A 54,376-nucleotide genomic window follows, 5' to 3' on the forward strand; every position below is an offset into this window, starting at 1 on the left:
TGGAGACGGGGTATCAACATATCTGGCGTTGACTTTTGGCACGCTGTTGAGTTCTCAAGGAACGGACGCTTCCTTTGTGCCTGTTTCACCAGGCTCTCCGGGCGCTTCCCTTCGGTCTTGCGTCTCCGACTCTATCAGATCCTTTCGGCCCTGATTTTCGCCGGTGCGATCCGGCCTTTCGGCTTTCTCGCGGTTCCAACCTTACCAGATCCGTTTCCGTCTCTGGCCCCCTGCTGGAGCGGGGTCCGGCCGATTCACTTTCGCTTCTCGACCTTTCCGACTTTATCAGATCCTTTTTCGTGTCCGGCCTGCTCCTCGATGAGGCGCAACCGTCTCGAATTCGGCTCCGAATTCTTGTCGGAATGATTTGCCTTTCGGCGTGTCCACTACTTTAGCGGCTTTTCCTGACGGCTCATAATCGGGCCGCTCGGGACTCATTTCCGGCAACGCCGAAGAAGGCCCGTCAGGGAGTCGATCGAAGTAGTTGGGTTTCCGCCGCTTCCGAGTCACGCAGATAGCGCTGCCCGTGTCCAACGGCTCGGGCTACGTTAGGCGCTTGGCAGGACAGAGTCAAGTAGCCGTGGTGGTGCGCCGCCTGGGGGTGTGGCGACGGTAGGGGCTCACGGTGGGGTCACCGTCGATCCAGTAGCGCCAGGGGTGGTCGGCGCCGTCGCCGCCGACGCCGGTGCGCGGGCCGTTGCGCACCCGGGCGGGCGGGGCCGGGGTGCCGTGCAGGATCGTGATCGGGGTGTCGGCGGGGGCGCAGACGTCGATGCCGTCCAGAGAGCGGTCGATGTCGAGGGCGGTGGCCAGACGGGCCGGGCCCTTGGCGAGCTCGTGGGTGTTGCGGGCCTTGGGGCGGCGGCCGGCGGCCAGCTGCGTGCCGGTGAGCACCTCGCCGGCACGGAGCAGGACCGCTCCCGCCTTGCCCTCCGGGCCGCAGACCAGGTTGATGCTGAACCACATGCCGTAGATGAAGTAGACGTAGGCGTGGCCGGGCGGGCCGTACATCGTGGCGTTGCGGGCGGTGCGGCCCCGGTAGGCGTGCGAGCCCGGGTCGCGCTCGCCGTCGTACGCCTCCACCTCGGTGAGGCGGAGTTCGATCGGGCCGTCGGGGCCGTGGCGTACCAGGGTGCGGCCCAGCAGGTCCGGGGCGACGTCCAGGACGGGGCGGTCGAAGAAGTCGCGTGGGAGCGGGGTGCGGTCCGGTACGTCGGTCATGGCTTCCGAGCGTAGTGGAGCGGAGCGGGTGGCTGCCGGGGCGGTTTGGGCGGGTGTGGAAACGGAATTGGGCCGATCGCTCCGTGGTGCGCAAGGATCGGGCCACGATCGACCGGCTGGGCGGAACGGCGCGTTGCGTCAGGGGAGGACGGGCATGGGGTTCAGGAAGCTGCTGGCGAGTCTCGGGGCCGGGGGCGCGTCCGTGGAGACGGTGCTCTTCGAGGAGAACGTGGTGCCCGGCGGGGTGGTGCAGGGCGAGGTGCGGATCCAGGGCGGGTCGGTGCCGCAGGCCGTCCAGGGGCTGTCGGTCGGACTACAGGCGCGGGCCGAGGTCGAGCACGGGGACGAGGAAGTGCGGCGGGACGTCGCGTTCCACCGGACACAGCTCGGCGGGGCCTTCGAAGTCCAGGCCGGGGCGGTGCACACGGTGCCGTTCGGGCTGGTGGTCCCCTGGGAGACGCCGGTCACCGCGTTCCTGGGGCATCCGCTGCCGGGGATGAGCGTCGGGGTGACGACGGAGTTGGCGATCGCGCGGGCGGTGGACTCCAGTGACCTCGATCCGGTGCAGGTGCATCCGCTGCCGGCGCAGCAGGCGATCCTGTCGGCCTTCGAGCGGCTCGGGTTCCGCTTCAAGTCCGCCGACCTGGAGCAGGGGCAGATCCACGGGACGCGGCAGCAGCTGCCCTTCTACCAGGAGATCGAGTTCTCGGCGCCGTCCCAGTACCGCGGGCTGAGTGAGGTCGAGCTGTCCTTCGTGGCGGACGACCAGGAGATGGACGTGGTGCTGGAGATGGACAAGAAGCCGGGCCTGTTCAGCGAGGGGTCGGACACCTACCGGTCGTTCACGGTGGGGCTGGAGGACTTCGAGGCGACCGACTGGGCGGGTTATCTGAACCACTGGCTGGCCGAGGTCGGCGGGCGGCGCAACTGGCTCTAACCTGGCCGGACAGAGTGTCAGCAAGCGACCAGGAGGTCCGAGGTGTCCGAGCTGAAGCGGCGGCCGCTCCCGCACGATTTCCACCCGCCGGTGGCGGAGTTCACCGTGGTGAGCGAGGAGGTGGAGCCGGGCGGAACGCTCCGGCCGGAGCAGGTGTTCGCCGAGGGGAACCGCTCGCCGCAGCTGCGGTGGGAGGGGGCGCCCTCGGGGACCAGGAGCTACGCCGTCACCTGCTACGACCCGGACGCGCCGACCGGCAGCGGGTTCTGGCACTGGGTGCTGTTCGACGTCCCGGCGTCGGTGACGGAGCTGCCGGCTGGGGCGGGCAGCGGTGAGATGAAGGGCCTCCCCGAGGGGGCCGTGCACGTCCGCAACGACTACGGGACGCGGGACTTCGGGGGCGCCGCGCCGCCGCCCGGCGACGGGCCGCACCGCTACGTGTTCACCGTCTACGCGGTGGACCAGGAGAAGCTGGGTCCCGACGCGGACGCCTCGCCCGCCGTGATCGGCTTCAACCTGCGGTTCCACACGCTCGGGCGGGCCCAGCTGATCGGCGAGTACGAGGTGCCCGCCGCCGGCTAGCGCCGACACCGGTCGGGTCGTCGGGCCCGGGAAATGCGTTGCGCCCCGGTGCTCCCCGCACGCACAGTGGTACCCGTACCGCCGCCTCCACGAGGCGGCGGGCAGCCGGTACCGCAGTGGCGGGAGCACCGGGGCGCCGGTGTGTGCGCCCCCGTTCGCCGGAGCCCCACGCACGGGGCGTCCGCGCCGGCTGCCGTTCGCTCCGGGTTCCGGGTGTCACGGGGGCCGGGACCCGGAGCGCACTCCCTTTCGCGCGCGTCGCACGGCGCTGCCGCCGCTCCGGCGCACCTCTTCTTCACGCTGCGCTCACCTGCCATTTCCCTTGTGGCACACGGAAATTGCGTTGTCCGGGAAATACCTGCCCCTGCACAGTGGAGCCACTTCGCCACGGCGGCGATCGGGGTCCGGGAGGTGGACGGGATGCGCGAGACGCTGGTGCTGAATGCGAGCTTCGAGCCGCTGGCTACGGTGTCGCTGCGGCGTGCGGTGGTGCTGGTGATGCAGGACAAGGCGGTCGTCGAGCACGCCCACCCGGGGCTGCGGATCCGAGCGGCGTCGATGGACGTGCCGGTGCCGAGGGTGATCAGGCTCAGCAGGTACGTCCGGGTGCCGTTTCGAAGACGGGCGCCGTGGTCGCGGCGCGGGGTGCTCGCCCGTGACCAGCACCGGTGCGCGTACTGCGGGAAGCGGGCGACGACCGTGGACCACGTCGTGCCGCGGTCGCACGGCGGTGGGGACACCTGGCTGAATACCGTCGCCTCGTGCGCGGAGGACAACCACCGCAAGGCGGACCGGACGCCGGAGCAGGCGGGGATGCGGCTGCTCCGGCGGCCCTTCGAACCGACCCCGGCGGATGCGCTGGTGTCGGCTCTGGGGATCTCCGTCCGGGACGAGCTGCCCGAGTGGCTGCGGGCGCTCCCGGCGTAACGCCGCGGGCGGCTGGTGGCGTCGTCCGACTCCCGTTATTTCAGGAGGAGTTGGACGATGGCCACCAGCCCGACCACGACGATCACGCCGCGTAGGGCGGCCGGTGGCAGCCGACGGCCGAGCTTCGCCCCGATCTGACCGCCGAGCGCGGAACCGACCGCGATCAGGATGACCGCGGTCCAGTCGAAGCGGGCGACGAAGAGGAAGAAGAGCGCCGCCACGCCGTTGACCAGGGCCGCGAGGACGTTCTTGAGGGCGTTCAGGCGCTGGATGTCGTCGCTGAGCAGGACGCCCATCAGGGAGAGGTAGATGATGCCCTGGGCGGCGCCGAAGTAGCCGCCGTAGACGCTGGCGAGCAGGAGGCCGGTGAACAGGGCGATGCCGCCGTCGCGATGGGCGGTGGTGCCGTTGCGGGCGCGCCGCGCGCGGACCGCGGCGGCCAGCCGGGGCTGCGCGAGGACGAGCACCAGGGCGACGGCGATCAGGCCGGGGACCACCGCGTCGAAGGCGCTGGAGGGCAGGGCCAGCAGGAGGAACGCGCCCAGCAGTCCGCCGGTGAGTGCGGCGACCGAGAAGCGCAGCACGCGGCGCCGCTGGCCGCGCAATTCGCTGCGGTACCCTATCGCGCCGCTGATCGAACCAGGCACCAGGCCGAGGGAGTTGGAGACGTTCGCGGTCACCGGCGGGAGGCCGAAGGCCAGCAGGACCGGGAAGGTGATCAGGGTTCCGGAACCGACGATGGTGTTGATGGTGCCGGCGCCCAGGCCGGCGGCGAAGACTGCGACTGCTTCCCAGAGGGACAAGCCGTTCTCCTTACAGAATCAGGGTTGCCTCCCCGCCACGGAGGTCGAGGGGCAACCCTGATCATGCACGAGTGCTGGCGCGTCGTCAGTCGATGGGCGGGGCCTGGCGCTCGGGGCCGCCGGGCTTGGGGATGTTGGCGCCGCCCGCGGGGTTGAAGTTGCCGAGGGCGCCGCCGAGGCCCTTGAGCGCGTCGCCGATCTCGCTGGGGACGATCCAGAGCTTGTTGGCGTCGCCCTCGGCGATCTTCGGGAGCATCTGGAGGTACTGGTACGACAGCAGCTTCTGGTCCGGGTCACCGGCGTGGATGGACTCGAAGACCACCCGGATCGCCTGGGCCTCGCCCTCGGCACGCAGGGCCGCGGCCTTGGCCTCGCCTTCGGCGCGCAGGATCGCGGACTGCTTCTGGCCCTCGGCGGTGAGGATCTCGGACTGCCGGACGCCCTCGGCCTGGAGGATGGCCGCGCGCTTGTCCCGGTCGGCGCGCATCTGCTTCTCCATCGAGTCCTGGATGGAGGTCGGCGGCTCGATCGCCTTGAGCTCGACGCGGTTGACGCGGATGCCCCACTTGCCGGTGGCCTCGTCGAGGACACCGCGCAGCGCCGCGTTGATCTCCTCGCGGGAGGTCAGGGTGCGCTCGAGGTCCATGCCGCCGATGATGTTGCGCAGTGTCGTGACGGTGAGCTGCTCGATCGCCTGGATGTAGCTGGCGACTTCGTAGGTGGCGGCCCGGGCGTCGGTGACCTGGTAGTAGATGACCGTGTCGATGTTGACGACGAGGTTGTCCTGCGTGATCACCGGCTGCGGCGGGAACGGCACGACCTGTTCGCGGAGGTCGATGCGGTTGCGGATGGTGTCGATGAACGGGACGACGATGTTCAGGCCGGCGTTGAGCGTGCGGGTGTAGCGGCCGAAGCGCTCGACGATGGCCGCGCTGGCCTGGGGGATGACCTGGATCGTTTTGATGAGTGCGATGAACACGAGCACCACCAGGATGATCAGGACGATGATGATCGGTTCCACAGCGGCTCCCGTGCCCTTCGTTGCTGGTCCGTCCGGCCGTGGCCGGCTTGTTGTTGATCAGTCTTTCAGAGGTGCGGGGCGTCGCGCATCGGGTTCGGTCAGATGACCAGGGCGGTGGCGCCTTCGATTTCCACCACGTCGACCTGTTGGCCCGGTTCGTAGACCCGGTCGCCGTCGAGGGCGCGGGCGGACCAGATCTCGCCGGCGAGTTTGATGCGGCCGCCGTTCCCGGCGTCGACCCGCTCCAGGACGGTGGCGGACCTGCCCTTGAGGGCGTCGATGCCGGAGGCGAGCCGCGGTCCCTGGCCGCGGTGGCGGTTGGCGATCGGTCGGACGACGGCGACCAGCGCGATCGACACCACGACGAACACCAGGAACTGCGCAACGGTGCCGCCACCGAGCGCTGCGGTGACGGCACCGGCGACGGCACCGACCGCGAACATCCCGAACTCGGGCATCGCGGTCACGACGAGCGGAATGCCCAGCCCCACGGCGGCGATGAGCCACCACACCCAAGGATCCACGGGCTCATGGTAGATCGGCCGGGCGGCCCGGGGACAGGGCGCGATCGGTCAGCCGTCGTCCGCCGCCGCGCGGTGGGAGCCCCTTGGCCCGGACGAATCCGGGCGGAGCGCGCATCGGGGGCGATGACGGGCGACCGGCGGCCTTACTTGAGGGGCAGGCCCTGCGCGGTCCAGCGGTCGTTGCCGTTGTGCTCGACGACGAGCGGGAGGCCGAAGCAGTGCGAGAGGTTGCTGGAGGTGAGTTCCAGGTCGAGCGGGCCGGCGGTGAGCACCTTGCCCTGACGGATCATCAGGACATGGGTGAAGCCCGGCGGGATCTCCTCGACATGGTGGGTGACCATGATCATCGAGGGGGCGAAGGGGTCGCGGGCGAGCCGGCCGAGGCGCCGGACCAGGTCCTCGCGGCCGCCGAGGTCGAGACCGGCGGCGGGCTCGTCGAGGAGGAGCAGCTCGGGGTCGGTCATCATGGCGCGGGCGATCAGGGTGCGCTTGCGCTCGCCCTCGGAGAGGGTGCCGAACTTCCGGTCCAGGTAGGCGTTCATGCCGAGGCGGTCGAGGAAGGCCCGGGCGCGCTGCTCGTCGATGTCGTCGTAGTCCTCGCGCCAGCTCGCGGTCATGCCGTAGGCGGCGGTGAGGACGGTCTGCAGCACCGTCTGGCTGCGCGGCAGCTTGTCGGCGAGCGCGATGCCGGCGATGCCGATGCGCGGGCGCAGGTCGAAGACGTCGACGCGGCCCAGCTGCTCGCCGAGGACCCGGGCGGAGCCGGCGCTCGGGAAGAGGTAGCTGGAGGCGACGTTCAGCAGCGTGGTCTTGCCGGCGCCGTTGGGGCCGAGGATCACCCAGCGCTCCCCCTCCTTCACCGACCACGAGACCTGGTCCACCAGAGCCCGTCCTTCGCGGACCACGGATACGTCCACCAGCTCCAGCACATCGCTCATGAGCGCACTGTCTCCCATTGCTTCTCGGTCGTCGTGTGCGCCTGTAGGCGCAGCCCCCCTGCAAACCTACGCCACTCGTTGTCAGTGCCGTTCCCTAGGCTGGGGACCATGCTCGACGAACCTCGTTCAGGACGGCTGACGGCATGGGGAAATGCCCTTCTGGCCGGATTTGTCTCACCTGATGATGCCGCACACCACATCGCGGACGACGACGCGGTGCACCGCGTCGAGGGCCTGCCCGGCGAGGGCGCCCCGGTCGGTCTGACGCTCGCCCTGGGGCGGCTGCGGGCGCTCGGCGCGACCGGCCTGCGGGTGGCGCTGCCGGTGCCGGGGCATCCGCTGGGGCTGAGCGGCCCGCCGGAGTTCAACGCGCGGGCGCTGGAGGCCGGTGAGGCGGTGCTCGCCCAGGGCGTCGGGCTCGGGCTGGTGCCGGAGGTGTTCGAGGCAGGGCCCGAGGGCGCCGCCGGCCCCGACGTCCACGTCGAGGTGGTCTGGCACTGCCTGCCGACCCGGGAGGCTCCGCCGGCCGACGTCCCGTCGCTGGGCGAGGCCGAGCGGGAGCTGGCCGAGGCACTGCGGGAGGCGACGGAGCTGCTCTCCCGGCTGGACGTGGCCGGATCCGGCCCGGTGGCCGACGCGGCGCTGGCGGCGTACCGGGCGCGGGCGGAGGCCGGCCGGCAGGTGCTGGCGCCGGGCTATCCGCCGCGCGCCGTGCGGGTGCTGGAGCTGGCCCAGCGGGTCGGCGCGCTGATCGACATCGCCGGGGCCGCGGGCGGGGACGGTCGGGAGCACGGCGCGGCCGTCAGCTCCTCGGAGATCGCGGCCCGCGCGGAGGCGCTGCGGCCGGTGGAGCGGACCGCCCGCCGGGCGCAGGTGGCGGCGTACAACTCCGCGGTGGAGGAACAGGAGCGGCGCCGGGGGTGAACGGGAGCAGGTCCCGCCGGCCATGGAGCGGCCGACGGGACCTGGGAGGACCGGGCTGAACTGCCCCGGGCGGCCCGGGAGTTGTCCCGGGCCGGCGGCGTCAGTCGTTGACGGCCGGGTTGCCGAAGGCGGAGTTGAGCACGCCGACGACGTTGACGCTGTTGCCGGTGACGTTCGCGGGGATGTGCACCGGGGCCTGGACGAGGTTGCCGGAACCGACGCCCGGGGAGTTCAGGGCCTTGCCGTCGGCGTGCGCACCGTCGTGGGCGAACGCCGAACCGGCGGCGGCACCGACGGCGAGACCGGTGGTGGCAAGGACAAGGGCGGCCTTTTTGACGCTGTTCATGGTGGCGTGTTCCTCACGTGCTGGCACAGGGCCGAAATGACGGTGTATGTGGAGGGCGGACCAGCCGCACGGCCAGGGCTGGGCGGGGCCGGTCCGGAGTGACCCGCGCGGGCCGGTGAGAGCCCGGCGCAGGGGTCAGCTGGTCGGAGCGGACGCTCCGGGCCTCACTTGTTGAGGCAGGTGTTGCCGAAGACCGGGTTGAGCAGGCCGATCACGGAGACGGTGTTGCCGCAGACGTTCACGGGGACGTGCACGGGCACCTGGGCGACGTTGCCCGAGATGACGCCCGGCGACTGCACCGCGGCACCCTGGGCCTGCGGGCCGTCGTGCGCGGAGGCGACGCCGGCGCCCGCCAGGGCGAGACCGGCGCCCGCCATCGTGATGGCCGCAACCCGCTTGATGTTCTTCACTTAGCTTGCTCCTCGTTGCCGATGCCGTGGCCAGCCGCCACGACTGCACTGGGAAACGGCCCGGCACGGAGCTGGGATACGCCAAATGGGCTACGTATACACGACAGTATGAATCTCGGATGCGCGAGGCGACGTTCGGTTCATCGTTTTGACGGTCCGTCACGATGTCGGTTCGCCCCGGGATTCAGGCCCCGATGCCGTGCCGGACGGCCCACAGCGCGGCCTGGGTGCGGTCGGCGAGGTCGAGCTTCATCAGGATGTTGGAGACGTGGGTCTTGACAGTCTTCTCCGACAGCACCAGTGCACGGGCGATCTCGCGGTTGGACCGGCCGTCCGCGATCAGCCCCAGCACCTCGCGCTCGCGGTCCGTGAGCGAACTCCCCCGGCCCTGGCCGCCGTTCCCCTCCTCCTGGGAGAGCAGGGCGCCGGCCACCTCGGGCTGGAGCAGGACGTGCCCGGCGTGCACCGAGCGGATGGCGCCGGCCAGGGCGTCCGGGTCGATGTCCTTGTAGACGTAGCCGGCGGCGCCGGCGCGCAACGCCGGGACGACGGTGCGCTGTTCGGTGAAGCTGGTGACGACCAGCACCTTGGCCGGGTTGTCGAGGGTGCGGAGCTGGCGCAGGGCCTCGATGCCGTCCATGCCGGGCATCTTGATGTCCATGAGGACGACGTCCGGGCGCAGTTGCTCGGTGGCGGCGATGCCCTCGGCGCCGTCGGACGCCTCCCCCACCACCTCGATGTCGTCCTGGACCTCCAGGAAGGTCCGCAGGCCGCGGCGCACCACCTGGTGGTCGTCGACGAGCAGCACGCGGATCGCGCGCCCCTCGCCCGTGGCCCGTTCCGTACCGCCCCGCGTGCTGTCAGCCACCGGGCACCTCCATCTCGACAGTGGTGCCCGTGCCGGGCTCCGATTCCACGGTGAGCGTGCCACCGACGCCGCCGGCGCGGTCGCGCATCGACACCAGGCCCAGGTGCCGGCCGGCCCGGCGGACCACGCGGGTGTCGAAGCCGCACCCGTCGTCGGCGATCCGCAGCAGGGCGCCCTGGCCGAACCGGGTGAGGCTGACGTCAACGCGCCCGGCGCCCGAGTGCCGCAGCGCGTTGTGCAGCGCCTCCTGGGCGACCCGGAGCATCGCCTCCTCCTGGGCGTTCGGCAGGGCCCGGATGCCTTGGGCGGCGAAGGTGACGCGGGCGGAGTGGGCCCGGTCGAGGACCTGGACCTGGGAGCGCAGGGTGGCCACCAGGCCGTCCTCGTCGAGGGCCGCGGGGCGGAGCTCCACGACGGCGGCCCGGAGCTCGTCGGCGGCCTCCGCGGCCAGCGCGGCGACCTGGTGCAGCTCGTCCTTGGCGCGGGCCGGGTCGCGGTCGACCAGGGCCGTCGCGGCCTGGGCGGTGAGCCGGAGCGAGAAGAGCTTCTGGGAGACCGCGTCGTGCAGCTCGTGGGCGAGCCGGGCGCGCTCGCCGGCGATGGTCAGCTCGCGGCTGCGCTCGTAGAGGCGGGCGTTGGTGAGGGCGATGGCGGCGTGCTGGGCGAGTATGCCCAGGAGCCGTTCGTCCTCTTCCGTGAAGAGGCAGCCGTCCTTGCGGGAAGGAGGGGTCTTGGGGCAGCGCTTGTTGGCCAGGAAGAGGGCGCCGAGGATCTCGTCGCCGTCGGCGACCGGCAGGCCCAGGAAGTCGGACATGTCCGGGTGGGCGGCGGGCCAGCCGCCGAAGCGGGGGTCCTCGCGGACGTCGGCGAGCCGCTCGGGGGTGGCGTTGTGCAGCATCGCGGCGAGGATGCCGTGCTGGCGGGGCAGCGGGCCGATGGCCTTCCACTGCTCGGCGCTGACGCCGTCCACGACGAACTGGGCGAAGCCCCCGTGGTCGTCCGGCACGCCGAGCGCGGCGTACTCGGCGTCCAGCAGCTCACGGGCCGAGGCGACGATCGTCTTGAGGACGTCGCGCACCTCCAGATGCCTGCTCATGGCCAGGATCGCGGTGCTCACCGCGGGGATTCCGGCCCCCGGTCCGTTGCTCATGTGCTCACCGTACCGGCGCGGCGAGCGGCCCGTATCGGTCCGCCGACGCCCTGTGCCTACGCCGGCGGGCCTAGGCCGAACGCCCCGCTCCGGCTCCACGCAACCCTGCTTCCTCACCCCCTTTCCATCGCGTTTATTCCGTTATGCCCCTATTCGTGTCCCCTATATAGGGGCGCACCTTATGCGGGGAGAGATTCCCCTTAGGGAGATATGTCGTACGAAGAGGGTTAGTGGGGCGGTCGCGCGAGTCAGGTCGTCATGCGGAGATGAAATCGGCACCTTTCCTCTTATATAGGGACAAGTCGGGCGAGGTCGGTAGGCGGCTTCGCGTCGATCCCGCCGGGGAGGCGGGCGGTATCGGGCACGCCTGCAAGGATCCGTGTCCCCCACCGCCACGGCGGCCCAGACTCTGGGCATGTCCTCTTCCTCTCAGGCGCACCCCGCGCCCACCCCCACGGCGAAGCACTGGACGCCCACCCACGGAGAGCCCTACCGGTCGGTGCCGTACCGGCCCGAGCGGATGCCGGCGGCCGAGTCGCTGGCCCGCGCCGCCGAGCTGCGGGAGCGGATGGACCGGCGGCGGACCGTCCGGCAGTTCTCCACCGACCCGGTGCCCGAACAGGTGGTCCGGGACGCCCTCGCCTGCGCGGCCACCGCGCCGTCCGGCGCGCACCAGCAGCCGTGGACGTTCGTCCTGGTCAAGGACCCCGAGGTGCGCCGCAGGATCAGGGCGGCCGCGGAGGCCGAGGAGCAGCGCTCCTACGAGGGGCGGCTGGGCGAGGAGTGGCTGGCGGCGCTGCGGCCGCTGGGCACGGACGAGGTCAAGCCGCACCTGACCGACGCGCCGCACCTGATCGTGGTCTTCCAGCAGCGGCACTGGCTGGGGCCGGACGGCACCAAGCGCAAGCACTACTACGTGGACGAGTCGGTGGGCATCGCGGTCGGCATGCTGCTGTCCGCGCTGCACCTGTCGGGCCTGGCGGCGCTGGTGCACACGCCCAGCCCGATGCGGTTCCTCCAGGAGGCGCTGGGGCGGCCGGCCAACGAGAAGGCGTTCGCGGTGATCCCGGTCGGGTACCCCGCGGCGGACTGTCGGGTGCCCGATCTCGTACGAAAGACCCTTGACCAAGTACTGGTAGAGGTTTGACGGCGCACAGCCCTTCCATAGGCCGCACACAGCCTGTGCGATTGCAATTACTACCGGCGAGATAAACCCCGGCCCGGTGTGACCCCGCGCATAGGGCGCAGGTCACTTACGACCCCGGTTAGTGGACATAAGGATCGTGTGTGAACTGGGAATATTCCCGTCCGGACGCATTCCGGGCCGGCCCGGTTCCACTAACCGGGGTCGTACGTCACATCATTGCTCGGCGAATTTTCGGCCGCTAAGAATGGCACCCGTCGCTCGGCGCCGTGATGAGAACTCGGCGTTATGCCGCCGCTCATGGCCCGTGCGACGCCCCCCATTGGAAGAGGTCGAGCCGCCATGTCCAAGTACGCCGTCTCCGGTCTGAAACTGACCCGTGTCCACAAGCTCACCGCCGCCGGCGTGGCCGCCGCGGGTGCCGCCGCACTGGTCTTCACCGCCGTCCCGGGTGCCGACGCCAGCCAGGGCAAGGCCGAGGCCGCCTCCGCAAGCCTGAACGTCAAGCCGGTGGCCTTCAGCGCCGTCGACACCGCCGCCCGCGCCCAGCAGGCCACCATCGCCCAGCAGGCCGACGCCTCCGCCGCCCAGGGCAAGGCCGAGGCCGCGGCCGCCAAGCAGCGGGCCGAGGCCGCCGCCAAGGCGAAGGTCGAGAAGGAGCGCCAGGTCAAGGAGGCCGCGAGCCGCGCCGCCGTCCGCCAGGCCATCCCCGCCGCCGTCCAGAAGCCGGCGAAGGTCTACCCGAACAACCTGGACGGCTGGATCCGCGAGTCGCTGGACATCATGGCCAAGAACAACATCCCGGGCAGCTACAACGGCATCTACCGCAACCTGATGCGCGAGTCGTCCGGCAACCCCAACGCGATCAACCTCTGGGACTCCAACGCCCAGGCCGGCATACCGTCCAAGGGCCTGCTCCAGGTGATCGACCCGACGTTCCGCCAGTACCACGTCGCCGGTACCTCCTGGAACATCTACGACCCGGTCGCCAACATCACCGCCGCCTGCAAGTACGCGGCCGACCGCTACGGCTCGATGGACAACGTCAACTCGGCCTACTGAGCCGGACGTCCGCCACGGACCGCGGCACCGCAGCACCGCCGAGGGGCGGCACCCGGAATCGGGTGCCGCCCCTCGGGCGTGCGTGGCGGTGACCGCGGGCGCTACTTGCGCATGACCTCCGGCTCGTGGCGGCGCAGCAGCCGCGCGACGACGAAGGCGAGCGCCACGCCCAGGGTGACCAGGATGACCACGTCCATGACGTAGACGCCGGTCTGGTGCTTCCACAGCGGGTCCGGGTTGCCGGGCTCCCACGGCAGCAGGGTGTTCATGTCCGCGGTGGCGCCGAGTGCGGCGACCGCCCAACGGGACGGCATCAGCCAGGAGAACTGGGAGACGCCGACGGTGTCGAAGAGCTGGAAGAGGACACCGGTGAAGACGACCTGGACGATGGCGAACATGACCAGCAGCGGCATGGTCTTCTCGGCGGTCTTGACCAGCGACGAGATGATCAGGCCGACCATCATCGAGGTGAAGCCGAGGGCGATGATCGCGATGGTCATCTCGACGGCCGGGGCCTTGGCGACGATCAGGCCCTGGGACGGCATCTGGCGGGTGGAGAAGCCGATCGCCGCGATGATCACGCCCTGGAGGGCGGTGGCCACACCCAACACGATGATCTTGGACATCAGGTACGCCGACCGCGAGAGGCCGGTGGCCCGTTCGCGCTCGTAGATGACCCGCTCCTTGATCAGCTCACGGACCGAGTTGGCGGCGCCGGAGAAGCACATGCCGACCGCGAGGATCAGCGAGATGGTGCTCGCGTCGCGGTTGGTCTGGTGCCTGGCGACCGGGCCGTACCCGAGGCCGTAGTCGCTGGGGATCAGCAGGGAGACCACGCCGAGGACGGCCGGCAGGATCACCATCAGGGCGAGGAAGCCGCGGTCGGAGGCGAGCACCGAGACGTAGCGGCGCATCAGGGTCCAGAGTTGGGAGCCCCAGCTCTGCGACTTCTGTATGCGGGCCGGCGGGGCCTGGACGTTGACCGACTGCGGCGGGGCGGCGTCGAGGTCGGCGGCGTACATCTGGTAGTGCGGGGAGCCGCGCCAGCGGCCCGCCCAGTCGTAGTCCCGGTAGTTCTCGAACGCCGAGAAGACATCGGCCCAGGTCTCGTACTGGAAGAAGTTCAGCGCCTCCTCGGGCGGCCCGAAGTAGGCCACCGAGCCGCCCGGGGCCATCACCAACAGGCGGTCGCACAGGGCGAGTTCGGCCACCGAGTGGGTGACCACCAGCACCGTGCGGCCGTCGTCGGCGAGGCCGCGCAGCAGCTGCATGACATCGCGGTCCATGCCCGGGTCGAGGCCCGAGGTCGGCTCGTCCAGGAAGATCAGCGACGGCTTGGTCAGCAACTCCAGGGCGACCGAGACGCGCTTGCGCTGGCCTCCGGAGAGCGAGGTGATCTTCTTGTCCTTGTGGATGTCGAGCTTGAGCTCGCGCAGCACCTCGTTGATCCGGGCCTCGCGCTCGGACTCCGCGGTGTCGCCGGGGAAGCGGAGCTTCGCGGCGTAGCGGAGCGCCTTTTGGACGGTCAGCTCCTTGTGGAGGATGTCGTCCTGCGGGACCAGGCCGACGCGCTGGCGCAGTTCGGCGAAGTGCTTGTAGAGGTTCCGGTTGTCGTAGAGGACGTCGCCCTGGTTGGCGGGGCGGTATCCGGTCAGCGCCTTGAGCAGCGTCGACTTGCCGGAGCCGGAGGGGCCGATGACGGCGACCAGCGACTTCTCGGGGACGCCGAACGAGACGTCCTTGAGGATCTGCTTGCCGCCGTCGACGGTGACGGTGAGATGGCGGGCCGAGAAGGAGACCTCGCCGGTGTCGACGAACTCCTCCAGGCGGTCGCCGACCAGCCGGAAGGTGGAGTGGCCGACGCCGACGGTGTCGTTCGGGCCGACCGGGGCGCTGCCGGACTTGGGGACCGGCTGGCCGTTGACGTAGGTGCCGTTGTGGCTGCCCAGGTCGCGGATCTCGAACCGACCGTCGGGGGTGGCCCGGAACTCCGCGTGGTGGCGGGAGACCTGGAGGTCGGAGACGACCAGCTCGTTGTCGAGGGCACGGCCGATGCGCATCACCCGGCCGGTGTCCAGGCGGTGGAAGGTGGTCGGGCTGCGGTCGCCGCCCTGGGCCGGCTCGGCCGCGCGCTGCTGCTGGGGCTGCGCGGGCTGCCGCGCCGGGACGGCCTGCTGCGGCGCGGCCTGTTGCGGCGGGACGTACGGCTGCTGGCCCTGCGGCGGGGCCTGCCAGCCCTGCTGGGCCGGCGGCTGCTGCTGCGCGGGCGGAGCCTGCCAACCCTGGTGCGGCGCGGCCGCTGCGGGCTGCGCGCTGAAGGCGTCGGCGGGCGCCGCGGCGGCGGACAGGCTCAGCCGGGGGCCGTCGGTGGCGTTGCCCAGGTGGACGGCGGCGCCGGGGCCGATCTCCAACTGCTGGACGCGCTGGCCCTGCACGTAGGTGCCGTTGGTGCTGCCGTGGTCTTCGATGAGCCAGCTGCGGCCGGACCACCGGAGGGTGGCGTGTCGCCAGGAGACCCTGGCGTCGTCGAGCACCATGTCACCCTGCGGATCACGGCCCACGCTGTAGGACCGGGACGGATCGAGGGTCCAGGTCCTTCCGTTCAGTTCCAGTACGAGTTCAGGCACTCCATGCCCCATTACATAGTCCCCCGAGTGACGCCCTGTATGGGAAGTCTAGGGATGGCGAACATCGTGCAGAACTATTTCAGGCTCGGCCCGCCGACCGGAAACCGGGACGGGAGCGGGGAACGGGGCGCTCCCGCCACATCCGGCGAACCCTCCCGGAGAGCCGGAAGGGCCCGCTCTGCCTGAAATGCCAGGAATTCAGGCCATTCGGCGCACCGGGGGCGCTCCCCACTTCCGCCGCGGACCGGAAAACGCCATACCAAAAGGGGAGTTGGAGCGCCAGCCGGGTCCCCCGGGCCGGTGCAACCCGACGACCCCGGACACGAGTCCATAACGATCACGCGCACCCGGTGGAGCGCCGGTGACGGACCGGCCCGGTGGCGGTCGCCCATGTCAGGGCGGCGGGTCCGATCCCCGGACACGCGTACGGCCGCGGTCGCCCGCCGGTTACCGTAAAGGCACCATGAGCGCATCGCAGATCCCGCCTGCCGCCGCCGCACCAGGCGAAGACGAACCGACACTCCTCGTCAAGATCTTCGGGAAGGACCGGCCCGGCATCACCGCGGGCCTGTTCGACACCCTCGCCGCCTACGCCGTCGATGTCGTGGACATCGAGCAGGTGGTGACCCGGGGCCGCATCACCCTGTGCGTGCTGGTCACCACCCCGTTCCCCGACCAGGGCACCACCGGGTCCTCCGAGGGCGACCTTCGGGCCACCGTGCACAGCTGGGCCGAGTCGCTGAACCTCCAGGCCGAGATCATCTCCGGCCGCGGCGACAACCGTCCCCGCGGTGTCGGCCGCTCCCACGTCACCGTGCTGGGACACCCGCTCACCGCGGAGTCGACGGCCGCCATCGCCGCGGCCATAACGGCCACGGGGGGCAATATCGACCGTATTTTCCGGCTCGCCAAGTATCCGGTGACGGCCGTGGAGTTCGCCGTCTCCGGGGCCGAGACCGAGGCGCTGCGCACCGTGCTGGCCCCGGAGGCCGCGAAGCTCGGGGTGGACGTCGCGGTGGTCGCCGCCGGGCTGCAGCGCCGGGCGCAGCGGCTGGTGGTGATGGACGTCGACTCCACCCTCATCCAGGACGAGGTCATCGAGCTGTTCGCGGCGCACGCCGGCTGCGAGGCCGAGGTCGCCGAGGTGACGGCCGCCGCGATGCGCGGCGAGCTGGACTTCGAGCAGTCGCTGCACGCCCGCGTCGAGCTGCTCCGCGGCCTGGACGCGTCCGTGGTGGACCTGGTCCGCAAGGAGGTGCGGCTCACGCCGGGAGCGCGCACCCTGGTCCGCACCCTCAAGCGGCTCGGCTACCAAGTCGGCGTGGTGTCGGGCGGTTTCACCCAGGTCACCGACGCCCTCCAGGAGGAGCTGGGGCTGGACTTCGCCTCCGCCAACACCCTGGAGATCGTCGACGGCAAGCTCACCGGGCGGGTCACCGGCGCCATCGTGGACCGGGCCGGCAAGGCCCGGCTGCTGCGGCAGTTCGCGCACGAGGCCGGGGTGCCACTGGTGCAGACCGTCGCGATCGGCGACGGCGCCAATGACCTGGACATGCTCAACACCGCCGGGCTGGGGGTCGCCTTCAACGCCAAGCCGGTGGTCCGCGAGGCCGCGCACACCGCCGTCAACGTGCCGTTCCTGGACACCGTGCTCTATCTGCTGGGAATCACCCGCGAAGAGGTCGAGGCGGCGGACACCCACGTGGAGTGAGCCGCGGGGCCCTGGGCCCGGTGCTCGCGTTTCCCCGGGGAACGCCCGCCCGGGCCCCGCTCCGCTCGCCGTCTCCGGCCCCGGACAGCCGGAAGGCCCCGGTGCGCACCTCGCGCACCGGGGCCTCGTCGTCGGTCACCCGCCGCCGCGGGCCGCTCACCGCCCGGGGCGGGCACCCCGGTGACCGGTGCGCGGCCGGGCCGGGCGCACGCTGGGGCCGGGCGTCGCCACGCGCCTAGGCGTGCGGCGACCAGAACGCGACGAGCCGGCCGACGCCGTGCTCGACCGACTTCCAGGAGCCGGTGAACGTCAGCACCGCCACGGCCGACGTGGGGAATCCGCTGCGGTTCATCCGCGCCAGCAGATCCCCGTCGGCCTCCCCCGCCAAGGCGTCGGCGAGGGCGTGCACGCCGGGATTGTGCCCGACGACCAGCAGGTCGCTCACTTCGTCGGAGGTCTCGTTCAAGATCGCGATGAGCTCGCCGAGGGAGGCTTCGTAGAGCCGCTCGTCGTAGACGGTCTTCGGCCGCTGCGGAAGCTCGGAGACGACCAGCTTCCAGGTCTCGCGGGTGCGCGTGGCCGTCGAGCAGAGGGTCACTTCGGGGGTGACACCGGCACCGGCCAGCCAGCGGCCGGCGACCGGGGCATCCTTGCGGCCGCGATCGGCGAGCGGACGCTCATGGTCGCTCTCGTCCGACCATTCGGCCTTTGCGTGTCGGAGCAGGACAATCCGGCGGGGTGTATCGACGCTCATGCGTCCCAGCTTCGCACGAAACCCGCCGCCCGGCGCGGGGTGTTGAGGCGCTCCGTCCTGCCGGGTGACCCCGTCGGGAGGCCCCGGCGCGCGGGCCGCGCTCACCCTCCGAGCCGGAGCACCCGGGCGAGGAACTCCAGCAGCGGCGCCAGGCTCTCCGGCGCGCGCGGCGCACCGGCGGCACTCGCCGTACCCGGGCTCGCCACCAGCACCAACAGGACGACGAACGAGACGGTCGGCAGCGCCAACCCCCACCACGGCAGGGCCTTCCGCAGACGCGGTGCCCGGGCTGCGGACGGGCGGCTGAACGCGGCGGACATGACGGGCTCCCAAGGGGTCGCGGGACCGGCGCGGCCGTGAACGGCGGCGCGCCCACCGCGGTTCCGCGGTGTGACGACGACGCTACGCAGTCGCGACGGCCCTTCCCATCCGGGAAACCACCCATTGATCCCTGACGCCCGCCCCCTAGGGGATCGGGGGACAACCCCACCCCGGGGCACGGCGACCGGGCCGCGGGGCCGGCCGCCGCGGGATCATGGCGCGGCGATGCTCGCGATGATCCCGACGACGACGGTCACCCCGAGCATCAGGGCCAGGACGAGCAGCAGTTTCTTCTGGCTGCCCTGCGGATTCGGTTCGAGCACTGGCATGCGCCCAGTGTCGCACCCGCCCACCGCGCCGCTCCCGCCAGGGCTCGCAACCGGGTGCGAGCGGCGCGGCACGCGATCCTCACGGCACCGTCCGCACGGCACCCTCCGCGCCCCACACCGACGGGCGGCCGGGCCGACGGGCCGACGGCGCTCAGCCCCCGACCGCCGCCGTCACCGCTCGTCCTCGATGCGGCGGTTGCGGCCCGCCAGCACGCCCACCGCGATCTGCGGCACCATCAACCCGATCATCAGCGCGATCGGCAGTCCCCAGCCACCGCTGTGCTGGTAGAGCGTGCCGACCAGCAGCGGCCCGGGGATGGAGATCAGGTAGCCGACGCTCTGCGCGAAGGCGGACAGCTTGACCACGCCGGCGGCGCTCACGGAGCGCATCCCGATCATCGTCAGGGCAAGCGGGAAGGCGCAGTTGGAGATGCCCATCAGCAGCGCCCACACCCAGGCCCCGCCGGCCGGCGCCAACGCCAGGCCGGTGTAGCCGGCCAGTCCGCAGACGCCCAGGACGACCACCAGCGGCCCCTGGTGCCGCATCCGGGCCGCCAGCCGCGGCAGCACGAACGAGAGCGGCACGCCGACGGCCATGGTGACGGCCAGCAGCACCCCCGCGGTGCCCGCCGAGACCCCGGCGTCGCGGAAGATCTGCGGCATCCACCCCATGGTGATGTAGGCGGCGGTCGCCTGGAGGCCGAAGAAGACCGCCAGCGCCCAGGCGGTCGGCGACGAGGTGATCCGTATGGGCGTTTCCGCGGTCGCCGGGGTGCCGCCCGCCGGTGCCGAGGGTGATCCGGCCGGCCGGCGCCGCAGCACCACCAGCCACGGCACCACCGCGAGCACGGCGAGCAGCGCCCACACGGCCAGCCCGGTGCGCCAACTGCCGCCGAGCGCAGCGGTCATGGGGACGGTGAGCGCCGCCGCGAGGGAGGTCCCCAGGGCGAGCGCCATCGAGTAGAGGCCGGTCATCGGCCCGACCCGCTCGGGGAACCAGGTCTTGATGACCACCGGCAGCAGCACGTTGCTGACCGCGATGCCGGCCAGCGCCAGCGCGCTGCCGGCCAGGAAGCCGGGCGTACCGCCGGCGTACGGGCGCGCCACGACGCCGACCGCGACCGCGACCATCCCGGCGCAGACGACCGCGCCGGGCCCCCAGCGCCGGGCCAGCCGGGGCGCGGCGAAGCCGAAGACGGCGAAGCACAGGGCCGGTACGGAGGTCAGCAGACCGGCGACGGTGCCGCTCATGCCGAGCCCGTCGCGGACCTCCTTCAGGAGCGCGCCGAGGCTGGTGATCGCCGGCCGGAGGTTGAGGGCCGCGAGGACGAGACCGGCGATCACGATCCCGGGCAGCCAGCGCGGCGCCGAGCCGCGTTCCGGGACGCGCTCGGGTACGGCGGAGGGCCGCGCCGCTCCGGCGTCGGCGGGCGGGGCGGCGGGGGTCCGGGGCTCGGCGGCCGGGCCGAGGGTCGCGAGGTCTTCGTCTGCCATAGGGGTCATCATAGAATCATGGGATGAATAGTTGTCCAGCGGCAGTCGGTAGCCTCGGCTCACCCGCACGGCGCCACGGACCCCGACGGGCCGCCGTCCGCGCCGCCGCCGTCCACCCGGCCCACCGGCCCCAGCACCCCGGAGCCCAGCCATGCCCTTGACCTCGCCCCGCCGGTCCGCGCTGGCCGACCAGGTGATCGCGCAGCTGCGTGCCCAGATCACGTCCGGCGACTGGCCGGTGGGGTCCCGCATCCCGACCGAGCCGGAACTCGTCGAACAGCTCGGGGTGGCGCGCAACACCGTCCGCGAGGCGGTCCGGGCCCTGGCGCACAACGGGCTGCTCGACATCCGGCAGGGTTCGGGCACCTACGTGGTCGCCACCAGCGAACTGGCCGGGGTGATGAACCGTCGGTTCGCCGACGCCGACCCCCGGCACGTCGCGGAACTGCGCTCCGCGCTGGAGACCGAGGCCGCCCGGCTCGCCGCGCACCGCCGCACCGAACAGGACCTGCGCCAGCTCGACGCCCTCCTGGAGCGCCGCGAACGGGCCTGGGAATCAGGCGCCGCGGAGGCGTTCGTGGAGGCGGACGCGACGCTGCACATGGCGGTCGTGGCGGCCTCGCACAACGACGTGCTGGCCGACATCTACGCCGACCTCGGGGGCGTGCTGCGCGAGTTCCTGCGCGCCGACGTCGGCGAAGTGCTGCGCCCCGAGGCGCACATGGACCACGCGCGGCTGGTGGCGGCGATCCGCGCCGGGGACGGCGAACGCGCCGCCGCCGAAGCCAGCGCCCACCCCTTCGGCTGCCGACTGGGGACCGGGCCCCTAGGGGCGGTCGAACAGGTCCCGTAGGGGACGGGAGCGCCCCCTGCGGGGCCACAACGTGGCGGGGGTGGGGGGTATTCCGGAGCGACGCCGGACGTCCCGGACGCACAGCCCCCGAACGCGTACTGCCCGCCCCGGCGGACCGGGGCGGGCAGTACGGGAGTTCGGCGGTACGGGGTGCTGCCGGCGCGTCAGGCGCCCATCATGTGCACGCCGCCGTCGACGTGGATGATCTCGCCGGTGGTCTTCGGGAAGAAGTCCGACAGCAGGGCGACGACGCCGCGGCCCGCGGGCTCGGGGTCGGCCATGTCCCACTGGAGTGGGGAGCGGCTGTCCCACACCTTGGCCAGGTCCGAGAAGCCCGGGATGGACTTGGCGGCCATCGAGCCGATCGGGCCCGCCGAGATGAGGTTGCAGCGGACGTTGCGCTCGCCGAGGTCCCGCGCCATGTAGCGGTTGGTGGCCTCCAGGGCGGCCTTGGCCGGGCCCATCCAGTCGTACTGCGGCCAGGCGAACTGCGCGTCGAAGGTCAGGCCGACCACCGAGCCGCCCTCCTCCGGCATCAGCGGCAGGCACGCCATGGTCAGGGACTTCAGGGAGAACGCCGAGACGTGCATGGCCGTGGCGACCGACTCGAACGGCGTGTTGAGGAAGTTGCCGCCGAGCGCGTCCTGCGGGGCGAAGCCGATGGAGTGGACGATGCCGTCCAGCCCGCCGAGCTCCTCGCGGACCAGGCCCTCAAGGCGGGCCAGGTGCTCGTCGTTGGTGACGTCCAGCTCGACGACCTTGGCCGGCTTGGGCAGCTTCTTGGCGATGCGCTCGGTGAGGGTGGGCCGCGGGAAGGCGGTCAGGATGACCTCGGCGCCCTGCTCCTGCGCGACCTTGGCCGCGTGGAAGGCGATCGAGGACTCCATCAGCACACCCGTGATCAGGATGCGCTTGCCGGCGAGGATTCCAGTGGTGTTCGTCATCGTGCTCAGTGCCCCATGCCCAATCCGCCGTCGACGGGAATGACGGCTCCGGTGATGTACGCGGCCTCGTCGGAGGCCAGGAAGCGGACCGAGGCGGCGACCTCCTCGGGCTGCGCGTAACGCGCCAGCGGCACCTGCTTCACGATGTTCTCCCGCTGCTCGTCGCTGAGCGCCCGGGTCATGTCGGTGTCGACGAAACCGGGGGCGACGACGTTCACGGTGATGTTGCGGCTGCCCAGCTCACGGGCGAGCGAGCGGGAGAAGCCGACCAGCGCGGCCTTGGACGCCGCGTAGTTCGCCTGCCCCGGCGCGCCCATCAGGCCGACCACCGAGGAGATCAGGACGATCCGGCCCTTGCGGGCGCGCAGCATGGCCCGGTTGGCGCGCTTGACCACCCGGAACGTACCGGTCAGGTTGGTCTCCAGGACCGTGCTGAAGTCCTCTTCGGACATCCGCATCAGAAGCTGGTCACGGGTGATGCCGGCGTTGGCCACCAGCACCTCGACCGGACCCTGCTTCTCCTCGATCTCCTTGTACGCCTGCTCGACCTGCTCAGCGTCCGTGATGTCGCACTTCACGGCCAAAAAGCCCGCCGGGGGCTCCCCCGAGCGGTAGGTGATGGCGACCTTGTCGCCTGCCTCGGCGAAGGCACGGGCAATGGCCAGGCCGATGCCGCGGTTGCCTCCGGTGACCAGAACCGAGCGGCTCAAGAGATCACCCTTTCCGTTTTCTGTCCGTCTTGCGTTCGGTACGAAACTATCGGTCGGGCGGCCCGTACGGAGAATCGAGCCCACACAGGGGCGCGCCCCCGTTCACTGTCGGGTCTCCACAGAAGCACGGCATGATGCATCCGCCGACTACCGGAGGATGCCGTGCCAGCCGCACCCCATGACCTTGACGAGACCTTCCGCGCGCTGCCGCTGCGCGCCCTGGCCGACGCCGCACTGGCGCGGGCCCGGGCGCTGGGCGCGGAGCACGCCGACTTCCGCCTGGAGCGGGTGCGCAGCGCGATGTGGCGGCTGCGCGACGCCCGCACGTCGGCCACCTCCGACACCACCGACCTGGGCTACGCGGTGCGCGTGGTGCACAACGGCGCCTGGGGCTTCGCCGCGGGCGTCGACCTGACGATGGACGCCGCGGCGCGGGTGGCCGGGCAGGCGGTGGCGATGGCGAGGCTGTCGTCGACCGTGGCGGAGGCCGCCGGCGGCGGGGCCCCGGGGAGCGGCGGCGATCGGTGGGCGACGGGCGGGCGGGTGGAGCTGGCCGAGGAGCCCGTCCACCCGGACCGCACCTGGGTCTCGGCGTACGACGTCAACCCGTTCGACGTGCCGGACGCGGAGAAGACCGGGCTGCTGGCCGAGTGGAGCGCCCGGCTGCTGGCCGCACCGGGCGTGGCGCACGTCGACGCGCACCTGCTGGCCGCCCAGGAGAACAAGTTCTACGCGGACACCGCGGGGACCAGCACCACCCAGCAGCGGATCCGGCTGCACCCCGAACTCACCGCGGTCGCGGTGGACCCGGCCACCGGCGACTTCGAGTCGATGCGGACGCTCGCGCCACCGGTCGGCCGCGGCTGGGAGTACCTCACCGACGGCGGCTACGACTGGGACGGTGAACTGGCCGCGATCCCCGGGCACCTCGCCGACAAGCTCCGCGCCCCGAGCGTCGAGCCCGGCGCCTACGACCTGGTGATCGACCCGTCCAACCTCTGGCTCACCATCCACGAGTCGGTGGGGCACGCCACGGAACTGGACCGGGCGCTGGGCTTCGAGGCCGCCTACGCCGGCACGTCCTTCGCGACCTTCGACCAGTTGGGGACGCTCGTCTACGGCTCGCCGTTGATGAACGTCACCGGCGACCGGACCGCCGAGCACGGTCTGGCCACCGTCGGCTACGACGACGAGGGCGTCGCCGCGCAGTCCTGGGACCTGATCACGGACGGCATCCTCACGGGGTACCAACTCGACCGCAGGACGGCGAAGTTGGCGGGCTTCCCGCGCTCCAACGGGTGTGCCTTCGCGGACTCCCCCCATCACGTGCCGGTCCAACGGATGGCCAACGTCTCGCTGCGCCCGGCGCCGGACGGCCCGTCCACGGACGCGCTGATCTCGGGTGTGGAACGCGGCATCTACCTGGTGGGGGACCGTTCGTGGTCCATCGACATGCAGCGTCACAACTTCCAGTTCACCCAGCAGCGGGCCTTCTTGATCCGCAACGGGCGGCTGGCGGGTCAGCTGCGGGACGTCGCCTACCAGGCCACCACCACCGACTTCTGGGGTTCGATGACCGCGCTCGGCGGTCCGCAGACCTACGTCCTGGGCGGCGCCTTCAACTGCGGCAAGGCCCAGCCGGGCCAGATCGCGGCGGTCTCCCACGGCTGCCCCTCGGCCGTCTTCGAGGGCGTGAACGTCCTCAACACGACGCAGGAGGCCGGGCGATGAGCGCGCACCACCCCTCGGGGCGGGGGTCCGGGGGCCGTTCCCCGGGCCGGCACACCTTCAACACGACGCAGGAGGCGGGTCGATGAGTCCGCGCGGTACCCGCAGCAACCGGCCGGACGAGATCGTCGAGCGGGCCCTGGAGCTGTCCCGCGCCGACGGTTGCGTGGTCATCGCCGAGGAGCACTCCAGCACCAATCTGCGCTGGGCCGGCAACGCCCTGACCACCAACGGCGCCACCCGCGGCCGGACGGTCACCGTCGTGGCGACCGTGGACGGCGCCCGGGGCACCGCCTCCGGCGTGGTGTCCCGGTCGGCGGTCACCGCGCAGGACCTGGAGCCGCTGGTGCGGGCCGCGGAGGCGGCCGCCCGGGACGCCGGACCGGCCGAGGACGCCCAGGCGCTGGTCGCGGACGGCCGGACGACCGCCGGCTTCACCGACCCGCCGGCCGGGACCTCCCCGGACGTCTTCGCCGCGTTCGCGCCGGCCCTCGGGGAGTCCTTCCGGCAGGCCCGGGCCGGCGGGCGCGAGCTGTACGGCTTCGCCCAGCACAGCGTGGTCTCGTCGTACCTGGGCAGCTCGACCGGGCTGCGGCTGCGGCACGACCAGCCCACCGGGACGCTGGAGCTGAACGCCAAGTCGCCGGACCGCACCCGGTCGTCCTGGGCCGGCCGCGCCACGCGGGACTTCACCGACGTCGATCCGCGGGCGCTGGACGCCGAACTCGCCCGGCGGCTGGGCTGGGCCGAGCGCCGGATCGAGCTGCCGGCCGGCCGCTACGACACGCTGTTGCCGCCGAGCTCCGTCGCGGACCTGCTGGTGTACCAGCAGTGGTCGGCCACCGCCCGGGACGCCGCGGAGGGCCGGACGGTCTTCTCCAAGGCCGGGGGCGGTGCGGGCGCCGCCGGGACCCGGATCGGCGAGCGGGTCGCCGGGCTGCCGCTGACGCTGCGCAGCGATCCGGCGGCGGCCGGGCTGGAGTGCGCGCCGTTCGTCCTCGCCCACACCTCGGGCGAGGACGCCTCGGTCTTCGACAACGGGCTGCCGCTGGCCGCCACCGACTGGGTGCGCGAGGGGGTGCTCAACCGGCTGGTGGCCACCCGGCACGGTGCGGCGCTGACCGGGTTGCCGGTGGCGCCGGCGGTCGACAACCTCCTGTTGGAGGGCGGCGGTCCGCGGGACCTCGACGCGATGGTGGCCGCGGCGGGCCACGACGGGCCGGCGCTGCTGCTGACGTCCCTGTGGTACATCCGGGAGGTCGATCCGGCGACGCTGCTGCTGACCGGGTTGACGCGGGACGGCGTCTACCTGGTGCGGGACGGCGAGGTCGTCGGCGAGGTGAACAACTTCCGGTTCAACGAGTCGCCGGTGGACCTGCTGGGCCGGGCCACGGAGGCGGGCCGCACGGAGCGGACGCTGTCGCGGGAGTGGGGCGACTACTTCCCGCGGACCGCGATGCCGGCGCTGCGGGTGCCGGACTTCCACATGAGTTCGGTCAGTCCGGGCGTGTGAGTGGGCGCCGGGCGGGCGGTGCGGGGGCCGCCGCCCGGTGCGGGGCGGCCGGCCCGGCACCGGCCGGACCGGCGGATATCGCGGTGAGCGGCGCCGTGCGTGCCTAATAGACTGTCGCCCTGTCCTCCCCTCGGGGAACCACGATCGATCAGGAACGCCATGACACGCCTCGGCGAATCCGTCGCCCGCGCCCGCACGCTGCTCTCCGCCGACCTCTCCTCGGACGACACCGTCCGGGAGCTGCTCCAGGAGACCCGCGAGCGGCGCTATCTCGACCTGACGGACCTGTCGCCCAAGGAGCAGGCCGAGCTCATCGCGTCCCGCACGGTCGAGGTGCTGCCGGGCGTGGAGAAGCTGGCCGAGCGCATCGAGGAGCGCCGGTCGGCCGGCGAGGGTCTGCACATCAAGTTGGGCATCGACCCGACGGCGACCGACGTGCACCTCGGTCACGCGGTGCCGTTGATCATCCTGAGCCGGTTCCAGCGCCTCGGCCACGACGTCACCCTGATCATCGGCGACTTCACCGCCAAGATCGGTGACCCGTCGGGTCGCACGGCGGAGCGGCCGCCGCTGACCGACGCGGACATCGCGCACAACCTCGCCACGTACCGCGAGCAGGTGCGTCCGTTCTTCGACTTCGAGAAGGTCAGCTTCCGGCAGAACAGCGAGTGGCTGGCGCCGTACACCTTCCCGGAGCTGCTGGGGCTGCTCGCGCAGGTGCCGGCGTCGCAGCTGCTCCAGCGCGAGGACTTCCGCAACCGGCTGGCGGCCGGCTCGGGTCTGACCATGACCGAGCTGCTGTACCCGATCGCGCAGGGGCTGGACTCGGTGGCGCTGGGCTGCGACGTCGAGCTCGGCGGCTCCGACCAGCTGCTCAACCTCCAGATGGGCCGCAAGCTGATGGAGCTGCGCGGGCAGCGGCCGCAGCTGGTGGTGACCATGCCGCTGATCGAGGGCACGGACGGCAGCGGCGCCAAGATGTCCAAGTCCAAGGGCAATTACGTCGGGCTGAGCGCGCCCGCCGACGACGTCTTCGGCAAGATCATGTCGGTGCCGGACCGCCTGATGGAGCCGTACCTCAAGGCGTGGACCGAGTGGACCGACGAGGAGATCACCCTGGCCCTGGGCCGGATCGCCGAGCGGTCGATGCACCCGATGGACCTCAAGAAGGTCCTCGCGGGTGAGGTCGTGGCGGCGCTCTACGGGCTGGACGCGGCGATGGCGGCGCGGGCCGGTTTCGTGGCCCAGTTCTCCAAGAAGTCGTTCGCGGACGTGGAGTCGCTGCCGGTCGTGGACGTCGCGGAGCACGGGGAGCTGCCGGTCGCGGCGGTGCTGACGACGGTGCTGGAGTTCACTCCGAGCGCCTCGGCGGCGCGGCGGCTGGCGAAGCAGAACGCGCTGCGGCTGGTGAGCGAGGGCGACTCCGGCCAGTCGACGGTGGTGCTCGCCGAGGCCGACGCGGTGCGGCCGCTGGCCGAGGTCCTGGCGGAGAAGCTGTCCGGCACCAAGGGCGTCGCCTACTTGAAGGCCGGCCGCAAGCTGGCGCAGCTCACCGGGCGCTAGCCCTCCCGGTCCGTGCCGGCCGTCGGCCGGGGCCGCTCGTCGTGCTCCTCGCAGGAGCCCGGCGGGCGGCTACGTCATCCGGGGTACGAGGCGGTCCGCCGACGACGTGACCCGGTCTCGTAGGGCCGGGAAGGGCGGCGTACCGTGGGATCTGACCGGAATGCGGGGAGAATCCGGCACGACGGAGCAGGTGGTGGAACGTGATGCGGAAGCACAGCGGTGGCGGCGAAACCTTCCGGATCACGGGAGCGCGCCAGGGGCTGACCGAGGACGTGCGCGGGCGCCAGCGGCGGTACGTGATCTCGATGGCGGTGCGGACCCTGGCCGTGGTGCTCACGGCCGTGCTGTGGAACATCGAGCGACCGGTTGCCATTGCAACGCTCGTGATCGGCATGGGGCTTCCGTACGTCGCGGTGGTCATCGCCAACGCCGGTCGGGAGAACGTCCCTTCGCTGCCGTCGACGTTCGTCAAGCCCGTACGGCGGGCGCTGCCGGCGGAGCCCGCGGAATCCGTTGCGGAACGTCCGGCGGAGGGGTCTTCGTCGTCGCGCGAGGAGCGGGACTGAGCTTCGCTGGCGGCGCTTGCTCAGCAAAGCTCAAGAAAAGCTCAGATCAATCATGCGGTTCCGCTGCGCCATGCACCATTCCCCATGACATACTGCGTACGCGCTCCGCATCCCCCGTCGGAGCGACGGACCGACGCCGGGCGGCTCCCCCCGTGGCTGCCCGGCGTCGTCATGTCCGCACGGCGCGACGCCCCTGGAGAGCGGCCCCGGTGCGGCGCGCGGCGGGACGTAGGGTTGAGGCGTGAACTCCCCGAACACTTCAGAGAATTCCCTCATCTGCTCGGCCAAGGGCTGCCGTGCCGACGCGGTGTGGGTGCTGGCCTGGAACAACCCGAAGCTGCACACCCCGGACCGGCGCAAGACGTGGTTGGCGTGTGAGGAGCATCGGGAGCACCTGTCGCAGTTCCTCGCCGTGCGCGGGTTCCTCAAGGACGTGGTGACGCTGGCGGAATGGGAGCGGGTTCGGTCAGCCTCCGATGGCTGACATGGGGCGGTCCGGTTGGAGGAAGGTGGGGTCGTCGAGGCCGGATCCCGCCTTCTTGCCCCACATGGCCAGCTTCCAGAGGCGGGCTATCTCGGCGTCGGGGGCGCCGGAGCGCAGGGCGCCGCGCAGGTCGGACTCCTCGGTGGCGAAGAGGCAGGTGCGGACCTGGCCGTCGGCGGTGAGCCGGGTGCGGTCGCAGGCGCGGCAGAACGGGCGGGTCACCGAGGCGATCACGCCGACACGGTGCGGGCCGCCGTCGACGATCCAGCGCTCGGCGGGGGCGGAGCCGCGCTCGTCCTGGCCCTCGGGGGTGAGGGTGAAGCGGGTGCGCAGCGAGGTCAGGATGTCGCCGGCGGTGATCATTCCGTCGCGCTTCCAGCCGTGTTGGGCGTCCAGCGGCATCTGCTCGATGAAGCGCAGCTCGTAGTCGTTCTCGACGGCCCAGGCCAGGAGGTCGGGGGCCTCGTCGTCGTTGAGGCCGGGCATCAGGACGGCGTTGACCTTGACCGGGGTGAGGCCGGCGGCGCGGGCGGCTTCGAGGCCCTTGAGGACGTCGTCGTGCCGCTTGCGGCGGGTCAGGGCCTGGAAGACGTCGGGCCGGAGGGTGTCGAGGGAGACGTTGACCCGGTCCAGGCCGGCGGCCTGGAGGGCGGTGGCGGTGCGTGCCAGGCCGATGCCGTTGGTGGTCAGTGACATCCGGGGGCGCGGCGCGAGGGCGGCGACCCGCTCGACGATGCCGACCAGGCCGGGGCGGAGCAGGGGCTCGCCGCCGGTGAAGCGGACCTCTTCGACGCCGAGGTCGCGCACGGCGATGTCGATCAGCCGGACGATCTCGTCGTCGGTCAGCAGGTCGGGCTTGGCCAGCCACTGCAGGCCCTCTTCGGGCATGCAGTAGGTGCAGCGCAGGTTGCACCGGTCGGTCAGTGAGACCCGCAGGTCGGTGGCCACGCGGCCGTAGGTGTCGATGAGCATCTGGCCCCCTCCCCGAGTGTCCGGCTCGGTCCGTCGATCAGTACGCCTTCGAGACTACGCGATGGGTACGACGGTGAGGAGACGTGAGAAGCACGAGGTGGGCGGGGTGGCGTCGTAGTTCTCTACGATGCCACCCCACCCGTGCCCTGTACGGACGACTCAGTGCGCGCCGGTGCCGGTCAGGGAGCGGACCTCCAGTTCGGCGTACTTGGCGGCGTCCGGTGCCTCCCGGGAGAGGAGGGAGCCGAGCCAGCCGAGCAGGAAGCCCAGGGGGATGGAGATCAGGCCCGGATTCTCCAGGGGGAACACCGCGAAGTCGGCGCCGGGGAACATCGAGGTCTCCTTGCCGGAGACGACGGGCGAGAAGAGGACGAGGAGGACGGAGGAGAGCAGGCCGCCGTAGATGGACCAGAGGGCGCCCTGGGTGGTGAAGCGCTTCCAGAAGAGGCTGTAGAGGAGGGTGGGGAGGTTGGCGGAGGCGGCGACCGCGAAGGCGAGCGCCACCAGGCCGGCGACGTTCAGGCTGCGGGCGAAGACGCCGAGGACGATGGCGATCGCGCCGATGCCGACGGTCGCCCAGCGGGCCGCGCCGACCTCTTCCTTCTCGGTGGCCCGCCCCTTGCGCAGGACGTTGACGTAGAGGTCGTGGGCGAAGGAGGAGGACGAGGCGAGGGTGAGGCCGGCGACCACCGCGAGGATGGTGGCGAAGGCGACGGCGGAGATGACGGCGAGCAGGATGGCGCCGCCGGTGGAGCCCGCGCCGCCGCCGATCTCCTGGGCGAGCAGCGGGGCGGCGGTGTTGCCCGCCTTGTTGGAGGCGGTGATGGTGGCCGGCTTCAGGAGGGCCGCGGCGCCGAAGCCGAGGGCCAGGGTCATCAGGTAGAAGACGCCGATGATGCCGATCGCCCAGTTCACCGACTTCCGGGCGGCCTTGGCGGTGGGGACCGTGTAGAAGCGGATGAGGATGTGCGGCAGGCCGGCGGTGCCCAGGACGAGGGCGAGGCCGAGCGAGATGAAGTCGATCTTCGAGGTGGCGGTGGCGCCGTACTTGAGGCCCGGTTCCAGGAAGGCGGAGCCCTTGCCGCTGTTCTCGGCGGCGGCGCCGAGCAGGGCGGAGAGGTTGAAGTGGAACCGCCACGCCACCAGGAAGGTGATCAGCAGGGTGCCGGCGATCAGGAGGACCGCCTTGACCATCTGGACCCAGGTGGTGCCCTTCATGCCGCCGATGGTGACGTAGAGGATCATCACGATGCCGACCAGGACGACGACGAGGATCTTGCCCGCTTCGCTGGTGATGCCCAGGAGCAGGGTCACCAGGGCGCCGGCGCCGGCCATCTGCGCGAGCAGGTAGAAGATCGACACGACGATGGTGGAGGTGCCTGCGGCGGTCCGGACGGGGCGTTGGCGCATCCGGTAGGCGAGGACGTCGCCCATGGTGAAGCGGCCGGAGTTGCGCAGGGGTTCGGCGACCAGGAGGAGCGCGACGAGCCAGGCGACGAGGAAGCCGATGGAGTAGAGGAAGCCGTCGTAGCCGAAGAGGGCGATGGCGCCGGCGATGCCGAGGAAGGACGCGGCGGACATGTAGTCGCCGGAGATGGCCAGGCCGTTCTGGAAGCCGCTGAACTGCCGTCCGCCGGCGTAGAAGTCGTCCGCGCCCTTGGTCTGCCGGCCGGCCCAGACGGTGAGGCCGAGGGTGGCGGCGACGAAGACGGCGAAGAGGGTGACGATCAGGGTGCGGTGCTCGCCGGCGCCGCCGGCGGCGAGGTGCTGGGTGAGGTTCATGCGCCGGCCTCCTGCACGCCGGCCTGCTCGGGGCCGTCCTTGGGGGCGTCCTTGGGGGCGTCCTTGGGGGCGTCCTTGGGGGCGTCGGCCGCGCGGACCGGGGCCGGCGGGGTGGCGGCGGTGCCCTCCAGGCGGGCCTTGATGGCCTCGGCCCGGGGGTCGAGCCGGGCGGCGGCGTGCCGGGAGTACCACCAGGCGATCAGGAAGGTGGTGGCGAACTGGGCGATGCCGAGGACGAAGGCGACGTTGAGGTGGCCCGCGACCTTGGTGGCCATGAAGGCGCCGGCGTAGCTCGACAGCAGCACGTAGCCGAGGTACCAGAGGATGAAGGCGAGGGTGAGCGGGAAGGCGAACGAGCGGTGGGCGCTGCGGAGTTCGGCGAACTCCGGGCTCGACTGGACCTGTCGGTAGTCGGGCGGGTCGTGCTGTCCCGGGTCGGCGTTGGGTGCGGTGATCACGGGTCTCCTGACGCTCGGTGAGCTGGTGCGGGGCCGACGATAAGCCCTGGATAAGTGACGTGGATCACGCATCGTAGGGCGGTCGGACCCGATGCGACAGACGATGGATGGTTGAAATCCTGAAGAAATCGGGGGAATGGGCGCACCGGCCGCCACCGGTCGGGCGACGCTTCGTTAGCCGGTCATGACCCCGCCGCCCCCGCAGGACCCGCCTGCGCACGCCCCGCGTCGGCGCCCGTACGGCAGCGTCCCCCTGTCCGCGCCGATCGCCGCCGCCCCGTCGCGGCCGCGCCCGGGGGCGGACGCCCGGCGCTGGTACGGCCCGCGGATCCCGCTGCCGCCGCTGAGCATGGGCACCCTGCGGCCGCGCGACGGAGCGGGGCGGCGGGACTGAGCGTACGGACCCGCTCCGGCACGCGCCCATACCCGAAGCGACGTCTGATTGCCCGTCAATTTGCCGCTCCTATGAGGTTTTCCCTGCATTCCATTGCTGTGCGTCGGTGATCGCCGATAGCTTCACCTGTCATGCACCCGCCCGTGCGCGCCCCGCGCACGGGCGGTCCGACGGATGAGGTGGAGTACCCATGGCACGTCCCCTTGCACATCCCCGGAACAGACGCCTGCGGGCCCTGGCCGTCCCGCTCGGGCTGGCGCTGACCGCCACGACCGGGTTCCTCCCGGACGCGGCCGGCGCCGCGCCACCGGACAGCGGCCCGCTGCTGTCGTACGTCGTGAACACCGCCCCCGGCCACGCCACGGTCGACGCAGTCGAGCGGGCCATCGACCGGGCCGGCGGCAAGGTGATCACCGCCCACGAGCGGATAGGCGTGATCGTCGCCCATGCGGCCAACCCCCGGTTCGCCGCCACCCTGCGGACCGTGCCCGGCGTGCAGTCGGCGGGCGCGACCCGCACCGCGCCGCTCAAGCAGTCCGGCACCACCGACGTCGGCAGGCCGCAGAAGATCACCGCGGCCCAGCTCGCGGCGGCGCAACGGACCGCGAAGGCCACCGGCGAGGAGCCGCTGGAGCCGCTCCAGTGGGACATCCCCGCCATCGGGGCCGACCGGGCCGCGAAGGTGAACCCGGGCAGCCGCAAGGTGACCGTCGGGGTCATCGACACCGGCGTGGACGACACCCACCCGGACCTCAAACCGAACTTCTCCGCCCGGCAGTCGGCCAACTGCGTGGGCGGGGTCCCCGACACCTCACCGGGGGCCTGGCGGCCCTACGACCCGGTCGAGGACGCCCACGGCACGCACGTGGCGGGCACCATCGCCGCGGCCCGCAACGGCATCGGCGTGGCCGGCGTCGCACCGGGCGTGAAGGTCTCCGCCATCAAGGTGAGCGAGCCCAAGACCAGCCTGTTCTACGCGGAGAGCGTGGTGTGCGCCTTCGTCTTCGCGGCCGACCACGGCATCCAGGTCACCAACAACAGCTATTACGTGGACCCGTGGATGTTCAACTGCAAGGACGACGCCGATCAGGCGGCCATCGTTGACGCGGTCGGCCGGGCGGCGAAGTACGCGCAGGACAAGGGCGTGGTCAACGTCGCGGCGGCGGGCAACGCCAACGCCGACCTCGCGGCCGACAAGCTCACCGACACCGGCAGCCCCAACGACTCCACGCCGGTCAACCGCACCCTCAGCCCCAAGACCTGCTGGGACGTGCCGACCCAGCTGCCCGGGACGGTGACGGTCGCGGCGACCGGATCGCACCGCCTGAAGTCCGGCTACTCCAACTACGGCCTGGGACAGGTCGACGTGGCCGCGCCCGGCGGCGACACCAAGCAGGTGCCGGACCTGCCGGCCAAGAACGGCAACGTGCTCTCCACCATCCCCGGTGGCGACTGGGCCTTCTACGCCGGCACGTCGATGGCCTCCCCGCACGTCGCGGGCGTCGCGGCGCTCCTGAAGAGCACCCACCCGAAGGCCAGCGCGCAGGAGATCCAGTGGCTGCTCAAGCAGCAGGCCGACAACCCCGGGTGCCCGGCGGGTGACGCCACCTGCACCGGCACCCCGCGGGTCAACAGCCACTTCGGCTACGGGATCGTCAACGCGCTGAAGGCGGTGCAGTAGCCGCCGGGACCGCCTCCCGCCCCGCCCGTCGCCCCGCCCCGCCCGCCCGCCGGTCACACCGTGCGCCCCAGAAACGCCGCGAGCCGGTCCGCCGCGGTGGCGCCGGGCGGGGCGGGGCACCGCGGCGCGAACGAGCCGCCCTCGGTGCGCGGTGCGGCCCCGTACATCCGGTGCGCCGCCGCCAGGGTCTCCTCGGCGACCTCCGGGGCCAGCCCGGTCGGGGCGCCCAGAGCCCGCGCCAAGTCCCAGCCGTGGGCGAGGAGTTCGACCACCACCTGTTGGACGAGCAGGGCGCCGGGCGCCTCGTAGGGGCCGAAGGTGCGGGCGAGCATGCCGCTGCCGCGGAAGGCGGCGAGCGCGGCGGTCGTGGCGTCCTCGAAGGCGGCGCGGGGGTCGTGGCCCACGTGGTCGGCGGTGTGGTCGGTGCGCGGCGCCCCCTCGGCGATCGAGGTGACCATCAGGCTCTCCCACACCAGGTGGTCGAGCAGCTGCCGGACGGTCCAGTCGGCGCACGGGGTGGGGCGGGCGAGGTCCGCGGGGCGGACGCCCTCGACCAGTGCGCCGACGGCCCGGGCGACCCGCTCGTAGGCGTACAGCACCCGCTCCGGGTCGGGGGCGACGAAGGCGGTGCGGTCCACCCGCACGGGGGTGCGGTGGGCGCGCAGGGCGGCGGCGGTCCAGGTGCCGGCGGTGTCCCAACGCGGCGGGGCGGGGCGGCCGGTGGCGGTACACAGCAGCCGCCAGTAGCGCTCGACGAGCGGTTCGGCGGCGGTCCGGAGCTGTTCCAGCAGCCGGGTCCGGGCGGCCGGGCCGTCCTCGGCGGGCGGGTCCGGGGTGCCGGCCTGGGTGGGGAGCCAGGCGGCCACCAGTTCGGCGACGAGCGGTGCGGCGGCCGGCGAGTCCGGGGCGATGCCGTCCGCGACGGCGGACTCGGCGAGGGTGCGCATCAAGGTGGCGACGCGCCGGGCGGCGTCGGCGTCCGCCGCCGGGTCACCGTCGGCGGGTGGCGCGCTGCGGGCGCTGTAGGCGGCCAACCGGCGCAGGGCGGCGCGGAGTTCGGGGTCGCGGACCAGGTCGGCCAACTCGATCCAGGCGTGCAGCTGCTCGGGGGTGGGGTCGTCGGGCAGGTCGGGGGTGGCGGCCAGCAGGCCGCTGCGATAGGCGGGCGCGGGGACGCCGTCCAGGGCGTCGTCGACGAACGCGGCGAGGATCCGGCGGCGTTCCTCGGCGGACAGGCGGGCGAGTCGGGTCATCCCGGGGAGTTCCTCTGCGGTGCTGCCCCGCGCGGCCACGGCCCGCAGGACGGCGCGCCGGGAGCGCAGCGCGGCGATCTGCGCGTCCAGGACGTCCGCCGAGCGCTCCGCCGTGTCGGCGAGGGTGCGTTCGCGGTGCAGGACGGCGCGGATCGCGGCGGTGCCGACGCCCAGGTCGCGCAGGCTGCGCACGATCTCCAGGCGGGCCGGGGCGTCCGGTCCGTAGAGGCGGTAGCCCGCGGGGGTGCGGGCGGCGGGCGGCAGCAGGTCCTGGTCCGACCAATTCCTGATGGTCTTGACGGAGACGCCGGTCAGGCGCGACAGGGCGCCGATCGACAGCAGTTCCGTGCCGTCCTCGTACATGCCCCCACCTTCGGGTCTCCCCCGGGGGGAGACTCAAGGGGCACGGTACGCGACCGCCGGGCGCGGCACCGGGGAGACCGGGTCCCGCGGGCCGGCCGCGGCCGCCAACACCCCGATGGTGAGGGCGCATTGGGCGGCCGTGTAGGTGAGCATGATCCAGAACTGCGGGGCGGGCAGCTGCGGCCACCGGGCGATGCCGCCGGCGATCAGGGAGTCGGAGAGCAGGAAGAGCAGCCCGCCGACGGCGGCCCAGGGGGCCGTCCGGAGCGCGCCGAACGCCATCACGGTGAGCAGCAGGCTGTATCCGGCGACCGGGATCCGCAGGTCGGCGGGGAGGTCCGGCCACAGCAGGACCACGGTGACGACCAGGGCCGCCGCGTACAGCCCGGCGGCGCCGGCGGTGCGCGCCCGGCGCCGTCCGGTGCCCGCGGCGGGCCCGCCGGCGCGTCCCCGGCGGCCGTGCCGGGCGAACAGCACCAGGTAGCAGAGGTGGCCGGCGGCGAACGACGCCATGCCGACGAGGAACGCGGTGCCGCCGCCGATCTGGAGGAAGGTGTCGCCGCCGCAGCCGAACAGCAGCGCCCCGGCGAGCAGCGGCGGTCCGCCGCGCAGCAGGACGTGGGCGGCGAGCAGCGGCATCAGGGCCGGTTTGGTGAGGTGCACGACGGTGTCGGCCAGGGCCGCGGGGCCGCTGCCGGGCGCGGCGCCGGCGTGCGCCACCAGGGCGGCGAGGTGGCCGGCGCCCAGGACGGCGAAGACCAGCAGCAGGGCCCGGGCGGCGCGGGGCCGGGGCGCGGGCGCCCTCACGCGGCGGGCTCCCCCACGGCGGGCGCGGCGGCACCGGCGCGGTCCGCGGCCGGGCGCGCGCCGGCCGGCTCACCGGCCCGCTCGGCCGCGGTGGCGGCTTCGGCGGCTTCGGCGGCTTCGGCGGCCAGTGCGGCCCGGACCCGGGCCGGCTGCCAGCCCGGTCCGCGGAACACCCGCCCGACGCGCTCGCTCCAGCTCTCGGCGGCCCGGATGTCGCGGGCGATGGCGGCGTACTCGTGGGTGGCGACCCGCAGCGGGTTGAAGGTGTTGATGTTCTTGGTGAGGCCGTAGACGGGCCGCTCGGTCTCGGGGACGAACGAGCCGAACATCCGGTCCCAGACAATCAGGATCCCGCCGAAGTTGCGGTCCAGGTAGCCGCCTTGGGAGGCGTGGTGGACGCGGTGGTGGGAGGGCGTGTTGAACGCGAACTCAAGAGGGCGGGGCAGGGTGCCGATCCGCTCGGTGTGGACCCAGAACTGGTAGACGAGGTTGGCGCCGGAGGTGAAGGCGATCACGGCCGGGTGCACGCCGAGCGCGACCAGCGGCACGTAGAACGGCCAGACCGTCCACGTCGTCCAGGGCTGCCGCAGTGCGGTGGTGAGGTTGAACTTCTCGCTGGAGTGGTGGACCACGTGGCAGGCCCACAGGACCCGGATGACGTGGTGGCCGCGGTGCGACCAGTAGTAGAAGAAGTCCTGGGCGAGCAGCATCAGGAGCAGCGTCCACCACAGGACGGGCAGGCGCAGCGGGGTCAGTTCGTAGACCGCGGCGTAGATCGCCACGATCGGGATCTTCCACAGCGCGTCGAAGACCAGGCTGCCCAGCCCCATGCCGACGCTGGTGGCGGCGTCCTTCGCCGTGTAGCCCTCGGCGTCGTCGTCGGGGTGCAGGCGGTAGCTCACCATCTCCACGACGGTGAGCAGGACGAAGGCGGGTACGGACCACAACACGACATCGGGCAGGTGCGGCATGCCCCGCACCATAAAGGCGCCGACGGGCGTCCCGCTAGAGGTTGTTACTGAGAAGTATGTAAGACGTGGCGTCAGCTTCGGGGCGCGGACGTACCGGCGGTAGCCCCGGGCGGTCGCGCGGCACCCACCGGGGGTGGCGGATGCCGCGCGGCCGGGGCCTCACCAGATCCGTACCGAGGCCCCCGGCGCGAAGGCCGGGCTGGTGGCGTCGGGCGGGGGTGCGGTGAGGGGTTCGGCGAGTTCGGCGGTGGTCGGGCCGCAGCGGGCGGCGACCCGGGCCAGCGCGGTGGGGTCGAAGCCGTAGACGCGAGCCGCGTTGCCGCCGACCATGGCGGCGACCTCGGCGGGCGGGACACCGGCGTAGGCGGCGCGCAGGCCCTGCCGGGAGTACGGGTGAGTGCCCTCGTCGTGGGGGTAGTCGCTGCCCCACATGATCTTGTCGAGGCCGATCCGGTGGCGCAGCGGGACCTCGTGGGGGCGCATGAAGCTGGCGCCGACATAGCAGTTGGCGCGCCAGATCTCGGTGGGGGTGCGGTCCAGGGAGGCGGCCAGGCCGGCGCCGAAGCGGGATTCCGCGGTGTCGGCGCGGGCCCCGGCGGCGACCAGGCGGCCGTGGTAGTAGTCCAGCATGTCCAGGACGCCGGGGATCCAGCCGGAGCCCTGCTCGGTGAGGACGAGGGTCAGCCCCGGGTGGCGGGTGAAGACCCCGCCGAAGATCAGGTGCCACAGGGCGCGATGGGAGAACCAGGTCGTCTCGACCATGAACACCGCCCGGGCGGCCGGTTCGTCGCCGAGCGGCGGGGAGGCCGAACCGGCGTGGTGGTTGACGGGGACGCCGAGCTCGGCGCAGACCGCCCACAGCGGGTCGTAGTACGGGGAGTGGAGTTCCGGCAGGCCCGATCCGGGTGGGGTGCCGGGGAGCATGATGCCGCCGGTCAGGCCGGCCTCCTTGGTCCGCCGGACCTCGCGGACCGCCTCCGCCACGTCGTTGAGGAGGATCTGGGCGACGCCCGCGCGGCGCCCGGGGGCCTCGGCGCAGAAGTCCGCGAGCCACCGGTTGTGGGCGCGCAGCCCGGCCCAGCGCAGGTCGAAGTCGGTGCCGGTGGGTGCCGGTGCCATCAGGGACGCGCTGGGGAAGAACGGCGGGATGGTGTTGGGGAAGACGACCTCGGCGACGATGCCGTCGGCCTCCTGCTCGGCCAGGCGGCGGGCGGAGTTCCAGTTGCGGTCGGCGGTGTCGGCGAGCAGGTCCTCGTGCGGGTTGACGTAGGTGGCGGCCCAGGCGTCGAACTCCTCGTGGTGGCGGGCCGGGAGGTAGGACCGGTAGTCGAGGAGGTCGGCGCCGGCGTGGCAGTCGGCGGAGATGACGGTGTAGCGGGGCGCGTCGGCGGTGGCGCCGGTCGCGGCGGCGGGGTCAGGCACGGGTCACCCCCACGTGCGGGAAGTCCTGTCCGGTCAGCCAGTGGCGGCCGGTCTCGCGGGCGGGGCGCCAGGCCGCCTCGACCGCGCTCTGGTCGGCCGGTTGGCCGAGTTCCGCCGGGGTGGGGCCGATGCGGCGGGCGTGCGGGGCGAGCCGGTCCGGGTCGAAGCCGAACACCTCGACGGCGGAGGTGCCGAGGATGCGCCGGGTCTCGGTCACGGGGATGTCGTGGAAGGTGTTCGCCAGCCACTCCCGGGTGCGCGGCCAGGTGCCCTCCGGGTGCGGGAAGTCGCTGCCCCACAGGATGTTGTCGACGCCGATCTCGTAGCGCTGGGCCAGTTCGCGGCGTTTGGTGTTGGTGGCGCAGACGAAGACGTTGCGGTCGAGGTACTCGTGCGGGGGGCGGCGCAGCCCGGCGAACGGGGACAGCTTCTTGCCGCCGTGCGCGCCCAGGTAGAGCCGGTCCATGAACCACAGCAGGTTCGGCAGCCACCAGCAGCCGGACTCGGCGACGCCGAACCTGAGGCCGGGGTGGCGCTCGAAGACCCCGGACCAGAGCAGGAACCACAGCGGGCGGGCCGGCCACCAGGTCACCTCGGTGACGAAGATGCCGAGGTGGTCGCCGTACTCCTCGCGCGGCGCGGCGCCGGAGTGCGTGACGACCGGCATGCCGGCCTCGGCCGCGGCGGCCCACACCGGGTCGTAGCGCCGGTCGTGGTAGGGCGCGCCGGCGCCCCACATGGCGGGCACCATCAAGGCCCCCAGCCCGTCGGCGCGGGCCCGGTGGACCTCGGCGACGACGGTGTCGACCTCGCCGGTGACGGGTAACAGCGCGACGCCGCAGTGGCGTTCGGGATCGGTGGCGCAGAACTCCGCGAGCCAGCGGTTGTGGGCCCGGGCGCCGGCCATGCCCAGCTCCGGGTCCTGGTCACCGGTCAGGCCCAGGCCGACGCCGAAGGGCGCGGCGGTCGAGCTGTCCACGGCGTCGGCGTCCGGGAAGACGACCTCGGCGGCCACCCCGTCGCCGTCGAGTTCCTTGGCGCGTTGCGCCGGGTCCCAGCCGCCGCGCAGCCCTTCCTGGTGCTCCTCGAACCACTGGGTGGCGAAGGTCTCGTTGCGGACGCCGAGCCGGGTCATGGCCGCGCGCCGGGCGTCCCGGCCGGCGAGGAAGTCGTCGAAGGCCCGGTGGAAGCGGCGCTCCAGGTAGGGGCGGTACTCCTCGGTGGGCAGTCCGGCGTGGCAGTCGGAGGAGACGATCAGGTACGGGTCCCGGGGGTCGGGGTCGGCCGGGGGGCCGTCGTGCGGGGCGCGGTGTGCCGTGGTGGTGCCCTGGTACGGGTCGCTCATGGCGGTCCCTCACTCGTCGTCGAGGATGAAGTGCTCCAGGTACGTGGGGGCGGCGCGGTCGAGTTGGGACCGCGAGCGCGCCCGGATCTGTGCGTCGGTGTGGTCGCTGGGCGGCAGCATCCAGAAGCGGCCGGCCCGGATGCCGTCGACGACCTGTTCGGCGACGGCCTCCACGGGCGTGAAGGCCACCTCCTGCCCGGCCGCCCGCACGGCCGCCTCCCACTCGGCGAGGCTGCGGTACGGCGTCCTGCGGGGCCGGGACTTGGCGTGCCGCGCGGGCCGGTTGCGGTGCGACTCCCACAGGCCGGTGCGGAGCATGTGCGGTCCGGGGAAGAGCACCGACGCCCCGATGGGCGCGCCCTCGGCCGCCAGGTGCGCGTACAGCGATTCGGTGAGCGTCACGACGGCGGCCTTGGTGACGGCGTAGACCGAGGCGGTGGGCAGCGGCGCGATCCCGCCGTCGGTGGACGAGGTGTTGACGACGTGGCCGGGCTCCCCGGAGGCCAGCATCCGGGGCAGGAAGCACTGGACGCCGTGGAAGACGCCCCAGACGTTGACCTCGAACGCCCACCGCCAGTCGGCGGGGTCGTGCTCCCACATCCGGCCCTCGGCGCCGGAGCCCACCCCGGCGTTGTTGCACAGCACGTGGACGGCGCCGAAGGTCTCGTAGGCGGCACCGGCCAGCGCCTCGACGTCCGCCCGGACACCGACGTCCACGGTGCGGACCAGCAACTCGGCTCCGTCCGCGGCCAGTTCCTCGGCGGCGGCCCGCAGCGGCGCCTCCTCGACGTCGGCGAGGACGACCTTCAGCCCCTCGGCGGCGAAGCGGCCGGCCAGCGCCCGGCCGATGCCGCTCGCGGCCCCGGTGACCACCGCGACCTGCCCGGCCCGCAGTTCCATCAGGCGCTCCCTTCCGGTGGGGCGTCGTGGACCTGCCCGGGGTCGTCGTAGCGCTGGTGGACGTAGGGCAGCAGGTCCTCGGCCCGGACCCGTGCGACGACCTCGCCTCTCTGGTCGGAGGTCTTCTCGCCGAGGGTGATCCCGAGGAGGGTGTGCACCGGGAGGTCGGCGACCGGGTCGTACATCGACTCGCGCAGCACCACGTCGCCGGTGATCCGCTCCAGGCGGCGGACCTTCTCGGTGCGCCGGCAGTGCACCAGGAGCGGGTCGCCGTCGAAGCCCGAACCGTCCACCGCCGGCAGGAACTTGAAGTAGAAGTCGGTCCGCGCCTCCGGCTCCGGGAGCGGCAGCGGGCCGCTGACCGCGCCGCGCACCTCGACGAAGGCGATGCCGTGCCGGGCGAGCGCGGCGCGCACGGTCAGGCCGTCCCGGGCGACGGTGACCTCGCCCAGCTTCTTGGGCTCGCCGAAGACCTCGCGGCCGCCGGTCAGCGCCCGCTCGTGGGTCATCGGCATCACCAGCGGGTACCAGCCCTCGGTGCCGTCGTGGGCGGCCGCGACCGCGACCGACCCGGCGCCCAGCGGATAGCCGGGCAGGTTGACGGAGCTGATGGTGGCCCGGACCAGCGGGCGGCCGGTGGGGGCGAGCGGCGGCGGGAGAACGGCCGCGACCGCCTCCGGGTCGGTTTCCCACAGGGCCACCACGCCGGTGGACCAGATGTCGGGGAGCCGGGCGCCGGCGGTCCGGGTCGCGGCGATCTCCGCGTCGGTGCGGGCTCCGTAACGCATGCGTGCCATGGCGTACCACCCTTCGTCGACGTGACGCGCGGGGGTCGTGCGCGACGTCTGTAACACAGTTACACCGCCGCCGATGAAGGGTAAAGAGGCATGCGACAAACGGAGTTGGGCGATAGTGGGGGCCATGACACGTACCGCGCTGACCGGTGAGGAAGTGCTGGCGGCGGCCGCCCGGCTGGTCCGGACGCACGGGCCGGCGGCCCTGACCATGCGCCGGCTCGCCACCGAGCTCGGCACCGCCGTCACCTCCATCTACTGGCACGTCGGCAACCGCGAGTCCCTCCTGGACGCGCTGGTGGCCCACACCCTCCAGGAGATGGGCGAGATCCGGCCCACCGGGGACACGCCCCGGACGCGCATCACCTCGGTGGCCCGCGCGTTGCGCACCGCGCTGGGCGAGCGCCCGCACCTGATCGCGATGGTGCACGAACGCGGGCTGACCGAGCGGATGTTCCTGCCGGCCCAACAGGCCCTGGTCCACGAGGTGCACGCGGCCGGGCTGCGCGGCGAACTGGCCGCCGAGGCGGTGCGCGCCGTGCAGTTCCTGGTCGTCGGCTCGGTCCTGGTGGAGCGCAACCGCGCCCGCTCCCCCGCACAGCACCCCAGCGAGCGCGAGCTGTGGGACGCCCCGACGGCCGGCCGGGATCCGGCCCTGGCCCGTGCCCTGGCCGCCCCGGCCGACGCCGAACGCCTCTTCCTGGTCTCCCTGGAGGCGTTGGTCGACTCCCTCCTCAAACCCGGACGAAGCGGAACATAACCACGGCATGTACGGGCCGCCCGGCGGCGGGCCGGCGCGCCGCCCGGCCCCGACGGCGCGCGGCGTCCGGACCGGACGCGCCCCCGGCGATGCGGTGGCTGTCGGTCCCGGCCCGTATCCTCAATGACCATGCTCGAAGACCGCAGCGCAGCCGCCCCCTCGATCGCGCCGAAGATCGGCCGGCAGCCGGGCCCGCAGACGCCGCCGGCCGATTGGCCGGCCGGGTACCCCCGGGGATACGCGGTGGTCGACGTCGAGACCACCGGCCTGGCCCGCGACGACCGGATCATCTCCGCCGCCGTCTACCAACTCGACGCCCACGGCGAGTTCCAGGACTCCTGGTACACCCTCGTCAATCCGCAGCGCGACCCCGGCCCGGTCTGGATCCACGGTCTGACGAGCGAGGTACTGGCCGACGCGCCGCTCTTCCCGGAGGTCGTGCCGGAGCTGTCGGCCCGGCTGGCGGACCGGGTGCTGGTCGCGCACAACGCCATGTTCGACTGGTCGATGCTGGCCCGGGAGTACGCCCGCGCCGCGGCCGTCGCCCCCGTGCGCCAACGGCTGTGCACCATCGCGCTCTCCAAGGAACTGGGCCTGCCGCTGCCCAACCACAAGCTGGAGTCCCTGGCCGCCCACTTCGGCGTCGTGCAGGAACGCGCCCACCACGCCCTGGACGACGCCCGGGTGCTGGCCGAGGCGTTCCGCCCCAGCCTGCACCGGGCCGCGCGGGCGCAGGTCCGACTGCCGCTGCTGACCTGCCAGCCCCTGACGGAGTGGTCCGACGCCCCCGCCCCCCGCGCGCACCCCACCGGTTCGTCCTACCGCCCCACCTCGTGGCGGCCGGCCCGCAAGCGCCCGGCCTGCCCGTACCCCAACCCGGGGCGCTACGAGCCCGGCGGCCGGCTCGTCCAGGGCATGCGGGTCGCCTTCTCGGGAGACACCTCCGTCGACCGCGACCTGTTGGAGGACCGGGCGATCGAGGCCGGACTGCACGTCGCGACGAGCGTGTCCCGCCTGACCAGCCTGCTGGTGACCAACGACCCGGACGCCCACACCTCCAAGACGGTCAAGGCCGCCGCGTTCGGCACGGCCGTCATCGACGAGGCGGCTTTCATGCAGTTGCTGCGGGACGTGGCACCGGCCGCGTCGGCGTCCGGGTGAAGCCCGGCCAACACACCCGCGAGCGCCTCGCTCAGTAGCCGCCCCACCCGCACCCTGTGGCGCATGGCACGTTGTGAGGTCTGCGGAAACGAATACGGCATGACGTTCGAGGTGCACGCGCAGGGCGCGGTGCACGTCTTCGACTGCTTCGCCTGCGCGATCCACCGCATGGCACCGATCTGCGAACACTGCCGGGTGCAGGTCATCGGGCAGGGCGTGGAGGCCGACGGGAGCTGGTACTGCGGTGCGCACTGCGCCCGCTCGGCGGGGCGGGTGGGCATCGTCGACCGGGTCTGACCGGATGGGGACCGGGGCGCACGACGGCGCTCCGCGGCCCCGGCCGGGCCTCGGGTGCACCCCGCGGGGGACCCGAGGACAGGGCTCCCAGGGACGCGGGGTACCGTCGCAGCCGTGTACCGCTTCCTGTTGACCCGGCAGTGGGTGATCCTCACCCTCCTGGGACTCGTCCTGATCCCCGTCATGATCAAGCTGGGGTTCTGGCAGTTCCACCGCCATCAGCACAAGGTCGCGCAGAACGCGCAGATCGCGCGCAACCTCGCCGCCACCCCGGTCCCGGTGACCGAGCTCGCCGCGGTCGGCCGGACGCTGCCGCAGGGCGACATGTGGCGCCGGGTCACCGCCACCGGCACGTACGACACCGCGCACGAGGTCGTCGTCCGCCAGCGCACCGCCGCCGACGAGCAGACCATCGGCTACTACGTCCTGACGCCGCTGGTCCTGGCCGACGGCAAGGCCGTCGTCGTCAACCGCGGCTGGATCCCGGCCGGCGACGACCTCACCAAGTTCCCGCACGTCCCGGCCGCACCCACGGGGACCCTCACGGTCACCGGCCGGATGATGGTCGACGAGACCACCGCGGTCAGCGGGATCAAGGACACCAAGGGCCTGCCGCCCCGCCAGGTCATGCTGATCAACAGCAGGCAGCAGGCGAAGCGGGTGGGCCGACCGATGCTCGGCGGCTACATCGAGCAGACCGCGCCCCAGACCAAGGACAACTCCCCCGAGCTGGTGCCCGAACCGGACCACGACTCCATCGGCCCGCACATGGCGTACGCGGTCCAGTGGTGGCTGTTCGCGGCGGCGGTGCCGGTCGGCTGGGTCGTCCTGGTGCGTCGGGAGCGCCGCGACCGGCTGACCGCCGCGGCCCGGGAAACAGCGGCGGCCGAGCAGCCGGAACCAACCGAACAGGCCGGGCAGGTTTCCGCGCCGGCGGACCCCGATGACGGCGACGGCGGTAAGGCCGCGGACGCCGCAGCCACCGGAGCCGTCGACGGGGAACCGGTAGCCCGTACGGCCGCCGCCCCCGACTAACCCGCCCGCCGCGCGGGAAAGGCCGCGGAGTGCACCCACGCATCGAGGACTACGCGCTCATCGGCGACCTGCAGACCGCCGCGCTCGTCGGCCGGAACGGCTCCATCGACTGGCTGTGCCTGCCCCGCTTCGACTCCCCCGCCTGCTTCGCCGCCCTCGTCGGCGACCAGGACAACGGCCACTGGACCCTGGCGCCACGGGCCGCCGGCGCCCGCGCGCAACGCGCCTACCGCGGGGACTCGCTGATCCTCGACACCGTCTGGGAGACCGAGGAGGGCAGCGTCCGGGTCACCGACTTCATGCCGCAGCGCGACCACATGCCCGACGTCGTGCGGGTGGTCGAGGGACTGCGCGGCCGGGTCGAGATGCGGAGCGTGCTGCGACTGCGGTTCGACTACGGGCGGGTGGTGCCCTGGGTACGCGCCACCGAGGGCTGCCGGGTCGCGGTCGCCGGCCCGGACTCCGTGTGGCTGCGCACCCCGTCCGCGAGCACCACCTACGGCGAGGACTTCAGCACCCGCTCCGACTTCGCCGTCGCGGCCGGCGAACGCGCCGCGTTCGTGCTGACCTGGCATCCCTCGCACGAGCCCCGGCCCGAGCAGCTCGACCCGTTCGAGGCGCTGGCGGACACCGCCGAGGACTGGCAGGCGTGGTCCGCCCGGTGCCGCTACGACGGCCCGTACCGCGCCGCGGTGGTCCGTTCCCTGATCACCCTCAAGGCGCTCACCTACGCGCCCACCGGCGGGATCGTCGCGGCCCCCACCACCTCGCTGCCCGAGGAGCCGGGCGGGGTCCGCAACTGGGACTACCGCTACTGCTGGCTGCGCGACGCCAGCCTGACCCTGAACTCCCTGCTCTCGGCCGGGTACCTCGACGAGGCCGGTGCCTGGCGGGACTGGCTGCTGCGCGCGGTCGCCGGCGCCCCCGACGACCTGCAGATCATGTACGGGCTGGCCGGGGAGCGGCGGCTGCCGGAGTTCGAGGTGCCGTGGCTGTCCGGCTACCGGGACTCGCTGCCGGTGCGGATCGGCAACGCCGCCGTCGAACAGCGGCAGCTCGACGTCTACGGCGAGGTGATCGACTCGTTCCACGTCGCGCGCACCGCGGGACTGCCGGCCGAGTCGCACGCCTGGAGCATCCAACGGGCGCTGATGGACTACCTGGAGTCCACCTGGCGCGACCCCGACGAGGGCATCTGGGAGATCCGCGGCCCGCGCCGGCACTTCGTGCACTCCAAGGTCATGGCGTGGGTCGCGGCCGACCGCGCGGTCCGGGCGCTGGAGGGGCAACAGGAGCTCAGCGGGGACCTGGACCGCTGGCGGGCGATGCGCGACGAGGTGCACCGCGAGGTCTGCGCCCACGGCTACGACACCGAACGCGGCACCTTCACCCAGTTCTACGGCTCGACGGAACTGGACGCCGCGACGCTGCTCATCCCCCGGGTCGGATTCCTCCCGGGGGACGACCCGCGGGTGGTCTCCACCGTCGACACGGTGCGCCGCGAGCTGACGCACGGAGGTCTGGTACGCCGTTACAGCACCGAGGGCGAGTCGGTGGACGGGCTGCCGGGCGACGAGGGCACCTTCCTGGTCTGCTCGTTCTGGCTGGCGGACGCCCTGTTGCTGACCGGGCGCCGGGAGGAGGCCCGGAAACTGTTCGAGCGGCTGTTGGCGCTGCGCAACGACGTGGGGCTGCTGTCCGAGGAGTATGACCCGGCCACCGCACGGCAGTTGGGCAACTTCCCGCAGGCGTTCAGCCACGTCGGCCTGGTGGGGACCGCCTTCGCGCTGCACCGCGGAGCGGGGGCAGACTAGGGCCATGGATCTTGGACTCACCGACCGGACGTACCTCGTCACCGGCGCCACCCGCGGCCTGGGCCTCGCCACCGCCCGCGCCCTGGTCGCCGACGGCGCCAATGTGGTGATCACCGGACGCACCGAGGAGGCCGCGGCCGAGGCGGCCGCCACCCTGGGCGAACGGGCCCTGGGCCGCGCCGCCGACAACGCCGACCCGACGGCCCCGGCCCGCCTGGTGGCGGCCGCCCGGGAGCGTTTCGGCGGCTTCGACGGCGTCCTCATCAGCGTGGGCGGCCCGGCGCCGGGCACCGCCGCCGACAACACCGACGACCAGTGGGAGACCGCCTTCGAGACGGTGTTCCTGGGAGCGGTGCGGTTCGCCCGCACCGCCGCCGCCGAACTGGGCGAGGGCGGCGCCATCGGCTTCGTCCTCTCCGGCTCCGTGTACGAGCCGATCGCCGGGCTGACCATCTCCAACGGCCTCCGCCCGGGCCTCGCCGGCTTCGCCAAGTCCCTCGCGGACGAGGTGGGCCCGCGCGGCATCCGCGTCGTCGGCGTCCTCCCCGGCCGGATCGCCACCGACCGGATGACCCAGCTCGACGCGCTCTCCGGCGACCCCGAGGGCTCCCGGGACCGCAACTGCGCCACCATCCCGCTGCGCCGCTACGGCGACCCCGACGAGTTCGGCCGCACCGCCGCCTTCCTCCTGTCCCCCGCCGCGTCCTACCTGACCGGCGTGATGATCCCCGTGGACGGCGGGGCCCGACGGGGCTTCTGAACACGCGCCACACGGGCGCCGGGGACCGGGCGCCGGGGACCGGGCCGCGAGCGGGACGGAACCTCCGCTCCGCTCGCTTCCCCCCTCCTCACCCGCCCACCCCCCGAAGGGGGGTGGGCGGCGGGGAAAAACCTCAGGACGGCCGGGAAGCCCCAAGGCTCGACAGAGCAAACCCTCGAACCTCAGGGAAACCCCCAGGTCAGCAGCCCCGCGCCCCCACCCGCACCCGCCCACCGCCCCACCCCGGCCCCCACCCCCGTACCCCTAGCTGACCCGTTCCGCCCGGTGGCGCACCGCCCGTAGCCGGATCTCCGTCGGCAGCCGGTCCAGGCCCGCCGAGGTGCGGGCGTGGGCCACCGCCCCGTCGGCCAGCCGGAGCACCACGGTCCCGGGGTCGGCGTGCGGGGCGAGCACCACCAGGGCGCGTACCCGGGGCTCGGTGCGGCGGCCGGTGAGGGCGATCGCCGCCCGGTCGACGCCGTCCACCGCCACCGTCTCGGCCACGAGCACGGCCTCCAACGCCCGCCCGTTCACCAACGCCCCCTCCCCGTCGCCGCTGTCGACCAGCACCGCGCCGAGCCGGCGCCGCCGCACCTGGGCGAGCAGCCACCACAGCAGCAACAGGACCAGCACCGCCAACCCGCCGATGACCACCGGCCACCACCAGCCGCGGTCGGTGAACCGGGTGCGTTGCCGCGCGGGGAGCAGAACGTCGTCCGGACTGGCCCAAGGCCAGCCGGCGGGCAGGTCGAGGTGCCACCGGGCGGGCAGGTCCAGGCCACCCAGCAGGACCAGCCCGCCGGTGCCGAGCAGCAGCAGGCCGACCACCCCGAGCAGCACCCGGTTGACGGTCGCGCGGACGGTGCGCATCGCCCGCTCACCTCCCCTTGGGACGCCGGACGTCGACGCCCAGTCGCAGGGGACGCGTCAGCTCCAGTTGCCGCAGGCCGTCCTCCAGGACAGTGACGAGGTCGCCGCGGACCTCGTCCAGCGGCCGGAAGTGCGCCACGGCCCGGGCCCGGGCCCGGCGGCGGCCGACGGTCACCCGCACCGCCTGCACACCGGAGACCTCCATGGCCCGGTCGCGCAGCACCAGCGCGGCGGCCGGCCGGTCCAGCCCGGCCCGGACGCCGGGGGCGGTGCGCCGCATCGGCAGCACCGCGCGCAGCCCCGGGGTGGCGGCCAGGACCAGCAGCCAGATCCCGAGCGCCACGGCCGCCGCCGCGGCGCCCAGGACCCAGGGGTCGTCGAGGGGCCGGACGGCCACTTCGTGCGCCAGCCACCGGCGCCAGGCCATCGCGGTGCGGCCGGCCCGCACCGCGGCCACGTCGTACAGCGCCAGGCCCGCGGCGGCCAGCAGCACCAGCGCGACCAGTGCCGCCGGCACTCTGCGGGCCGCCCAGAACCGCCCGGCGGACCCACCGGCGCGCGGTGCGGGATCCGCGGCACCGGACGCCGCGGATCCCGCACCGCCCGCAGTGTCCGCAGGCGCACCGGTCCGCGGCGCCGCCCCGTCCGGGGCCTGCGCTCCCCGTCCGTCGCCCGGCGCGCTCACCGCAGCCGCTCCCGACCGGGCGACAGCGGCGAGACCAACCGCTCGACCTGCACCACCACCTCGGTGACCGTCATGCCCGCCAACGTCCGCACCCGCTCCGCCACCTGACGGCGCACCACGTGGCACCGCGGGCCGATGGGGGCGGGGTAGGGCAGTTCCACGGCGACCTGCAGCCGGGCCTCCCCGAACGGCGGGTGGGCCTCGCGACGGGTCACCGTCACCGTCGCGTGGGCGTCCGTGGGGTCGCCGGGGGACGCCGCGCGCAGCGCCTCCCGGGCCGCCCGCGCGGCGATCTTGGCGACCACCCGGTCGGCGACCCTGGTCGCGCCGCGCTCACCGGCCGGGACGTCGGCGGCAGCGGCCGATGCGGACACCGTCGCCATCCGGGCTCACCGCCGCCGGTCGTCGCGGTCGCCGGTCCGGGTGCGGAAGAACTCCCCGGCCTCCAGGTCGCCCTCCAGGAACCTGCCGGCCACGAACCCGACGGCGCCCAGCGCCGCCACCAGGACGAACGCCCCGAACCCGCCGAAGTACCCGGCGAAGCCCAGCGCCATACCGGCCACGAGGCCGATCACGGCCATGCTCATCGTGCGCTCCTTCGCTACCGCTCGGGCCGGGCCGGGTCACTGGAGCCGCGGCTCCGCTCCCTCGGCCCCGATGTCCTCGTCCTCCTCGTCGGGCAGCTTCACGTCGCTGACCGCGATGTTGACCTCGACGACCTCCAGACCGGTCATCCGCTCCACGGCGGAGATCACGTTCTCCCTCACGGCCCGTGCGACCTCCGCGATGGCGACCCCGTAGTCGACGACGATCTCCAGGTCCAGCGCGGTCTGCACCTCACCGACCTCGGCCTTCACCCCGCGCGTCGCGGTCGCCGACCGTCCGCCGCCGGGCACCCGGTCGCGCACCGCGCCCAGCGTGCGGGCGAAACCGCTGCCCATCGTGTGGACGCCCAGCACGTCGCGGGCGGCGAGCCCGGCGATCTTCTCCACGACGCCGTCGGCGATGGTGGTCCGGCCGCGGGTGGCGGGGTCGCCGCCGCCCCGTTTGATCGGCGGCTTCGTGGTGTCCGCGCCCTGCTGGCTCTCGGTCATCGCCGTGCGTCCCTTCTGCGCCGCCGCACCGACCTGCCGCATCGCGCGGTACCGCCGGGCCGCCCTCGCGGACCCTGCGCCGTGCCGCACCTGGTGAGCAGCCCTCTAGCGACATGCCCTTTTTTAGCCTGCTTTCATGCCAATCGTTCCGCTCTCCACAGTAGGGGCGGACGAGGGGGTGCGCTCCGGGGACGCGGCAGCGGAGTGCCGCGGCCGGCCGCGGCGGGCGCGCTGCGGCAGGCTGGGAGGTGGCCCGGGAAAGGGGTGGCGTCATGGCCGCGAACGCGTGGGCACGTGCCGTGCGGGAACAGTTGGGCATCGGCCGGGTGCTGCCGCTCGGCGGCCCGAAGGACGGGGCGTGGATCACCGAACGCGCGGCCCGCGCGGCGCTCCTACGGGCTCCCGGCATCCCGCCCGGCGTCCGCCTGGACGCCCTGCGCCTCGCCCTCGCCGCCCCCGACGAGGCCCCGCCGCCGACCGTGCCGGCGCCGCCCAGCGCCCTGCCGCCGGGCCCCCTGCGCATTACCGCGCACGTCGCCGCACCCCCGGACTTCCCCTGCCGACCCTCACCGAGCAACTGCGGACGGCCCTGCTGGCCACCGCGGAGGCCGGCCTCGGCCTACGGGTGAGCGCCGTGGACCTCCACGTCGACGCGCTGTTGGACGAGGCCGTCGCGCCGACGGCGCAGGCGTCGGGGACCGCCACGACGGAGGAGGACCTCGGCGCCGCCCAGGGACCGGCCGACGCGAAGGACCCGGACGACCTCGCCGCCCGAGTGTGCGCCGTCCCCGGGGTGGCCGGGCTCGCCCCGGCGCTCGGCAGTCACTCCGCCGGGGTGTCCCGCAGCGACGGCGGCGACAGCGGCGACCACGCGCTGGTCCAGGTGGCGACCGCCGCCGGCCACCGGGCGTTGGACGTGGCCCGCGCCGTCCGCCGCGCGGTCACCGGCCCGCCGCCGGCCCCGGCCACAGCCGCGGTGCTGGTCACGGAGGTGGCCGCCGTCTGACGTCCGGTGCCGGACGGGTGGTCAGTCGCCGATGCCGGCCAGGTCGCGCAGCCGCCGCGCCTGGGCGGCCCGCTCGGCGCGACGCTGCTCCTCGTAGGTGCGCCCCGCGGCGCCGGCCAGCAGGGCCTTGGTCTCGATGACGGCGTCCCGCGGCGCGGCGGTCAGCGCCGCGGCCAGATCGGCCACCGCGGCGTCGAGTTCGTCACCGGGCACGACGAGGTTGGCGAGGCCGATCCGCGCGGCCTCGTCGGCGTGCACGAAGCGCCCGGTGGCGCAGATCTCCAGCGCCCGGGCGTAACCGACCAGACCGACCAGTGGGTGGGTGCCGGTCAGGTCCGGGACCAGGCCCAGGCTGGTCTCGCGCATGGCGAACTGCGCGTCCTCGGCGGCGACCCGCAGGTCACAGGCGAGGGCCAGTTGGAAGCCCGCACCGATGGCGTGTCCCTGGACGGCCGCGATGGACACCAGGTCGGTCCGCCGCCACCAGGTGAACGCCTCCTGGTACTCGGCGATCGTCGCGTCCAACGCCTCGTCCGCACCGCGCGCCAGATCGAGGAACGACGGCTCGCCGTCGAACCCTTCGGGCGTGAACGCCTGCCGGTCGAGCCCCGCGGAGAAGGACTTGCCCTCACCGCGCAGCACCACGATCCGTACGTTTCCCGGCAGCAGCGTGCCCGCCTCGGCCAGCGCCCGCCACATCGCGGGGCTCTGGGCATTGCGCTTGGCCGCGTTGGCGAGGGTCACCGTGGCGATCGCGTCGTCCACGGTGAGCCGCACACCGTGCTTGTCGAGCAGAGTCATGAGGGCGCCTCCGAGTCAGCCACCGCACCTGCGTGCGTAAGTGACTGAACGGTAACCTCCCGGCCGAACCATGGGACGGCCGGGGGGCGACCGCCTGCACTCGGAGCCGCGGCCGTCAGACCGAGGCGGCCTTCTTGCCCCTCGTGGCTCCGCCGCGGCCTCGCAGGACCACACCGGATTCGCTGAGCATCCGGTGCACGAATCCATAGGAGCGGCCGGTTTCCTCGGCCAGCGCCCGGATGCTCGCTCCGGAGTCGTACTTCTTCTTCAGGTCTGCCGCGAGCTTCTCGCGCGCGGCGCCGGTCACCCGGCTGCCCTTCTTCAGAGTCTCGGCCACCCGTGCCTCCTCGTGGGAAGTGCGCTCTGGACTCTCATGATCACCCCTCCCCGGCTTCCTGGCCACCCATTCCGCCAGGTCTGTGGGACATCCTTTGCCGTCCCGCGCGCGCCCGGCGTGGTCGGAATTGCCTCTTCCGTGCGCCCCGCAGCCCCCGCGCACGCCCCGACATTCGAAAAGTGCCAGGTCAGGCGGTGTGTCCCGGAAAAGGCGACCGGCCGGGCCGCGAGGGCCCGGCCGGTCGCCGCAGGCTCGCCGGTGTACGAGCCGTTCTCACTCAGATGATGGATCACCCATGGGCCGAATGATCCAGCAGGCGTGATCCATCCGGCGGCACCGCCACGGCGGTGATCAGGCCAGGGCGACCAGGTCCGCGTAGTCCTGGCCCCACAGGTCCTCGACGCCGTCCGGCAGCAGGATGATCCGCTCCGGTGTCAGCGCGTCCACCGCGCCCTCGTCGTGGGTCACCAGGACGACCGCGCCGGTGAAGGTGCGCAGCGCGCCGAGGATCTCCTCGCGGCTCGCCGGGTCGAGGTTGTTCGTGGGCTCGTCGAGGAGGAGGACGTTGGCGGAGGAGACGACCAGGGTCGCCAGGGCGAGCCGGGTCTTCTCGCCGCCGGAGAGGACGCCGGCGGGCTTGTCGACGTCGTCGCCGGAGAACAGGAAGGAGCCGAGCACCTTGCGGACCTCGACGAGGTCCATGTCGGGCGCGGCGGAGCGCATGTTCTCCAGGACCGTGCGGTCCGGGTCCAGGGTCTCGTGCTCCTGGGCGTAGTAGCCGAGCTTGAGGCCGTGGCCGGGGCGGACCTCGCCGGTGTCCGCCGTCTCGACGCCCGCCAGCAACCGCAGCAGGGTGGTCTTGCCCGCGCCGTTGAGGCCCAGGATGACGACCCGGGAGCCCTTGTCGATGGCGAGGTCGACGTCGGTGAAGATCTCCAGGGAGCCGTAGGACTTGGACAGTCCCTCGGCGGTGAGCGGGGTCTTGCCGCACGGCGCGGGGTCCGGGAAGCGCAGCTTGGCGACCTTGTCGGAGACCCGCACCGCCTCCAGGCCGGCGAGCAGCTTGTCGGCGCGCTTGGCCATGTTCTGGGCGGCGACGGTCTTGGTGGCCTTCGCCCGCATCTTGTCGGCCTGGGAGTTGAGCGCCGCGGCCTTCTTCTCGGCGTTGGCGCGCTCGCGCTTGCGGCGCTTCTCGTCGGCCTCGCGCTGCTGCTGGTAGAGCTTCCAGCCCATGTTGTAGACGTCGATCTGCGCGCGGTTGGCGTCGAGGTAGAAGACCTTGTTCACGACCGTCTCGACGAGGTCGACGTCGTGCGAGATGACGATGAAGCCACCGCGGTACGTCTTGAGGTAGTCGCGCAGCCACGCGATGGAGTCGGCGTCGAGGTGGTTGGTGGGCTCGTCGAGGAGCAGGATGTCGGAGTCCGAGAAGAGGATCCGGGCCAGCTCGACGCGGCGCCGCTGACCGCCGGAGAGGGTGTGCAGGGGCTGTCCGAGGATCCGGTCGGGCAGGCCCAGGCTGGCGGCGATGGTCGCGGCCTCGGCCTCGGCGGCGTACCCGCCCTTGGTGAGGAACTCGGTCTCCAGCCGCTCGTACTTCTTCATGGCCTTGTCGCGGGTGGCGCCCTTGCCGTTCGCCATCCGGTCCTCGTTCTCCCGCATCTTGCGCAGGACGGTGTCCAGGCCGCGGGCGGAGAGGATGCGGTCGCGGGCCAGCACGTCGAGGTCGCCGGTGCGCGGGTCCTGCGGGAGGTAGCCGACCTCGCCGGAGCGGGTGACCGTGCCGCTGGCCGGGATGCCCTGGCCGGCCAGGACCTTGGTGAGGGTGGTCTTGCCGGCTCCGTTGCGGCCGACCAGGCCGATGCGGTCGCCCTTGGCGATGCGGAAGGAGGCGGACTCGATGAGGATGCGGGCGCCGGCGCGCAGCTCAAGGCCGGAAGCGGTGATCACGGGAAAACTCCAGGGCAGGAAGACGGCGGGTTGGACGGACGGTCCGAGAGCGGTCTACGCCGTCTAATGAACCCAAAGGAGAACTGCCATGGAGGCAGTCTAACGGGCCGGCGCAAGTCGTTTCCGGCGCTGCCGGAGCTCGCCGCGCGACTGTGAGCCAGGACACAGGGGTGCGGGCGACGGCCCGCCGGCCGCCGCCGCGGGACGCCG

The 54,376-nt window shown here is 72.8% G+C and carries 56 protein-coding genes and 1 pseudogene; 23 read left to right on the forward strand and 34 right to left on the reverse strand.

Translation table 11 applies throughout. The annotated features are described in order from the left end of the window. Positions 1-570: 570 nt before the first annotated feature. Positions 571-1,221: a DNA-3-methyladenine glycosylase gene (locus tag ACJ6WD_RS34910; protein ID WP_407617231.1), complete on the reverse strand. Its 651-nt coding sequence runs from the start codon at positions 1,219-1,221 to the stop codon at positions 571-573. Positions 1,222-1,375: 154 nt separating this feature from the next. Here ACJ6WD_RS34910 and ACJ6WD_RS34915 point away from each other — a divergent pair, with 154 nt between their 5' ends. The 3 genes from ACJ6WD_RS34915 to ACJ6WD_RS34925 all read left to right on the forward strand — a co-directional run bounded on the left by ACJ6WD_RS34915 (position 1,376) and on the right by ACJ6WD_RS34925 (position 3,667). Beyond that, the gene (locus ACJ6WD_RS34915) at positions 1,376-2,158 is read left to right on the forward strand and encodes a sporulation protein (protein WP_407617232.1); all 783 of its coding nucleotides are present in this window, start codon (positions 1,376-1,378) and stop codon (positions 2,156-2,158) included. A gap of 42 nt (positions 2,159-2,200) precedes the next feature. Then, on the forward strand, positions 2,201-2,740 hold the full coding sequence (locus tag ACJ6WD_RS34920) for a YbhB/YbcL family Raf kinase inhibitor-like protein (RefSeq protein ID WP_331249285.1): 540 nt from the start codon (positions 2,201-2,203) through the stop codon (positions 2,738-2,740). A 420-nt stretch (positions 2,741-3,160) separates the two neighbouring features. After that, entirely contained in the window at positions 3,161-3,667 is a 507-nt protein-coding gene (locus ACJ6WD_RS34925) for an HNH endonuclease (RefSeq protein ID WP_016571696.1), read from the forward strand. Positions 3,668-3,702: 35 nt separating this feature from the next. On the opposite strand, the gene ACJ6WD_RS34930 is transcribed toward ACJ6WD_RS34925, so the two are convergent. From ACJ6WD_RS34930 to ACJ6WD_RS34945, 4 genes are all read right to left on the reverse strand, one after another. Then, the gene (locus ACJ6WD_RS34930) at positions 3,703-4,470 is read right to left on the reverse strand and encodes a sulfite exporter TauE/SafE family protein (protein ID WP_233658333.1); all 768 of its coding nucleotides are present in this window, start codon (positions 4,468-4,470) and stop codon (positions 3,703-3,705) included. Between the two features lie 85 nt (positions 4,471-4,555). Next, positions 4,556-5,491, reverse strand: coding sequence for an SPFH domain-containing protein (locus ACJ6WD_RS34935; RefSeq protein ID WP_016571698.1), 936 nt, complete (start codon positions 5,489-5,491; stop codon positions 4,556-4,558). Between the two features lie 98 nt (positions 5,492-5,589). Then, positions 5,590-6,003 carry an NfeD family protein gene (locus tag ACJ6WD_RS34940; protein WP_016571699.1) on the reverse strand — a complete coding sequence of 138 codons (414 nt, stop codon included), beginning with the start codon at positions 6,001-6,003 and terminating at the stop codon, positions 5,590-5,592. A gap of 155 nt (positions 6,004-6,158) precedes the next feature. Then, entirely contained in the window at positions 6,159-6,971 is an 813-nt protein-coding gene (locus ACJ6WD_RS34945) for an ABC transporter ATP-binding protein (RefSeq protein ID WP_233658332.1), read from the reverse strand. Positions 6,972-7,061: 90 nt separating this feature from the next. On the opposite strand from ACJ6WD_RS34945, the gene ACJ6WD_RS34950 reads away from it, so the two are divergent. Continuing rightward, positions 7,062-7,877, forward strand: a complete 816-nt coding sequence (locus tag ACJ6WD_RS34950) for a hypothetical protein (RefSeq protein WP_407617233.1) — start codon at positions 7,062-7,064, stop codon at positions 7,875-7,877. 100 nt (positions 7,878-7,977) lie between these two features. On the opposite strand, the gene ACJ6WD_RS34955 is transcribed toward ACJ6WD_RS34950, so the two are convergent. The 4 genes from ACJ6WD_RS34955 to ACJ6WD_RS34970 form a co-directional block, all read right to left on the reverse strand. Further along, positions 7,978-8,223, reverse strand: coding sequence for a chaplin (locus ACJ6WD_RS34955; protein WP_331249283.1), 246 nt, complete (start codon positions 8,221-8,223; stop codon positions 7,978-7,980). A 164-nt stretch (positions 8,224-8,387) separates the two neighbouring features. Beyond that, positions 8,388-8,600, reverse strand: a complete 213-nt coding sequence (locus ACJ6WD_RS34960; protein WP_037636040.1) for a chaplin — start codon at positions 8,598-8,600, stop codon at positions 8,388-8,390. 217 nt (positions 8,601-8,817) lie between these two features. Beyond that, entirely contained in the window at positions 8,818-9,501 is a 684-nt protein-coding gene (locus ACJ6WD_RS34965) for a response regulator transcription factor (RefSeq protein WP_233658331.1), read from the reverse strand. Continuing rightward, positions 9,494-10,651, reverse strand: coding sequence for a GAF domain-containing sensor histidine kinase (locus tag ACJ6WD_RS34970; protein WP_233658330.1), 1,158 nt, complete (start codon positions 10,649-10,651; stop codon positions 9,494-9,496). Before ACJ6WD_RS34970 ends, ACJ6WD_RS34965 begins: the two co-directional genes overlap by 8 nt. A 415-nt stretch (positions 10,652-11,066) precedes the next feature. Between ACJ6WD_RS34970 and ACJ6WD_RS34975 the strand changes: the two genes are divergently transcribed. Both ACJ6WD_RS34975 and ACJ6WD_RS34980 read left to right on the forward strand, forming a co-directional pair. Further along, positions 11,067-11,798, forward strand: a complete 732-nt coding sequence (locus ACJ6WD_RS34975; protein WP_407617234.1) for a nitroreductase family protein — start codon at positions 11,067-11,069, stop codon at positions 11,796-11,798. A 339-nt stretch (positions 11,799-12,137) separates the two neighbouring features. Then, a complete protein-coding gene (locus ACJ6WD_RS34980) occupies positions 12,138-12,857 on the forward strand; it encodes a transglycosylase SLT domain-containing protein (protein ID WP_233658326.1) in 720 nt (239 codons plus the stop codon). A gap of 101 nt (positions 12,858-12,958) precedes the next feature. Here the strand turns inward: ACJ6WD_RS34980 and ACJ6WD_RS34985 are convergent, their stop codons facing one another. Then, a complete protein-coding gene (locus ACJ6WD_RS34985; protein ID WP_407617235.1) occupies positions 12,959-15,496 on the reverse strand; it encodes an FHA domain-containing protein in 2,538 nt (845 codons plus the stop codon). A 451-nt stretch (positions 15,497-15,947) separates the two neighbouring features. Here ACJ6WD_RS34985 and serB point away from each other — a divergent pair, with 451 nt between their 5' ends. Beyond that, the gene (gene serB / locus ACJ6WD_RS34990) at positions 15,948-17,195 is read left to right on the forward strand and encodes a phosphoserine phosphatase SerB (protein WP_233658322.1); all 1,248 of its coding nucleotides are present in this window, start codon (positions 15,948-15,950) and stop codon (positions 17,193-17,195) included. Positions 17,196-17,430: 235 nt separating this feature from the next. Here the strand turns inward: serB and ACJ6WD_RS34995 are convergent, their stop codons facing one another. The 4 genes from ACJ6WD_RS34995 to ACJ6WD_RS35010 all read right to left on the reverse strand — a co-directional run bounded on the left by ACJ6WD_RS34995 (position 17,431) and on the right by ACJ6WD_RS35010 (position 20,093). Beyond that, positions 17,431-17,949, reverse strand: coding sequence for a histidine phosphatase family protein (locus ACJ6WD_RS34995; RefSeq protein WP_233658320.1), 519 nt, complete (start codon positions 17,947-17,949; stop codon positions 17,431-17,433). A gap of 101 nt (positions 17,950-18,050) precedes the next feature. After that, on the reverse strand, positions 18,051-18,269 hold the full coding sequence (locus ACJ6WD_RS35000) for a hypothetical protein (RefSeq protein ID WP_016571711.1): 219 nt from the start codon (positions 18,267-18,269) through the stop codon (positions 18,051-18,053). A gap of 213 nt (positions 18,270-18,482) precedes the next feature. Next, positions 18,483-18,599: an SGM_5486 family transporter-associated protein gene (locus ACJ6WD_RS35005; protein WP_018541214.1), complete on the reverse strand. Its 117-nt coding sequence runs from the start codon at positions 18,597-18,599 to the stop codon at positions 18,483-18,485. Positions 18,600-18,770: 171 nt separating this feature from the next. Continuing rightward, positions 18,771-20,093, reverse strand: a complete 1,323-nt coding sequence (locus tag ACJ6WD_RS35010) for a CynX/NimT family MFS transporter (RefSeq protein ID WP_376444109.1) — start codon at positions 20,091-20,093, stop codon at positions 18,771-18,773. 151 nt (positions 20,094-20,244) lie between these two features. On the opposite strand from ACJ6WD_RS35010, the gene ACJ6WD_RS35015 reads away from it, so the two are divergent. Further along, on the forward strand, positions 20,245-20,946 hold the full coding sequence (locus ACJ6WD_RS35015) for a FadR/GntR family transcriptional regulator (protein WP_233658317.1): 702 nt from the start codon (positions 20,245-20,247) through the stop codon (positions 20,944-20,946). Positions 20,947-21,110: 164 nt separating this feature from the next. On the opposite strand, the gene fabI is transcribed toward ACJ6WD_RS35015, so the two are convergent. After that, positions 21,111-21,890, reverse strand: a complete 780-nt coding sequence (gene fabI / locus ACJ6WD_RS35020) for an enoyl-ACP reductase FabI (RefSeq protein WP_016572662.1) — start codon at positions 21,888-21,890, stop codon at positions 21,111-21,113. A 5-nt stretch (positions 21,891-21,895) separates the two neighbouring features. Continuing rightward, complete coding sequence (gene fabG, locus ACJ6WD_RS35025) at positions 21,896-22,600, reverse strand: 3-oxoacyl-[acyl-carrier-protein] reductase (protein ID WP_016572663.1); 705 nt, start codon at positions 22,598-22,600, stop codon at positions 21,896-21,898. A gap of 162 nt (positions 22,601-22,762) precedes the next feature. Here fabG and ACJ6WD_RS35030 point away from each other — a divergent pair, with 162 nt between their 5' ends. From ACJ6WD_RS35030 to ACJ6WD_RS35050, 5 genes are all read left to right on the forward strand, one after another. Continuing rightward, positions 22,763-24,331: a TldD/PmbA family protein gene (locus tag ACJ6WD_RS35030; RefSeq protein WP_407617236.1), complete on the forward strand. Its 1,569-nt coding sequence runs from the start codon at positions 22,763-22,765 to the stop codon at positions 24,329-24,331. An 82-nt stretch (positions 24,332-24,413) separates the two neighbouring features. Next, a complete protein-coding gene (locus tag ACJ6WD_RS35035; protein WP_407617237.1) occupies positions 24,414-25,841 on the forward strand; it encodes a metallopeptidase TldD-related protein in 1,428 nt (475 codons plus the stop codon). Positions 25,842-26,000: 159 nt separating this feature from the next. Then, positions 26,001-27,404: a tyrosine--tRNA ligase gene (gene tyrS / locus ACJ6WD_RS35040; protein WP_016573715.1), complete on the forward strand. Its 1,404-nt coding sequence runs from the start codon at positions 26,001-26,003 to the stop codon at positions 27,402-27,404. Positions 27,405-27,607: 203 nt separating this feature from the next. Beyond that, positions 27,608-27,970: a DUF3099 domain-containing protein gene (locus tag ACJ6WD_RS35045; protein ID WP_016573716.1), complete on the forward strand. Its 363-nt coding sequence runs from the start codon at positions 27,608-27,610 to the stop codon at positions 27,968-27,970. A gap of 241 nt (positions 27,971-28,211) precedes the next feature. Beyond that, a complete protein-coding gene (locus ACJ6WD_RS35050; RefSeq protein ID WP_055583864.1) occupies positions 28,212-28,454 on the forward strand; it encodes a hypothetical protein in 243 nt (80 codons plus the stop codon). On the opposite strand, the gene moaA is transcribed toward ACJ6WD_RS35050, so the two are convergent. The 3 genes and pseudogenes from moaA to ACJ6WD_RS35065 all read right to left on the reverse strand — a co-directional run. Further along, on the reverse strand, positions 28,437-29,426 hold the full coding sequence (gene moaA, locus ACJ6WD_RS35055) for a GTP 3',8-cyclase MoaA (RefSeq protein WP_038518649.1): 990 nt from the start codon (positions 29,424-29,426) through the stop codon (positions 28,437-28,439). The genes ACJ6WD_RS35050 and moaA overlap by 18 nt on opposite strands. 159 nt (positions 29,427-29,585) lie before the next feature. Next, a complete protein-coding gene (locus tag ACJ6WD_RS35060) occupies positions 29,586-31,208 on the reverse strand; it encodes a cation acetate symporter (RefSeq protein WP_016573719.1) in 1,623 nt (540 codons plus the stop codon). A 116-nt stretch (positions 31,209-31,324) separates the two neighbouring features. Further along, positions 31,325-31,666 (reverse strand): annotated as a pseudogene (locus ACJ6WD_RS35065) (DUF485 domain-containing protein); the annotation flags it as partial. Positions 31,667-31,850: 184 nt separating this feature from the next. Here ACJ6WD_RS35065 and ACJ6WD_RS35070 point away from each other — a divergent pair. Continuing rightward, positions 31,851-32,060, forward strand: a complete 210-nt coding sequence (locus ACJ6WD_RS35070; protein ID WP_233658309.1) for a hypothetical protein — start codon at positions 31,851-31,853, stop codon at positions 32,058-32,060. 190 nt (positions 32,061-32,250) lie between these two features. Continuing rightward, positions 32,251-33,741, forward strand: a complete 1,491-nt coding sequence (locus tag ACJ6WD_RS35075) for a S8 family serine peptidase (protein ID WP_233658307.1) — start codon at positions 32,251-32,253, stop codon at positions 33,739-33,741. Positions 33,742-33,794: 53 nt separating this feature from the next. Here ACJ6WD_RS35075 and ACJ6WD_RS35080 read toward each other — a convergent pair whose 3' ends face one another. The 7 genes from ACJ6WD_RS35080 to ACJ6WD_RS35110 form a co-directional block, all read right to left on the reverse strand. Next, positions 33,795-35,357: a TIGR03086 family metal-binding protein gene (locus ACJ6WD_RS35080; protein WP_407617238.1), complete on the reverse strand. Its 1,563-nt coding sequence runs from the start codon at positions 35,355-35,357 to the stop codon at positions 33,795-33,797. A 33-nt stretch (positions 35,358-35,390) separates the two neighbouring features. After that, positions 35,391-36,164 carry a lysoplasmalogenase gene (locus tag ACJ6WD_RS35085; RefSeq protein WP_407617239.1) on the reverse strand — a complete coding sequence of 258 codons (774 nt, stop codon included), beginning with the start codon at positions 36,162-36,164 and terminating at the stop codon, positions 35,391-35,393. Further along, a complete protein-coding gene (locus ACJ6WD_RS35090; protein WP_407617240.1) occupies positions 36,161-37,135 on the reverse strand; it encodes a sterol desaturase family protein in 975 nt (324 codons plus the stop codon). The genes ACJ6WD_RS35085 and ACJ6WD_RS35090 overlap by 4 nt, the downstream gene beginning before the upstream one ends. Positions 37,136-37,294: 159 nt before the next feature. Beyond that, the gene (locus tag ACJ6WD_RS35095) at positions 37,295-38,557 is read right to left on the reverse strand and encodes an amidohydrolase family protein (protein ID WP_407617241.1); all 1,263 of its coding nucleotides are present in this window, start codon (positions 38,555-38,557) and stop codon (positions 37,295-37,297) included. Continuing rightward, the gene (locus tag ACJ6WD_RS35100; protein ID WP_331249270.1) at positions 38,550-39,902 is read right to left on the reverse strand and encodes an amidohydrolase family protein; all 1,353 of its coding nucleotides are present in this window, start codon (positions 39,900-39,902) and stop codon (positions 38,550-38,552) included. The genes ACJ6WD_RS35095 and ACJ6WD_RS35100 overlap by 8 nt, the downstream gene beginning before the upstream one ends. Before the next feature lie 9 nt (positions 39,903-39,911). After that, a complete protein-coding gene (locus ACJ6WD_RS35105) occupies positions 39,912-40,802 on the reverse strand; it encodes an SDR family NAD(P)-dependent oxidoreductase (RefSeq protein ID WP_016575278.1) in 891 nt (296 codons plus the stop codon). Beyond that, positions 40,802-41,599, reverse strand: a complete 798-nt coding sequence (locus ACJ6WD_RS35110; protein ID WP_233658299.1) for an acetoacetate decarboxylase family protein — start codon at positions 41,597-41,599, stop codon at positions 40,802-40,804. Before ACJ6WD_RS35110 ends, ACJ6WD_RS35105 begins: the two co-directional genes overlap by 1 nt. A 124-nt stretch (positions 41,600-41,723) precedes the next feature. Between ACJ6WD_RS35110 and ACJ6WD_RS35115 the strand changes: the two genes are divergently transcribed. The 6 genes from ACJ6WD_RS35115 to ACJ6WD_RS35140 all read left to right on the forward strand — a co-directional run bounded on the left by ACJ6WD_RS35115 (position 41,724) and on the right by ACJ6WD_RS35140 (position 47,423). Continuing rightward, complete coding sequence (locus tag ACJ6WD_RS35115; protein ID WP_016575280.1) at positions 41,724-42,356, forward strand: TetR/AcrR family transcriptional regulator; 633 nt, start codon at positions 41,724-41,726, stop codon at positions 42,354-42,356. Positions 42,357-42,479: 123 nt separating this feature from the next. Beyond that, a complete protein-coding gene (locus tag ACJ6WD_RS35120) occupies positions 42,480-43,517 on the forward strand; it encodes a DEDDh family exonuclease (protein WP_233658297.1) in 1,038 nt (345 codons plus the stop codon). Positions 43,518-43,580: 63 nt separating this feature from the next. Further along, the gene (locus tag ACJ6WD_RS35125; protein WP_016574077.1) at positions 43,581-43,814 is read left to right on the forward strand and encodes a hypothetical protein; all 234 of its coding nucleotides are present in this window, start codon (positions 43,581-43,583) and stop codon (positions 43,812-43,814) included. Between the two features lie 114 nt (positions 43,815-43,928). Beyond that, positions 43,929-44,849 (forward strand): SURF1 family protein, encoded by a 921-nt coding sequence (locus tag ACJ6WD_RS35130; RefSeq protein WP_407617242.1) that lies wholly within the window; start codon positions 43,929-43,931, stop codon positions 44,847-44,849. Between the two features lie 29 nt (positions 44,850-44,878). Continuing rightward, complete coding sequence (locus ACJ6WD_RS35135; protein ID WP_376173552.1) at positions 44,879-46,663, forward strand: glycoside hydrolase family 15 protein; 1,785 nt, start codon at positions 44,879-44,881, stop codon at positions 46,661-46,663. 4 nt (positions 46,664-46,667) lie between these two features. Then, positions 46,668-47,423, forward strand: coding sequence for an SDR family oxidoreductase (locus ACJ6WD_RS35140; protein ID WP_233658291.1), 756 nt, complete (start codon positions 46,668-46,670; stop codon positions 47,421-47,423). Between the two features lie 264 nt (positions 47,424-47,687). On the opposite strand, the gene amaP is transcribed toward ACJ6WD_RS35140, so the two are convergent. From amaP to ACJ6WD_RS35165, 5 genes are read right to left on the reverse strand one after another with little or no spacing between them, the layout of a single operon-like run. Next, positions 47,688-48,293, reverse strand: a complete 606-nt coding sequence (gene amaP / locus ACJ6WD_RS35145; protein ID WP_233658289.1) for an alkaline shock response membrane anchor protein AmaP — start codon at positions 48,291-48,293, stop codon at positions 47,688-47,690. Positions 48,294-48,300: 7 nt separating this feature from the next. Continuing rightward, entirely contained in the window at positions 48,301-48,978 is a 678-nt protein-coding gene (locus ACJ6WD_RS35150; RefSeq protein WP_233658288.1) for a DUF6286 domain-containing protein, read from the reverse strand. Continuing rightward, a complete protein-coding gene (locus ACJ6WD_RS35155; RefSeq protein WP_407617243.1) occupies positions 48,975-49,361 on the reverse strand; it encodes a hypothetical protein in 387 nt (128 codons plus the stop codon). Before ACJ6WD_RS35155 ends, ACJ6WD_RS35150 begins: the two co-directional genes overlap by 4 nt. A gap of 6 nt (positions 49,362-49,367) precedes the next feature. Then, complete coding sequence (locus tag ACJ6WD_RS35160; RefSeq protein ID WP_016573898.1) at positions 49,368-49,565, reverse strand: hypothetical protein; 198 nt, start codon at positions 49,563-49,565, stop codon at positions 49,368-49,370. A 36-nt stretch (positions 49,566-49,601) separates the two neighbouring features. Beyond that, positions 49,602-50,072 carry an Asp23/Gls24 family envelope stress response protein gene (locus ACJ6WD_RS35165; protein WP_037633784.1) on the reverse strand — a complete coding sequence of 157 codons (471 nt, stop codon included), beginning with the start codon at positions 50,070-50,072 and terminating at the stop codon, positions 49,602-49,604. A 272-nt stretch (positions 50,073-50,344) separates the two neighbouring features. Between ACJ6WD_RS35165 and ACJ6WD_RS35170 the strand changes: the two genes are divergently transcribed. Beyond that, positions 50,345-50,701, forward strand: a complete 357-nt coding sequence (locus tag ACJ6WD_RS35170) for a hypothetical protein (protein ID WP_407617244.1) — start codon at positions 50,345-50,347, stop codon at positions 50,699-50,701. 5 nt (positions 50,702-50,706) lie between these two features. Then, a complete protein-coding gene (locus ACJ6WD_RS35175; protein ID WP_407617245.1) occupies positions 50,707-51,078 on the forward strand; it encodes a hypothetical protein in 372 nt (123 codons plus the stop codon). 21 nt (positions 51,079-51,099) lie between these two features. Here ACJ6WD_RS35175 and ACJ6WD_RS35180 read toward each other — a convergent pair whose 3' ends face one another. The 3 genes from ACJ6WD_RS35180 to ACJ6WD_RS35190 all read right to left on the reverse strand — a co-directional run bounded on the left by ACJ6WD_RS35180 (position 51,100) and on the right by ACJ6WD_RS35190 (position 54,166). Then, on the reverse strand, positions 51,100-51,879 hold the full coding sequence (locus ACJ6WD_RS35180; RefSeq protein ID WP_038518673.1) for an enoyl-CoA hydratase/isomerase family protein: 780 nt from the start codon (positions 51,877-51,879) through the stop codon (positions 51,100-51,102). Positions 51,880-51,994: 115 nt separating this feature from the next. Then, on the reverse strand, positions 51,995-52,216 hold the full coding sequence (locus ACJ6WD_RS35185) for a helix-turn-helix domain-containing protein (protein ID WP_016573902.1): 222 nt from the start codon (positions 52,214-52,216) through the stop codon (positions 51,995-51,997). Between the two features lie 351 nt (positions 52,217-52,567). After that, positions 52,568-54,166 carry an ABC-F family ATP-binding cassette domain-containing protein gene (locus ACJ6WD_RS35190; RefSeq protein ID WP_020929950.1) on the reverse strand — a complete coding sequence of 533 codons (1,599 nt, stop codon included), beginning with the start codon at positions 54,164-54,166 and terminating at the stop codon, positions 52,568-52,570. Positions 54,167-54,376 lie beyond the last annotated feature (210 nt).

It is taken from the genome of Streptomyces sp. VTCC 41912 (genome assembly GCF_045799175.1).
Lineage (GTDB): Bacteria > Actinomycetota > Actinomycetes > Streptomycetales > Streptomycetaceae > Streptomyces > Streptomyces albulus_C.

Coding starts and splice junctions, on each gene's coding strand:
- ACJ6WD_RS34960 (WP_037636040.1), bottom strand. CDS start 8,600: ATGGCGGGCGCCGGTCTCGCCCTGGCGGGCGCCGGCGTCGCCTCCGCG.
- ACJ6WD_RS34955 (WP_331249283.1), bottom strand. CDS start 8,223: ATGAACAGCGTCAAAAAGGCCGCCCTTGTCCTTGCCACCACCGGTCTC.
- ACJ6WD_RS34970 (WP_233658330.1), bottom strand. CDS start 10,651: ATGAGCAACGGACCGGGGGCCGGAATCCCCGCGGTGAGCACCGCGATC.
- ACJ6WD_RS35005 (WP_018541214.1), bottom strand. CDS start 18,599: ATGCCAGTGCTCGAACCGAATCCGCAGGGCAGCCAGAAGAAACTGCTG.
- ACJ6WD_RS35110 (WP_233658299.1), bottom strand. CDS start 41,599: ATGGCACGCATGCGTTACGGAGCCCGCACCGACGCGGAGATCGCCGCG.
- ACJ6WD_RS35180 (WP_038518673.1), bottom strand. CDS start 51,879: ATGACTCTGCTCGACAAGCACGGTGTGCGGCTCACCGTGGACGACGCG.
- ACJ6WD_RS35120 (WP_233658297.1), top strand. CDS start 42,480: ATGACCATGCTCGAAGACCGCAGCGCAGCCGCCCCCTCGATCGCGCCG.
- ACJ6WD_RS35080 (WP_407617238.1), bottom strand. CDS start 35,357: ATGTACGAGGACGGCACGGAACTGCTGTCGATCGGCGCCCTGTCGCGC.
- moaA (WP_038518649.1), bottom strand. CDS start 29,426: ATGCTCATCGACACCTACGGCCGCGTGGCCACCGACCTGCGGGTCTCA.
- ACJ6WD_RS35170 (WP_407617244.1), top strand. CDS start 50,345: ATGGCCGCGAACGCGTGGGCACGTGCCGTGCGGGAACAGTTGGGCATC.
- ACJ6WD_RS34925 (WP_016571696.1), top strand. CDS start 3,161: ATGCGCGAGACGCTGGTGCTGAATGCGAGCTTCGAGCCGCTGGCTACG.
- serB (WP_233658322.1), top strand. CDS start 15,948: ATGAGCGCATCGCAGATCCCGCCTGCCGCCGCCGCACCAGGCGAAGAC.
- ACJ6WD_RS35045 (WP_016573716.1), top strand. CDS start 27,608: ATGCGGAAGCACAGCGGTGGCGGCGAAACCTTCCGGATCACGGGAGCG.
- ACJ6WD_RS34915 (WP_407617232.1), top strand. CDS start 1,376: ATGGGGTTCAGGAAGCTGCTGGCGAGTCTCGGGGCCGGGGGCGCGTCC.
- amaP (WP_233658289.1), bottom strand. CDS start 48,293: ATGCGCACCGTCCGCGCGACCGTCAACCGGGTGCTGCTCGGGGTGGTC.
- ACJ6WD_RS35105 (WP_016575278.1), bottom strand. CDS start 40,802: ATGGAACTGCGGGCCGGGCAGGTCGCGGTGGTCACCGGGGCCGCGAGC.
- ACJ6WD_RS35070 (WP_233658309.1), top strand. CDS start 31,851: ATGACCCCGCCGCCCCCGCAGGACCCGCCTGCGCACGCCCCGCGTCGG.
- ACJ6WD_RS35100 (WP_331249270.1), bottom strand. CDS start 39,902: ATGAGCGACCCGTACCAGGGCACCACCACGGCACACCGCGCCCCGCAC.
- ACJ6WD_RS35060 (WP_016573719.1), bottom strand. CDS start 31,208: ATGAACCTCACCCAGCACCTCGCCGCCGGCGGCGCCGGCGAGCACCGC.
- ACJ6WD_RS35075 (WP_233658307.1), top strand. CDS start 32,251: ATGGCACGTCCCCTTGCACATCCCCGGAACAGACGCCTGCGGGCCCTG.
- tyrS (WP_016573715.1), top strand. CDS start 26,001: ATGACACGCCTCGGCGAATCCGTCGCCCGCGCCCGCACGCTGCTCTCC.
- ACJ6WD_RS34985 (WP_407617235.1), bottom strand. CDS start 15,496: ATGGGGCATGGAGTGCCTGAACTCGTACTGGAACTGAACGGAAGGACC.
- ACJ6WD_RS35000 (WP_016571711.1), bottom strand. CDS start 18,269: ATGTCCGCCGCGTTCAGCCGCCCGTCCGCAGCCCGGGCACCGCGTCTG.
- ACJ6WD_RS35010 (WP_376444109.1), bottom strand. CDS start 20,093: ATGGCAGACGAAGACCTCGCGACCCTCGGCCCGGCCGCCGAGCCCCGG.
- ACJ6WD_RS35015 (WP_233658317.1), top strand. CDS start 20,245: ATGCCCTTGACCTCGCCCCGCCGGTCCGCGCTGGCCGACCAGGTGATC.
- ACJ6WD_RS34980 (WP_233658326.1), top strand. CDS start 12,138: ATGTCCAAGTACGCCGTCTCCGGTCTGAAACTGACCCGTGTCCACAAG.
- ACJ6WD_RS34950 (WP_407617233.1), top strand. CDS start 7,062: ATGCTCGACGAACCTCGTTCAGGACGGCTGACGGCATGGGGAAATGCC.
- ACJ6WD_RS35155 (WP_407617243.1), bottom strand. CDS start 49,361: ATGGCGACGGTGTCCGCATCGGCCGCTGCCGCCGACGTCCCGGCCGGT.
- ACJ6WD_RS35140 (WP_233658291.1), top strand. CDS start 46,668: ATGGATCTTGGACTCACCGACCGGACGTACCTCGTCACCGGCGCCACC.
- ACJ6WD_RS34995 (WP_233658320.1), bottom strand. CDS start 17,949: ATGAGCGTCGATACACCCCGCCGGATTGTCCTGCTCCGACACGCAAAG.
- ACJ6WD_RS34945 (WP_233658332.1), bottom strand. CDS start 6,971: ATGGGAGACAGTGCGCTCATGAGCGATGTGCTGGAGCTGGTGGACGTA.
- ACJ6WD_RS34910 (WP_407617231.1), bottom strand. CDS start 1,221: ATGACCGACGTACCGGACCGCACCCCGCTCCCACGCGACTTCTTCGAC.
- ACJ6WD_RS34975 (WP_407617234.1), top strand. CDS start 11,067: ATGTCCTCTTCCTCTCAGGCGCACCCCGCGCCCACCCCCACGGCGAAG.
- ACJ6WD_RS35035 (WP_407617237.1), top strand. CDS start 24,414: ATGAGTCCGCGCGGTACCCGCAGCAACCGGCCGGACGAGATCGTCGAG.
- ACJ6WD_RS35090 (WP_407617240.1), bottom strand. CDS start 37,135: ATGCCGCACCTGCCCGATGTCGTGTTGTGGTCCGTACCCGCCTTCGTC.
- ACJ6WD_RS35165 (WP_037633784.1), bottom strand. CDS start 50,072: ATGACCGAGAGCCAGCAGGGCGCGGACACCACGAAGCCGCCGATCAAA.
- ACJ6WD_RS35160 (WP_016573898.1), bottom strand. CDS start 49,565: ATGAGCATGGCCGTGATCGGCCTCGTGGCCGGTATGGCGCTGGGCTTC.
- fabI (WP_016572662.1), bottom strand. CDS start 21,890: ATGACGAACACCACTGGAATCCTCGCCGGCAAGCGCATCCTGATCACG.
- ACJ6WD_RS35115 (WP_016575280.1), top strand. CDS start 41,724: ATGACACGTACCGCGCTGACCGGTGAGGAAGTGCTGGCGGCGGCCGCC.
- ACJ6WD_RS35125 (WP_016574077.1), top strand. CDS start 43,581: ATGGCACGTTGTGAGGTCTGCGGAAACGAATACGGCATGACGTTCGAG.